At 65.3% G+C, this 57,671-nt stretch carries 44 protein-coding genes (1 of these 44 only partly in view); 27 read left to right on the forward strand and 17 right to left on the reverse strand.

All coding sequences use genetic code 11. The annotated features are described in order from the left end of the window. Positions 1–418: the 5' portion of a helix-turn-helix domain-containing protein gene (locus B4I46_RS08315; protein WP_052504313.1), read on the reverse strand. It extends 458 nt beyond the left edge of the window; 418 of the gene's 876 nt are visible here — the first part of the coding sequence; it begins with the start codon at positions 416–418; its stop codon lies off the left edge, out of view. Positions 419–635: 217 nt separating this feature from the next. On the opposite strand from B4I46_RS08315, the gene B4I46_RS08320 reads away from it, so the two are divergent. From B4I46_RS08320 to B4I46_RS08350, 7 genes are all read left to right on the forward strand, one after another. Then, positions 636–1,490, forward strand: a complete 855-nt coding sequence (locus tag B4I46_RS08320; protein ID WP_286899583.1) for a hypothetical protein — start codon at positions 636–638, stop codon at positions 1,488–1,490. 227 nt (positions 1,491–1,717) lie between these two features. After that, positions 1,718–2,890, forward strand: coding sequence for an MFS transporter (locus B4I46_RS08325; RefSeq protein ID WP_286899584.1), 1,173 nt, complete (start codon positions 1,718–1,720; stop codon positions 2,888–2,890). Between the two features lie 186 nt (positions 2,891–3,076). After that, positions 3,077–3,907, forward strand: a complete 831-nt coding sequence (locus B4I46_RS08330; RefSeq protein ID WP_286899586.1) for a dihydroorotate dehydrogenase electron transfer subunit — start codon at positions 3,077–3,079, stop codon at positions 3,905–3,907. Continuing rightward, positions 3,907–4,842, forward strand: a complete 936-nt coding sequence (locus B4I46_RS08335; RefSeq protein WP_043864015.1) for a dihydroorotate dehydrogenase — start codon at positions 3,907–3,909, stop codon at positions 4,840–4,842. The genes B4I46_RS08330 and B4I46_RS08335 overlap by 1 nt, the downstream gene beginning before the upstream one ends. Beyond that, positions 4,839–6,095 (forward strand): Zn-dependent hydrolase, encoded by a 1,257-nt coding sequence (locus B4I46_RS08340; protein ID WP_286899589.1) that lies wholly within the window; start codon positions 4,839–4,841, stop codon positions 6,093–6,095. Before B4I46_RS08335 ends, B4I46_RS08340 begins: the two co-directional genes overlap by 4 nt. Continuing rightward, positions 6,092–7,450 carry a dihydroorotase gene (locus B4I46_RS08345; protein WP_286899590.1) on the forward strand — a complete coding sequence of 453 codons (1,359 nt, stop codon included), beginning with the start codon at positions 6,092–6,094 and terminating at the stop codon, positions 7,448–7,450. The genes B4I46_RS08340 and B4I46_RS08345 overlap by 4 nt, the downstream gene beginning before the upstream one ends. A gap of 26 nt (positions 7,451–7,476) precedes the next feature. Beyond that, positions 7,477–7,806 carry a hypothetical protein gene (locus tag B4I46_RS08350; RefSeq protein ID WP_054914373.1) on the forward strand — a complete coding sequence of 110 codons (330 nt, stop codon included), beginning with the start codon at positions 7,477–7,479 and terminating at the stop codon, positions 7,804–7,806. Between the two features lie 39 nt (positions 7,807–7,845). Here B4I46_RS08350 and B4I46_RS08355 read toward each other — a convergent pair whose 3' ends face one another. Then, positions 7,846–8,748 (reverse strand): LysR substrate-binding domain-containing protein, encoded by a 903-nt coding sequence (locus B4I46_RS08355; protein ID WP_058540305.1) that lies wholly within the window; start codon positions 8,746–8,748, stop codon positions 7,846–7,848. A 148-nt stretch (positions 8,749–8,896) separates the two neighbouring features. Here B4I46_RS08355 and B4I46_RS08360 point away from each other — a divergent pair, with 148 nt between their 5' ends. The 10 genes from B4I46_RS08360 (at position 8,897) to B4I46_RS08405 (ending at position 20,982) form a co-directional block, all read left to right on the forward strand. Next, a complete protein-coding gene (locus tag B4I46_RS08360) occupies positions 8,897–10,480 on the forward strand; it encodes an amidohydrolase (protein ID WP_196933051.1) in 1,584 nt (527 codons plus the stop codon). A gap of 93 nt (positions 10,481–10,573) precedes the next feature. Continuing rightward, complete coding sequence (locus B4I46_RS08365; RefSeq protein WP_254999878.1) at positions 10,574–12,310, forward strand: amidohydrolase; 1,737 nt, start codon at positions 10,574–10,576, stop codon at positions 12,308–12,310. Between the two features lie 14 nt (positions 12,311–12,324). Continuing rightward, positions 12,325–13,326, forward strand: a complete 1,002-nt coding sequence (locus tag B4I46_RS08370) for a CobW family GTP-binding protein (RefSeq protein ID WP_286899594.1) — start codon at positions 12,325–12,327, stop codon at positions 13,324–13,326. 186 nt (positions 13,327–13,512) lie between these two features. Next, positions 13,513–15,114, forward strand: a complete 1,602-nt coding sequence (locus B4I46_RS08375) for a 5-guanidino-2-oxopentanoate decarboxylase (RefSeq protein ID WP_286899596.1) — start codon at positions 13,513–13,515, stop codon at positions 15,112–15,114. Between the two features lie 73 nt (positions 15,115–15,187). After that, positions 15,188–15,967, forward strand: a complete 780-nt coding sequence (locus B4I46_RS08380; protein ID WP_043864096.1) for an ABC transporter ATP-binding protein — start codon at positions 15,188–15,190, stop codon at positions 15,965–15,967. 80 nt (positions 15,968–16,047) lie between these two features. After that, a complete protein-coding gene (locus tag B4I46_RS08385; RefSeq protein WP_054914377.1) occupies positions 16,048–16,824 on the forward strand; it encodes a transporter substrate-binding domain-containing protein in 777 nt (258 codons plus the stop codon). A 36-nt stretch (positions 16,825–16,860) separates the two neighbouring features. Continuing rightward, entirely contained in the window at positions 16,861–17,574 is a 714-nt protein-coding gene (locus B4I46_RS08390; protein WP_043864005.1) for an ABC transporter permease, read from the forward strand. A gap of 10 nt (positions 17,575–17,584) precedes the next feature. Next, positions 17,585–18,274, forward strand: coding sequence for an ABC transporter permease (locus tag B4I46_RS08395; RefSeq protein ID WP_043864004.1), 690 nt, complete (start codon positions 17,585–17,587; stop codon positions 18,272–18,274). A 44-nt stretch (positions 18,275–18,318) separates the two neighbouring features. Continuing rightward, the gene (locus B4I46_RS08400; protein ID WP_043864003.1) at positions 18,319–19,500 is read left to right on the forward strand and encodes a pyridoxal phosphate-dependent aminotransferase; all 1,182 of its coding nucleotides are present in this window, start codon (positions 18,319–18,321) and stop codon (positions 19,498–19,500) included. Positions 19,501–19,521: 21 nt separating this feature from the next. Next, positions 19,522–20,982: an aldehyde dehydrogenase family protein gene (locus tag B4I46_RS08405; RefSeq protein ID WP_286899602.1), complete on the forward strand. Its 1,461-nt coding sequence runs from the start codon at positions 19,522–19,524 to the stop codon at positions 20,980–20,982. A gap of 45 nt (positions 20,983–21,027) precedes the next feature. Here B4I46_RS08405 and B4I46_RS08410 read toward each other — a convergent pair whose 3' ends face one another. The 9 genes from B4I46_RS08410 to B4I46_RS08450 all read right to left on the reverse strand — a co-directional run bounded on the left by B4I46_RS08410 (position 21,028) and on the right by B4I46_RS08450 (position 32,406). Further along, a complete protein-coding gene (locus tag B4I46_RS08410) occupies positions 21,028–22,050 on the reverse strand; it encodes a radical SAM/SPASM domain-containing protein (protein WP_313717985.1) in 1,023 nt (340 codons plus the stop codon). After that, complete coding sequence (locus tag B4I46_RS08415; RefSeq protein WP_043864000.1) at positions 22,047–22,937, reverse strand: JmjC domain-containing protein; 891 nt, start codon at positions 22,935–22,937, stop codon at positions 22,047–22,049. Before B4I46_RS08415 ends, B4I46_RS08410 begins: the two co-directional genes overlap by 4 nt. Before the next feature lie 11 nt (positions 22,938–22,948). Then, complete coding sequence (locus tag B4I46_RS08420; protein ID WP_157811394.1) at positions 22,949–24,169, reverse strand: hypothetical protein; 1,221 nt, start codon at positions 24,167–24,169, stop codon at positions 22,949–22,951. A gap of 20 nt (positions 24,170–24,189) precedes the next feature. Then, a complete protein-coding gene (locus tag B4I46_RS08425) occupies positions 24,190–24,360 on the reverse strand; it encodes a hypothetical protein (protein WP_157811395.1) in 171 nt (56 codons plus the stop codon). 169 nt (positions 24,361–24,529) lie between these two features. Then, positions 24,530–25,666, reverse strand: coding sequence for a hypothetical protein (locus B4I46_RS08430; protein ID WP_286899607.1), 1,137 nt, complete (start codon positions 25,664–25,666; stop codon positions 24,530–24,532). Positions 25,667–25,680: 14 nt separating this feature from the next. Next, a complete protein-coding gene (locus tag B4I46_RS08435; protein ID WP_286899609.1) occupies positions 25,681–28,848 on the reverse strand; it encodes an AAA family ATPase in 3,168 nt (1,055 codons plus the stop codon). Between the two features lie 5 nt (positions 28,849–28,853). Continuing rightward, positions 28,854–30,434: a hypothetical protein gene (locus B4I46_RS08440; protein ID WP_100632663.1), complete on the reverse strand. Its 1,581-nt coding sequence runs from the start codon at positions 30,432–30,434 to the stop codon at positions 28,854–28,856. Between the two features lie 17 nt (positions 30,435–30,451). Beyond that, positions 30,452–31,324, reverse strand: coding sequence for a helix-turn-helix transcriptional regulator (locus B4I46_RS08445; RefSeq protein WP_043863996.1), 873 nt, complete (start codon positions 31,322–31,324; stop codon positions 30,452–30,454). Between the two features lie 167 nt (positions 31,325–31,491). Beyond that, positions 31,492–32,406 carry a LysR family transcriptional regulator gene (locus B4I46_RS08450; RefSeq protein WP_286899613.1) on the reverse strand — a complete coding sequence of 305 codons (915 nt, stop codon included), beginning with the start codon at positions 32,404–32,406 and terminating at the stop codon, positions 31,492–31,494. Between the two features lie 198 nt (positions 32,407–32,604). Between B4I46_RS08450 and B4I46_RS08455 the strand changes: the two genes are divergently transcribed. From B4I46_RS08455 to pgm, 5 genes are all read left to right on the forward strand, one after another. Continuing rightward, positions 32,605–33,627, forward strand: a complete 1,023-nt coding sequence (locus tag B4I46_RS08455; protein ID WP_043863985.1) for a zinc-dependent alcohol dehydrogenase family protein — start codon at positions 32,605–32,607, stop codon at positions 33,625–33,627. A gap of 547 nt (positions 33,628–34,174) precedes the next feature. Continuing rightward, on the forward strand, positions 34,175–35,584 hold the full coding sequence (locus tag B4I46_RS08460) for a hypothetical protein (protein WP_143516651.1): 1,410 nt from the start codon (positions 34,175–34,177) through the stop codon (positions 35,582–35,584). 71 nt (positions 35,585–35,655) lie between these two features. Continuing rightward, on the forward strand, positions 35,656–37,308 hold the full coding sequence (locus tag B4I46_RS08465) for a VRR-NUC domain-containing protein (RefSeq protein WP_058540292.1): 1,653 nt from the start codon (positions 35,656–35,658) through the stop codon (positions 37,306–37,308). Further along, positions 37,305–39,566 carry an ATP-dependent DNA helicase gene (locus tag B4I46_RS08470; RefSeq protein WP_253086942.1) on the forward strand — a complete coding sequence of 754 codons (2,262 nt, stop codon included), beginning with the start codon at positions 37,305–37,307 and terminating at the stop codon, positions 39,564–39,566. Before B4I46_RS08465 ends, B4I46_RS08470 begins: the two co-directional genes overlap by 4 nt. 95 nt (positions 39,567–39,661) lie before the next feature. Further along, positions 39,662–41,302 (forward strand): phosphoglucomutase (alpha-D-glucose-1,6-bisphosphate-dependent), encoded by a 1,641-nt coding sequence (gene pgm / locus B4I46_RS08475; protein WP_286899621.1) that lies wholly within the window; start codon positions 39,662–39,664, stop codon positions 41,300–41,302. An 89-nt stretch (positions 41,303–41,391) separates the two neighbouring features. Here pgm and B4I46_RS08480 read toward each other — a convergent pair whose 3' ends face one another. Further along, positions 41,392–42,090 (reverse strand): pirin family protein, encoded by a 699-nt coding sequence (locus B4I46_RS08480; protein ID WP_043864092.1) that lies wholly within the window; start codon positions 42,088–42,090, stop codon positions 41,392–41,394. 222 nt (positions 42,091–42,312) lie between these two features. Here B4I46_RS08480 and B4I46_RS08485 point away from each other — a divergent pair, with 222 nt between their 5' ends. Continuing rightward, positions 42,313–44,802: a UvrD-helicase domain-containing protein gene (locus tag B4I46_RS08485; RefSeq protein WP_286899625.1), complete on the forward strand. Its 2,490-nt coding sequence runs from the start codon at positions 42,313–42,315 to the stop codon at positions 44,800–44,802. Here the strand turns inward: B4I46_RS08485 and preA are convergent. The 3 genes from preA to hydA form a co-directional block, all read right to left on the reverse strand. Beyond that, complete coding sequence (gene preA / locus B4I46_RS08490; protein ID WP_043863980.1) at positions 44,784–46,058, reverse strand: NAD-dependent dihydropyrimidine dehydrogenase subunit PreA; 1,275 nt, start codon at positions 46,056–46,058, stop codon at positions 44,784–44,786. The genes B4I46_RS08485 and preA overlap by 19 nt on opposite strands. Further along, positions 46,059–47,426 (reverse strand): NAD(P)-dependent oxidoreductase, encoded by a 1,368-nt coding sequence (locus B4I46_RS08495; protein WP_286899628.1) that lies wholly within the window; start codon positions 47,424–47,426, stop codon positions 46,059–46,061. A gap of 126 nt (positions 47,427–47,552) precedes the next feature. Beyond that, complete coding sequence (gene hydA, locus B4I46_RS08500) at positions 47,553–48,992, reverse strand: dihydropyrimidinase (protein ID WP_054914390.1); 1,440 nt, start codon at positions 48,990–48,992, stop codon at positions 47,553–47,555. Positions 48,993–49,339: 347 nt separating this feature from the next. On the opposite strand from hydA, the gene B4I46_RS08505 reads away from it, so the two are divergent. From B4I46_RS08505 to B4I46_RS08515, 3 genes are all read left to right on the forward strand, one after another. Next, positions 49,340–50,827, forward strand: a complete 1,488-nt coding sequence (locus B4I46_RS08505; RefSeq protein ID WP_043863977.1) for an NCS1 family nucleobase:cation symporter-1 — start codon at positions 49,340–49,342, stop codon at positions 50,825–50,827. Positions 50,828–50,866: 39 nt separating this feature from the next. After that, positions 50,867–52,147 carry a Zn-dependent hydrolase gene (locus B4I46_RS08510; RefSeq protein ID WP_286899631.1) on the forward strand — a complete coding sequence of 427 codons (1,281 nt, stop codon included), beginning with the start codon at positions 50,867–50,869 and terminating at the stop codon, positions 52,145–52,147. A 265-nt stretch (positions 52,148–52,412) separates the two neighbouring features. Continuing rightward, positions 52,413–53,120, forward strand: coding sequence for a YebC/PmpR family DNA-binding transcriptional regulator (locus B4I46_RS08515; RefSeq protein WP_043863975.1), 708 nt, complete (start codon positions 52,413–52,415; stop codon positions 53,118–53,120). A 34-nt stretch (positions 53,121–53,154) separates the two neighbouring features. Here B4I46_RS08515 and B4I46_RS08520 read toward each other — a convergent pair whose 3' ends face one another. After that, a complete protein-coding gene (locus B4I46_RS08520; RefSeq protein ID WP_286899633.1) occupies positions 53,155–54,456 on the reverse strand; it encodes a leucine-rich repeat-containing protein kinase family protein in 1,302 nt (433 codons plus the stop codon). 129 nt (positions 54,457–54,585) lie between these two features. On the opposite strand from B4I46_RS08520, the gene B4I46_RS08525 reads away from it, so the two are divergent. After that, positions 54,586–56,475 carry a propionyl-CoA synthetase gene (locus B4I46_RS08525; RefSeq protein ID WP_078481714.1) on the forward strand — a complete coding sequence of 630 codons (1,890 nt, stop codon included), beginning with the start codon at positions 54,586–54,588 and terminating at the stop codon, positions 56,473–56,475. A gap of 3 nt (positions 56,476–56,478) precedes the next feature. Here the strand turns inward: B4I46_RS08525 and zapE are convergent, their stop codons facing one another. Continuing rightward, positions 56,479–57,597 carry a cell division protein ZapE gene (zapE, locus tag B4I46_RS08530; RefSeq protein WP_080922931.1) on the reverse strand — a complete coding sequence of 373 codons (1,119 nt, stop codon included), beginning with the start codon at positions 57,595–57,597 and terminating at the stop codon, positions 56,479–56,481. Between the last annotated feature and the right edge of the window lie 74 nt (positions 57,598–57,671).

The raw sequence follows: 57,671 nt of genomic DNA on the forward strand, positions 1-57,671 counted from the left end.
TGCTCAGAATCTGGCTCTCCATCGCTTCCTGTGCCGGGCTGAAGCCCTGCGGTCGAGCCTCGTGGAGCATGGTCTGAAACAGCGCCGAGTATTCGGGCGTGGTCAGCAGGTAGGAAAACGGGTCGAAGTAGGAGATGACGCTGCTGGAACGGGCCTCCAGCTGGCGCATGCGCTCGAAGTAGCCGAGGGCGTTGTCGAAGTACTCCGTATCGGAACCCAGCAGGCTGGTCAGCGACACCTTCAGCAGGTCGGCCAGGCGCTCCAGGGTGTCGAGTTTGACGATCTTGCCCAGTTCCAGGCGGTACACCGCAGCCCGCGAGATGCCGAGCTTGTCGGCCACCTGGTCGGCGTTGAGCTGGCGGCCGATGCGAAAGGCCCGGAGGCGCTCGCCGATTGCCTGGTAATCAATCTGGTTCACTGGGGGATCCTTGTCGTTTTTCGTGGTGGCATGTTCTACCAGATCGGCTTGACGAGGCCATGGCGCGAGTGTATCAATATTTAGACATGAACTGTTGCTTGTCCAAAAAATATAAAAAAGGCCGACACATGTCCACACCACCCTGCACCTGCTGCGGCATCGCCTGCGCTGCCACCTGATACCACAACCCCACCCCCACCTGATAGGAGCTTCCCTGATGAAGACTCGCATCGGCGCGCCCGCGTTCGCGCTTTTCATGACCCCGATGGTGATGGCTGGCCCGCCGCCAGCCTTCAGCGATACCTTTATCGGCTATCGCTACAGCAGCCATTTCTCGGACCCGGGCAAGCGCCAGGACATAGCCAAGCACATTGTCCAGCTTGCCCATGTGAGCAGCTACGCCCTGGGCCAGCAGTTCGCCAACGTGGATGTGTTCAAGTCCGACCGCGATGACCCGCGCAAGGACAGCAGCAGCGGCGCCACCGAGGTCTACCTGACCTACCGCAATCAGTTGCAGCATGCACGGGTGTTCGATCGGCCGCTGGCCTTCGGGCCGGTGAAGGACGTCGCGCTGACCCTGGGCCTGGACTGGAACATCAAGAACAACGCGTTCCAGTCGCGAAAGCGCATGATTTTGATAGGCCCGACCCTCAAGTTCGCGCTGCCGGCAGGGTTTCTCGACCTCAGCCTGTTCTACGCCAGGGAATGGAACCACTGCGGGCTCGACAGCTGCCGGCAGCCGGGCAACCATTCGCGCATGGCGTTCGACCCGTTCTACCAGCTGAACCTGACCTGGGGCATACCGTTCGCGCTGGGCAGCCTGCCGATGAAATTCCAGGGCTTCTACAGCTACAGCGGCGAGAAGGGCGATGACTACCGGCGCAACCCGACGGCGGATGAACAGCTGATGCGCACCTCGCTGATGCTGGATGCAGGGGCTGTGCTGGGCGGCGCAAGAAACACGGTATGGATCGGGCCCGGATACGAGTACTGGCGCAACAAGTTCGGCAACCGCCGTGGCGACGGGATCGACGTGGACGCCTTGTCGATCAACCTGGAGTGGCATTTCTGAGCGCGGCGTTTTTTTTTGCGAGCCCACAATCTAAATATTTAGACAATCGCGCAGGCTGGCAGTACGCTTTGTGAAGCCTTGCACGGGCGGACCGGCGGCGATCCTGGGCAGGTTCAGGCGTCAGCTGTCTAAAAAACCATACAAAAACAAGAGGTAAACCAAGATGGCTTCTTCCGAAAAGCGTCCGAAGAAGGACGCGTCACCCCAAGAAGGCCCTGATAGCCAGCGTGACCGGCTATGCGATGGACGGCTTCGACCTGCTGATTCTCGGGTTCATGCTGCCGGCGATCACCATCGGTCTCGGTCTGAGTTCCTCGGAGGCTGGCTCGCTGGTGACATGGACGTTGCTGGGCGCCGTGGCCGGGGGGCTGATCTTCGGCCAACTGAGCGACCGCTATGGCCGGGTACGCATGCTGACCCTGTGCATCCTCACCTTCTCGATATTCACCGGGCTGTGCGCATTCGCCCAGGGCTACTGGGACCTGCTGATCTATCGAACCCTGGCCGGGTTCGGCCTGGGCGGGGAGTTCGGCATCGGCATGGCACTGATCGCCGAAACCTGGCCGGCCAACCGGCGCAATCGTGCTTCTTCCTATGTGGGCATGGGGTGGCAGGCCGGGGTGCTCGCCGCTGCATTGCTCACGCCATTGCTGCTGCCCTACATCGGCTGGCGCGGCATGTTCCTGGTCGGGTTGCTGCCGGCGTTCGTCTCGCTCGTGGTTCGCCATACCATGAGCGAGCCGGCAGAATTCGTGAAGGCCGCAGCCGACCCGGTGCCTTTCGCGCGGCGCTTCACCGACCTGTTCAAGGACCGGCCGACCAGCAAGGCGAGCCTGGGGGTGATGGTGCTCACCTCGGTGCAGAACTTCGGCTACTACGGGCTGATGATCTGGATGCCCAGCTACCTGTCGAACAAGTTCGGCTTCTCGCTGATGGCCTCCGGAACCTGGACCGCAGTGACGGTGCTGGGCATGGCGTTCGGTATCTGGCTGTTCGGGCACCTGGCCGACCGTTTCGGACGCAAGCGCATGTTCCTGGTGTATCAGGCCGGCGCAGCGTTCATGGTCATCGCCTATGCCAACCTCGACAACCCCACGGTCATGCTGTTTGCCGGCGCGATCATGGGCATCTTCGTCAACGGCATGATCGGTGGCTACGGCGCATTGATCTCCGATCTGTACCCCGCGCAGATCCGTGCCACGGCGCAGAACGTGCTGTTCAACGTGGGCAGGGCCGCCGGTGGCTTCGGGCCGCTGGTGGTGGGCGCCGTAGCGCTGCACTATTCGTTCTCGGCGGCCATCATGCTGCTTGCCTCGCTGTATGGGGTGGCGATGCTCGCGACGGTGTTGCTGCTTCCCGCCTGCCAGGCCCACGACGTGCCGAAGCCGCAGCCGGCCTAGCCCGGCGGGATGGTTATGAATTCGCCCTGGCTTATTCGTATCAAAAATTAGACAGAAACACCGAGCTGCAGTACAGTCAGCTTAAGCAATCGCTGAAACACCGCTTCATCTGCCGCTTCGTCACTGAGGCGGCATTTACTTTTGACCGTGCTGTATAAAAATTTAGACAAATGCGAGGCCACCTCAATGAACGTGATTTCCGGCTGCTGCCAGGCGAGTGCCCTGACTCCCCCAGACGACACCTTGGCGGTCGTGATTTCCAACCAATGGGTCAACGATGAATACAAGCGCCTGGTGCTACAGGCCGACGGCGCCGCCAGCCAGTCGCTTCCGGGGCAGTTCTTCAACCTGCTGTGCCCGAGTGAAGGCGAGCACAAGCCGTACTTCCGTCGCCCCATGAGCACTTACAAGGCCGACCCGGCCACGGGCCAGGTGGAGTTTCTGTACAAGGTGACCGGCAAGGGCACCTATGGCCTGGAGACGCTTGGCCAGGCGCAGACCGTGGAGATTCTTGGCCCGCTGGGCAAGGGCTTCGACCTGCAGCCGGGGTGGCAGCACATGATCATCGTGGCCCGGGGCGTGGGGCTGGCCACCCTGGCGCCGCTGGCCGAAGCGGCGCATCGGCTGGGCATCCGCCTGACCGCAGTGCTGAGTGCCCGCAGCGAGAAGAGCCTGCTTTCGCGCGAGCGCTTCGCCTCGCTGGGGGCCGACGTGCGGGTGGTGCTGGATGAGGATGGCAGCAGCTCGCCCGAACGGCTCGAACCGCTGCTGCGCCAGATCATCGCCCGTGAAGGCACCGATGCGCTGTTCACGTGTGGCTCCAGGCGGCTGACCCAGTTGCTGAAGAAGCTGAGCGCCGAGCTCGGCCTGGTGGGCCAGGTAGCGCTGGAGCAACAGATGGTGTGCGGCCTGGGCATGTGCCAATGCTGCGTTGAGGTGTTCGAGGTGAACGGGCTCAGGGTGGGCAAGCGGGTATGCCTCGAAGGCCCTGTATTCGACCTGGCGGAGGTGGTGTGATGATCAATCTGAGCGTACAGGTCGGCGGGTTGCGCCTGAAGAACCCGGTGATGCCGGCATCGGGCACCTTTGCCGAAGAGCTTGCCCACCTGCTGGACTTCAACCAGCTGGGTGCACTGGTGACCAAGACCATCACCACCGAAAAGCGCAGCGGCAACCCGATGCCGCGGGTCTGCGAGCTGAACGACGGGATGATGAATGCCATCGGCATTCCCAGCAAAGGCGCGCAGCTGTTCATCGACAAGGTGGTGCCGTTCTACCGCGACTACGACGCGCCGTTGATCGTGAGCATTTCGGCGCCCACGGCCCAGGGCTTTGCCGACCTGGCGGCGCGGCTGAGCGATGTGCCTGGTGTGGCCGGCATCGAGGCCAATATCTCGTGCCCCAACCTGGAAGCGCATGGCCAGTCGTTCGGCATGCAGGCTGAAAGTACCCGCGACGTGGTGGAGTTGATGCGCCAGGTCACCTCGTTGCCGCTGTGGGTCAAGCTGACCCCCAATGCCGGCGAGGTGGTGCCGGTTGCCCTGGCTGCGCAGGAGGCCGGTGCCGATGCCGTCGTGGTGGGCAACACGCTGCTCGGGTTGTCGGTGGACATCGAGCGAGGCCGCGCGCGGCTGGGCAACTTCATGGGCGGCATATCCGGCGCCGCCATCCGCCCGCTGATGGTGCGCCTGACCTATCAATGCGCCCAGGCGCTGGAAATTCCGGTGATTGGCTGCGGTGGCATTGCCACGGCCGACGATGCGCTGGAGTTCATCTATGCCGGCGCCTCGGCGGTGCAAGTGGGTACGGCCACCTTCCTGCACCCGAAAACCATGAACACCATGGTGTCTGAACTGGAGGCCTACTGCCGGCGCAAGGGCGTTGCCTCGATCAGCACCCTGATCGGCGCCCTCGACGATTTGCCCGCCGAGCCGTTTGGAGCCTTGCCATGATCGCGCAATGGCCTGAACAGGCCGCCAGACTGTTCGACACCATCGCCGCCTTGTCACGCGATGCCCAGGAGGGGATCACCCGCGAAAGCTACGGCCCCGGCGAGAGTGACGCCATCGCCTGCCTGAGCGACTTCGCCTTGACCCAGGGGCTGGAGGTGGCAACCGACCGTGCGGGCAACGTGATCTTCACGCGCAAGAGCGACAATGGCCAGCCCGCACTGTGGTACGGCTCGCACCTGGACTCGGTGCCCCAGGGCGGCAACTACGACGGCCTGGCCGGCGTTGTGGCGGGCCTGCTGTGCCTGTGCCGGCTCGACCGCGAGGGCGTGGCCACGGCGCAGCCGGTGCGGGTCATCGGGTTGCGTGGCGAGGAGAGCGCCTGGTACGGCAAGTCGTACATAGGTTCGCGTGCGCTGGTCGGCGGGTTGAGCGAGCACGACCTGCAGCTGACCAACCGCTTCAGCCAGCGCACCCTGGGCCAGGCCATGCAGGCCGTGGGCGCCGACCTGGCAGCGATTGGCCGTCGGCAGTGGCTGGTCGATCGCACCCAGTTTGCCGGCTATCTGGAAGTGCATATCGAGCAGGCGCAGTCGCTGGAGCGCATGGGGCAGGCCGTGGGGATCGTGCCCGGCATCCGCGGCAACCTGCGCCATAACCAGGTTCGCTGCCTGGGCGAAGATGGCCATTCGGGCGCCGTGGCTCGGGAGGACCGCCACGACGCCGTGTTTGCCGTGAGCGAGCTGGTGGCCCGCATCGACCAATGCTGGCGCGAGTACCTCGCGGTCGGGCGAGACCTGGTGGTTACCGTCGGCACACTGGGGACCAACGCGGCGCACCATGCCGTCTCGCGTATTCCCGGTGAGGTCAGCTTCAGCCTCGAGATGCGCAGCCTCGACATGGCCACGCTCGAGGCCTTTCACGCGGTTGCGCTGCACGAGGCAAAGGCCATCGAGCAGGCCCGCCAGGTTCGCTTCGAGTTCGACCTGCGTATCGACACGGCCCCGGCGGCCATGCACGCCCCCTGGGTCGAGGCGCTGGTGCGCCAGGCCCGCCAACAAGGCTGGCAGGGCGTGCTCACCCCCAGCGGGGCCGGCCATGACGCTGCGGTTTTCGCCAACGTCGGCATCCCCAGCGCCATGCTGTTCATCCGCAACCAGCACGGCTCGCACAACCCTCACGAGGCCATGGCCCTGGACGACTTTCTGGTGGCCACCGAGGTGCTCTACCACACGACACTGGAGCTGACACCATGAGCGTACCCCGCAATGCCTGGCTGATCCGCAACGCGACCCTGGTCAACGAAGGCCGCACCTGGGCGGCCGATGTGCGGCTGCGCGAGGGCCGCATCGACTGTATCGGGCAGGCCCTGCAGCCGCTTGCCGGGGAGGGCGTGATCGAGGCGCACGGCCTGTGGCTGCTGCCGGGGATGATCGACGATCAGGTGCACTTCAGGGAGCCCGGCCTGACCCACAAGGCGGACATCGCCAGCGAGTCGCGGGCCTGTGCAGCGGGCGGCATCACCAGTTTCATGGAGATGCCCAACACCAACCCGCCCGCGCTCGATCGGGCCAGCCTGGAAGCCAAGTACGCCATCGCCGCCGCATCGAGCGTGGTCAACTACGCCTTCTACATGGGGGCAAGCAACGACAACCTGGCCGCCATTCGCGCCATCGACCCGGCCAGCACGCCAGGGCTGAAGGTGTTCATGGGGGCCTCGACCGGCAACATGCTGGTGGATGACCCCGAGGTATTGAACGAGATCTTTCGGGTTTCGCCAGTGCCGATCATCACCCATTGCGAAGACACGCCCATGATCAATGCCGAGCTAGAAAAGGCCAGGGCGCGCTTTGGCGAGGATATTCCGGCCCGCGAGCACCCGCTGATCCGTTCGCGCCAGGCGTGCATCAGGTCCACTCGGCTGGCCATCGAGCTGGCGTGCAAGCACGGCACGCGCCTGCATGTGCTGCACATCTCCACGGCAGAAGAGCTGCAGCTGTTCGAGCCCGGCCCCCTCAGCGGCAAGCGCATCACCGCCGAAACCTGCGTGCACTTTCTGCACTTCACCGATCACGACTACGAGCGGCTGGGCTTTCTGATCAAGTGCAACCCGGCGATCAAGTCGGCCAGTGACCGCGACGCCATCGTCAAGGCGCTGGCCGAAGGTCGGCTCGACGTGCTGGCGACCGACCATGCCCCGCACCTGCTCGAAGAAAAGCGCAGCACTTACGCCAAGGCGCCGTCAGGCATTCCGCTGGTGCAGTACGCGCTGCAGGCCGCCCTGGAGCGCGTCTTCTGCGGGGAGCTGAGCCTGGAGCGTCTGGTCGAGGTGGTCAGCCACGCACCGGCGCAGCTGTTCCAGGTCAGTGGCCGGGGCTACCTGCGCGAGGGCTACGCCGCCGACCTGGTGCTCGTCGACCCGCAGCGCCCGCACCGGGTGAGCAATGACCAGGTGCTGTCCAAGTGCGGCTGGACGCCGTTTGCCGGTACCGAGTTCTCATCGAGCATCGTCGCCACGTTCGTCAATGGCGAACGGGTGTGGGACGGCGTCACGGTGAACAGTGCAGTCCGTGGGCAACGACTTTCCTTCAACCGCGCCACGCCTGCCTAGTGGCGCAACAAGAGGTACGAACAACGATGAATTTTCATGAAATGGTGCAACGCTTCGCCGCCGCGCTGCCGGGCACCGACTCGTTCAAGCAGGCCAACGCCGACTGTGAGGCCATCATCCGTGACCAGCCGTTCCAGGCCGGCGCGGCCTTTCTGGTCGCGGGCTTTTGCCGCAGCTACGTGCTCATCTACGAGGATCAGGGGCTGGAGCACGACTTCGCCCTGCGCAACCAGCGCCAGCTGCTCGAGTACATGAACAGCCTGCAGGCGGCCCTGGCGACGTGCGATCACGCGATTGCGCACCAGGCGCTGATCGAAGTGGTGACCCATTACGCCAGGAGCGAGCGGATTTTCTAGGGCGGCGGCTGGCGGCGCCAGCAGGCCGGAGCCAACGGCCTAGAGCGCCGTCCAGGACTGCCTCGAAGCCTGCAGCTGGTTCTTGATCCAGTTGGTAAAGGCCCGCACGGCGGGCCGTTCGCACTTCTGCAGGTCGGTGACCAGGTAGTAGCCGCGGTGCGAGTGGATGACGATATCGAAGGGGCGCACCAGCAGCCCCTTGGCCATGGAGTCGCCACACAACAGGTTGTCGCCCATGGCAACGCCCTGGGCCGCGATGCACGCCGCCTGTGCGCAATGTGCATCGGAAAACAGGATGCCGGTGGCCACGTTCAGCTCCGGGGTGTTCGCCGCCGCCTGCCACACCCGCCAGTCGCTGTAGTCGCTCATGTGCAGCAATGGGAACGCGGCCAAGTCCTGCGGGGTCTTGAGCCCGCCCAGGGCGTTGATCAGCCGCGGGCTGCAGACCGGAAAGTAGTTCAGCGCCGCTATCTGCTCCACCTGCATGCCAGGCCAGTCGCCGATACCGTAGGAGATGAACAGGTCGGCGTTGTGGTTGCTCACGTCATCCGCCGTGGTCGGTGTGACCATGTGCAACTGGACCTGGGGGTATTCCTTCACGAAGCCGCCGATGTGATGGCACAGCCAGTAGGTGGAAAACCCCGAGCTGCAACTGATGGTCAACTTGCCATACACCTCCTGGTCATCGACCCGCCGGCCTGCATCCTCCAGGTTGGCCAGCAGGCGCTGGATCTCCCGGGCGTAGCGTTCGCCGCGAAACGTCAGCGAGATACCCCGGCCCTGGCGCTCGGTCAGGGCAAAGCCGAGGGTGTCCTCCATGCCCGTGATCTGATGGCTGATGGCGCTGCGGGTGAGGTTGAGCTCAAGCGCCGCGGCAGTCACGCTGCCCAACCGGGCAACCGCTTCCAGGGCACGTAACGCGGGCATCGAGGGTAGACGCATGGGGCGCTCCACTGACTTATTGTTGAGCAAATATAAACATTAATGGCGAAATAAATCGATTGTCGTATTTTCTGGTTCAACAATACTAGGCAGGCCCTGCGGGTCCGAGCCGCTCAGCGGGGTCACATACCAATAAGGAATGCCCTGCATGATCGAGCCCAAGGCCTTTGCCCAGAACTGGGTGGACCAACAGCAAACGACCCTGTCCGACTGGCACCAGGTGATCTGGCACTATGCCGAGCCAGCCTTTCGTGAGTACAAGTCCTGCGCCTGGTACGTCGAGCTGCTGCGCAGGCAAGGGTTCGAGGTGGAGGAGGGCAGCGGCGGCATGCCTACCGCTTTCTGCGCCACGTTTCGCAACGGCGACGGCCCTGTGCTGGCGACCTACGCGGAGTACGACGCGGTGCCGGGCAACAACCAGGCGGCGACCACCCGGCGCCAGCCGCGCGAAGGGCTGTCGCGTTTCGCCCCGGGGCATACCGACCCTCATTCGGCGCTGGGCATCAGTGCCCTGGGGGGCCTGCTGGCCGCCAAGGCCGCCATGCTCGAACATGGCATCGCGGGCACGCTGAAATTCTTCGGCGAGCCGGCGGAAAAGCTGCGCGCCTCCAAGCCGGTGCACGCGGCCAAGGGCTATTACGATGACCTGGACGCGGCCATCAGCTTCCACCCCACGTACATGCTGCCGCTGAACAACACCACTACCTGGGATACGCACTGCGGCATCGCCTACGCCTACATCTATACCTTCACCTGCGATTCGCCCCAGGACTGGATCGCAGCGGACAAGTACAGCCCGATCCCGCAGAACCACCTGGCCGCCAGGGCGCCTGGGGCCAACGACGCGCTGGTGCACTTCTATACCCTGAACGAGAGCATGCGCCGCTCCACGTTGCCGTTCACCGGGCTGTGGAGCTACAACGAGGCGATCCTCACCGCCGGCCAGGCCACAGCCGACAACCTGCCGCCGCACATCGCGCAGATCCAGTACCTGTCGCGCTGCGACTCGCTCGAGCAGGCCGAGGCTATCTCCCAGGTGATGGACAACAACGCTGCCGCCGCCGCCCTGGCCACCGGCTGCCAGTGGAACAAGACTTGGGTGTGCAAGTCCCGTGGCGGGCTGCCCAACCATGTGCTGGCGCAGGCCACCTACGACAACCTGCAGGCCATCGGTGCCCCCACCTGGGACGACGAGGCCATCGCCATCGCGCAGCAGATCCAGGGCAACCTGGGGCTCGAACCCATGGCCCGGCCGTTTCTGCCCGAAACCGAAACCCTGATCGACCCACAGGAGTGCGAGCGCCTGCTGCGCCAGCAGATGCCCGCCTGGCAAAAGCACCTGACCTCGGACGACTACCCCGAATACACCTGGCATTGCCCGACCGTGCGCCTGCTGGTGGCCCGCCCGATGCTCTCGGCACCGCCTGGCTACACCTACCCGGACTGGGTGCCCAATGCCCTGGGCGGCATCCGCCAGACCATCGACCCGATGATCCAGGTGGCGGCCAAGACCATCGGTGCCACCCTGGTCGACCTGCTCACGCGGCCCGAGCTGCTGGCCGCCGCCCGCCAGGAATTCACCGAGCGTACCGGCGGCGGCATTGGCGGCACACGCTGGCAGGCGCCGCTGCTGCCCCGGGACTTCAAGGTCCCGCATGACTTCCGCTGGCCCGAATACATCCGCACCGCCCGTGGCGAGGAGTGGTGGATTCCGGCCCGGGACGACGAATAGCCGACCGGCGACGGCGCCTGCGGCGCCTTTTACCCAACCTGGTTTTCTTGGACTGGTGCCGCGCGGCGGTGCCATGCAAAGGTGTTCCCTGCGATGAGTGCGATGACCGATTACCGCTCCAGCCATGTGCCCGGCCCCCAAGGCGCCGCCGACCTGGTGTTTCTGAATGGCCGCATCTATACGGTCGATGAGTCTGCCCCCTGGGCCGAAGCCGTGGCCATTCGCAATGGCAGCTTCGTCGCGGTGGGCAGCAACGACGAGGCGAAGGCGTTCGTCGGCCCGCGCACCCAGGTGGTGGACCTGGACGGCCGTTTCGTGATGCCGGGTATCTACGACATGCACACCCACCCGGACCTCAAGCTTGCGCCCGGGTACTCCGGCTACCTCGAAGTCGGCGTCAGCGATCCGACCCCGGAGCAGGTGCGCCAGGCCATTCTCGACTATGCGGCCGAGCACCCGGGCGACGGCTGGGTGTATGGGCAGTACTTCGTGCGCTACACCTTCAAGCAGGCCGGGCTGGTGCCGTCGCGCCAATGGCTGGACAGCGTGCTGCCGGACCGCCCGGTGGCGATCCTGGATCGCTCCTGGGGCTGCATGATGGTCAACTCCAGGGCGCTCGAGATCGCCGGGATCGACGCCGACACCATCGACCCGCGCCACGGCTACATCGAGCGCGACAGCGTCACCGGCGAGCCGACCGGCATCCTGGTGGACGGCGCCTATGCACTGATGCACGCCGCCATGCCGCCCACGCCGCAACACGCCCTGAAGCGTGCCTACCGCGAAGGGGTGTGGTTCCAGAGCGGTCATGGGGTGGTGGGCACCAAGTATGTGCACGTGTGCGAGCACCGTCTCAATGCGCTCAAGGCCATCGACCAGGCGGGCGAGCTGTCGGTGCGCGTGGAGGCCGCGATCAGCTGGCAGGACGACATCTTCCCGGTCAAGCGGCGCTGGGAGCTGCTGGCGGGTGAGCGTCACTTCTATCGCAGCGCACGGCTCAACGCCAATGCGGTCAAGTTCCACTTCGACGGCACCCACGAATCGCGCTCGTCGTACCTGTCCAGCGCATGGCCGGGGGAGGAGCGCTGGCGCGGCCACCTCAACCTGACCCCCGAGCACATCACCGACATGGTGGTGGACATGGACCGCCGGGGTATCCGGGTCATCGCCCATTGCACCGGTGACGGCGCCTCCGACCTGTTCCTCGATGCCGTGGCCATGGCGCGGGCCAAGAACGGGCCCGACGGCGTGCGCCACCAGTGCGCGCACAGCACCACCTTGCTGGATGCCAACCTGCCGCGTTTTGCCGCGCTCAACGTCACCGCCGAGTTCTCCCCGGTGGGCTGGTTCCCTTCATCGTTCGCCAACGCCCGCGCCGTGTTCGGCGAGGACCGCATGCAGCGCGCCTACAACTTCAAGGGCGTGTTCGAGCATGGCGGCGTTGCGGTGATGGGCACCGACTGGCCGGTGTCCAGCATCAACCCCTGGGTCGGCTTCGAGGCCATGGTCACCCGGCAGAACCCGTTCGGCGAGGAGCAGGGCAGTTTCTACGGCTCGCCCATCAGCCTGGAGCAGGCCATGCGCGTGATGACCATCAACGGGGCGTGGTGCATGGGTATCGAGGACAAGGCCGGCTCCATCGAGACGGGCAAGTCCGCCGACCTGATCGTGCTCGATCGCAACCTGTTCGAGGTGGAGCCCAAGGGCAACATTCACAACACCCAGGTGCAGATCACCGTGCTCGAAGGTGAAATCACCTGGGACCGCAACGGCGAGTTCGATGCCGGCACCCACGCGGCCACCTGGCGCCGTGAACTCCCCAACTTCTGAGGCGGGCCGTTTTGATGAACAAGCAGTCTCCCATTCCGGTGACGCTGGTGTCGGGGTTTCTCGGCTCCGGCAAGACCACCCTGCTCAACAAGATCCTGGGCAGCGATCACGGCTTGCGCATGGCGGTGATGGTCAATGACTTTGGCGCGATCAACATCGACAGCGAGCTGATCGTCAGCCAGACCCAGACCACCCTCAGCCTGGCCAACGGGTGCATCTGCTGCACGGTTGAAAGCGACCTGATCGAGCAACTGGGGCGCCTGCTCGGCGACCGGCAGAACCGCCCGGAGTACATTCTGATCGAGGCGAGCGGGGTGTCGAGCCCGGGCAAGATCGCCCGCACGCTGAAGTACCCGCAGTTTCGCGATGCGCTGTCGATCGACAGCATCATCACGGTGGTGGACACCGAGCAGTTCGGGCAGCTCGAGGGCGAGATGGCGCAGTTGGCCATGGACCAGCTGGACGTGGCGGACATCATCGTGCTGAACAAGGTGGACCGGGTCGAACGCAGCCAGATCGAGGCGCTCAAGAGCCGCTGGCTGTACCCCCGGGCGCGAATGCTCGAATGCCAGTATGGCGATGTACCGCTGGAGCTGGTGCTGGGCGTGGGGCGCGGCAACCCGCTGGCGTCCTTCACGCCGGCCAAGGCGGCCTCAGCGCCGAGCATGGGCGGGCACGCGGCAGATCACGCCAGCGTGTTCGAGTCCTGGAGTTTCGCCAGCGACAGACCGATGGCGCTCGACACGCTGCGCGCGACGCTGGCGCAACTGCCGGCGTCGATCTATCGGGCCAAGGGCACGCTGCACATCGCCGAAGTGCCGGGCAAGCGGTTCATCATGCACCTGGTCGGCAGCCGCTGCGAGATCCTGCCCGACCGCGCCTGGGGCGATGAAACGCCCCACACCCGGCTCGTGTGCATCGGCAAGCGCGGCACCCTGGCCCCCGAGGGGCTCGAGGCCGGCTTCCAGGCGTGCGTTGTCCACACAAATGACAAGCTTTATTCACATCATGGGTGAAGCGGAATTGGCGACGGCCTCCGGCAGGTTCAGCAATGTGGGTGGTAGTGGCCTTCTGGCCTGTGCGGAGGTGGCAGGAGTGGTGAGCAGATATCAACAATCAGCCAAATTTAATTCGATTGTGGTTGCCCAGCATCTACTGAAAAATGCCTCGGCGGTCTGGTAAAAATAACAGGAGAAGACCCAATGACTAGTTGTGCTCAGGCGCTCGTCAAACTGCTTGAAGGTTATGGTGTGGACACCGTGTTCGGTATTCCGGGCGTGCACACTGTTGAGTTGTATCGCGGATTGCACGGTAGCCGGCTTCGCCATGTCAGCCCTCGCCACGAGCAGGGCGCAGGGTTCATGGCGGACGGCTATGCCCGAGCCAGTGGCAAGCCGGGGGTGTGCTTCATCATCACAGGCCCCGGCATGACCAACATTCTGACCGCCATGGGCCAGGCCTACGCCGACTCGGTGCCGATGCTGGTGATTTCCACCACCAGCCGTCGCGAGCACCAGCGGCTGGGGCACGGTTACCTGCACGAACTGCCTGACCAGCGCGCCATGGTGGCCGGCGTGTGTGCCTTCAGCCATACCCTGCAGCGCCCGCAGGAACTGCCGGAGGTGATTGCCCGTGCCTTCGCGCTGTTCGGTTGCGCCCGGCCGCGCCCGGTTCATATCGAGATCCCGCTGGATGTGCTGGAAATGCCGGCCGATGGCCTGGACCTGAGCCCTCGCGCATTGCCGCTGGCCAGCGCGCCTGCCGAGGCGGCCGTACAGCAGGCCGCCGCCTTGCTGGGCGCGGCACGGCGGCCGCTGATTCTCGCCGGCGGCGGCGCGCGCGGTGCCAGTGATGCACTGCGGGCACTGGCCGAGCGTCTCCAGGCCCCCGTTGCGCTGACCACCAATGCACGCGGCATCCTGCCGCCTGCGCACCCGCTGCTGCTCGATGGCGTGCAATCGTCCGCCCATGGCCGTGCACTCTTTGCCCAGGCGGATGTGGTGCTGGCGGTGGGCACCGAGCTGGGCGAAACCGACTACGACTTCTTCGGCCTCGGGCCACTGGCCCTGCAGGTGCCGGTGATTCGCCTGGACATCGACCCGATGCAGATCCTGGGCGTGCAACGCGCAGCCGTCGGGCTGCTTGGCGACGCACGGTTGGGGCTGCAGGCCCTGATCGCAGCGCTGCCCGGGGCGGCCGCAGACAGTGACTGGGCCGCGTTGAACGTGCCGCGGGTCAATGCCGCCGAGCGTGGCAGCTGGACCGGCAGGCAGCAGGCCATGCAGGCGCTGCTGGATACGCTGCGCGACAGCCTGCCGGCGCCGATCCTGGTTGGCGATTCGACGCAGCCGGTGTACCAGGGCGCGCTGGGCTACCGCGCACCGGCCCCGTGCACCTGGTTCAACGCCGGTACCGGGTACGGAACGCTGGGCTACGGCCTGCCGGCGGCCATCGGTGCCAAGGTTGCCCTGCCTGAACGTGCCGTGGTGGCGCTGGTGGGCGATGGTGGTTTGCAGTTTTCGAGCGCCGAACTGATCGCGGCGCGCGAGCACGGCATCGGGGTCATCCTGGTGGTGTGGAACAACCAGTGCTACGGCGAAATTCGCGACTACATGACGGCGCGCGACATTGCGCCCCTGGGCGTGGACATCCTCACGCCGGACTTCGCGGCCTTCGCACGCTCCTGTCATGTGCAGTACCACACCGCCGGCAGCCTGGACGGGTTGCGCGATCTGCTGCAAGGCCTGGAGAGCGGCGAGCCGCATGTCATCGAACTGAACGCCTCGGACTTTCTGCCTGCCTGACGGGGCTGTCCGGTCGGGTTGATCAACAACAATGGGACATCGAAGCATGATCCACGAAAAAGGGCTGCCAAGCATGCAGTCGACCCCCGTCGTCGCCATCGATGACCTGCACAAGAGCTACGGCGACCATCACGTCCTCAAAGGGATCTCCCTGCGTGCCCATGAGGGGGACGTGGTGTCCCTGATCGGTTCCAGCGGCTCGGGCAAGAGCACCTTGCTGCGCTGCATCAACCTGCTGGAGATTCCCAACGCCGGCAGCCTGCGCGTGAACGACGAGGAAGTCAGGTTCAGGCAGGGGCGTGGCGGGGTGCGCGAGATCGCCGACCTGCGCCAGGTCGAGCGGCTGCGTGCGACCCTGAGCATGGTGTTCCAGAACTTCAACCTGTGGCCGCATCGCACCGTGCTGGAGAACGTGATCGAGGCCCCGGTGCATGTACTGGGTGAGAAGCGCCAGGACGCGATCGCGCATGCCGAGCAGTTGCTGGAGAAGGTCGGGCTGGCCCACAAGCGCCATGACTATCCCTCGTTTCTGTCCGGTGGCCAGCAGCAACGGGTCGCCATCGCGCGGGCACTGGCGGTACGGCCCAAGGTGATGCTGTTCGACGAACCTACCTCGGCGCTGGACCCGGAGCTGGTGGGCGACGTGTTGAAGGTGATCCGCGACATCGCGCAGGAGGGCCGCACGATGATCCTGGTGACCCACGAGATGGCGTTCGCGCGGGATGTCTCCACCCAGGTCGTGTACCTGCACCAGGGCCAGATCGAAGAGCAGGGCCCACCGCAACAGGTGATGCTCGACCCGCACAGCGAGCGGTGCCGCCAGTTCGTGATGGCGCAGAACAATCGCTCATAACAACACTATTCATCCGCGGGGGCGTGCCCCTGCATTGTCCGCTGCCAAAAACCAAACAATAGCTGCATAAGGACTGTTAAATGAAAAAGACACTCGTTGCTGTCGTGCACTCGCTCCTGCTGGCCGGGGCGATCAATGTCGCTCACGCCCAGGACAAGGTGGTGTTCGCGATTTCCCAGGAACCCTACCCGCCGTTTTCCTTCAGAAACAGCAATGGTGCGTGGAGCGGTTTCGAGCCTGACCTGATCAGCGAAGTGTGCAAGCGCATGCAGGCCGAGTGCTCGCTCAAGGGAATGGCCTGGGACGGCCTGATTCCGGCGCTGCGCTCCAAGCAGGTGGACGTCATCATGAACTCGATGTCCATCACCCCCGAACGTGAGCAGGTGGTGGACTTCAGCGACCCGTACATCGAGACGCCCGCACTGTGGGTCGGGGATGCCGCCCTGGAACTGACGCCCACCCCGGAAGGGCTCAAGGGCAAGATCATCGGCGTGCAGGGCTCGACCAGCCATTCGGCCTACGTCAAGGAGTACTTCGGCAAAGGCTCGACCATCCGCTACTACAACGACCAGGACGACCTGCTGGCCGACCTGCGCAGCGGCCGCATCGACATCATGCTGGCCGACAAGATCTCGGTGGAGCCGATGCTGGCACTGCCCGACAACGCGATGCTGGCCGGCAAGGGCATCGCGCCGGCCGACCCGCTGTTCGGCAAGGGCATCGGCGCGGCGGTGCGCAAGGGCGACGATGCCCTGCGCGAGAAGCTGAACCAGGCGCTCAAGGCCGTGCGCGAAGACGGCACCTACGACGCCATCGGTGCGCGCTACTTCAAATCCAGTGTCACAGCCGCCCAATGAGGCGGTTGAAACCTGCGCGGGTGATCGGGTGCCTGTATGACCATTTCTGAAATGTCCAATCTGCTGTTCGCCGAGGGCTGGATTCAAACCCTGGCCCAGGGCGCGGTGAAAACCCTGGGTATCTCCCTGGGGGCCTTCGCGCTGGGCCTGTGCATCGGCCTGCTCGTCGCGTTGATCAAGCTCAGGGGGCCACGCTGGATGGTCGCCTGTGCCAACTGCTACACCACGCTGTACCGCGCCGTGCCGGAACTGCTGCTGATCCTGCTGCTGTACTACGCAGGCACCGACCTGCTGAACCTGGCGATGGCCGCGATGGGCCGGCCCAGTGTCGAGATCAACGGGTTTCTGGCTGCGGTCGTGGTGCTGGGGATTGTCCAGGGCGCCTACTCGGGTGAGGTGATTCGCGGCGCCGTCGAGGCCATTCCTGCGGGGCTGGTGGAGGCCGGCAGGGCCTACGGCATGTCGCGGGCAAAGCTGTTGAGCCGGATCATCCTGCCGTGCATGTTGCCGTTCGCCATCGCGGGCCTGTCGAACCTGTGGCTGGTGCTGGTCAAGGAAAGTGCGCTGATCAGCGTGGTGGGCTACAGCGAACTGCTGACCGCCGGGCGTCAGGCGGCGGCCAGCACCAAGCACTACCTGCTGTTCTACCTGGTGGTCGCGGCGTTCTATTACGTCATCACCCTGGTTTCCAGCATGGTGTTCCGCAAGTTCGAGGCCGGCTTCGAACGCTGGATGCCCAGGAACGTATAAGGGGACGATCATGGATTTGACTTGGCTGAATGATTTTTCCAGTGAACTGCTGCGCGGTGCCGGCCTGACCGTGCAGTTGCTGCTCATCTCGGCAGGCTTCGGGTTTGTACTGGCCATCGCGATGGCCCTGGGGCGCCTGTCCAACAGCGTCGTGCTGGCCAACGCCTGCCGGTTTGTCAGCAGCGTGATTCGCGGCACGCCGCTGCTGGTGCAGATCTACATCCTGTATTACGGCGTCGGCAGCGTGCTGGCCAGCTACCCGCTGATCAGGGGCGGGGTGTTGTGGCCCTACCTGCGCGAAGGGTTCTGGTATGTGGCCCTTGCACTGACCTTGAGCGTGGGGGCGTATGTGGGCGAAGTGCTGCGCAGTGGCCTGCGCGCCGTACCCAGGGGCGAGCTTGAAGCGGCACGCGCCTATGGCATGCGCCGCGGGCAGATCCTGCGCAGGGTGTGGTTGCCGCGGGCATTGCAGATGGTCAGGCCGACCCTGGCGGGGGAGAGCGTGATGCTGCTCAAATCCACGGCGCTGGCCTCCACCGTCGCGGTTACCGACCTGCTCGGCGCCGCCAACATCGTGCGTTCGCAGACCCTGCGGGTCTATGAGCCGCTGCTGTTGGTGGCGATCACCTACATCGTCCTGGCCCTGATCATCGAAAAGAGCTTCAAGTTGATGGGCACCACCTCGCAGCGTCGAGTCTAGTGGCTAACGTATTGGCGTCGGTCTGCACGCCACAAGGAATTCAAATGAAGTATTCATCTCTGGTTCAACGCATCAGCGGCGAGAGCGTAGCCGCATGGGACATTCACTATGCTGCCTGCCAGGCGCAGGAGCGGGGCGAGAACGCGATCATCCTCAGCATCGGCGACCCCGATTTCGCGACGGACGATGCGATCTGCGAGGCCGCGATCCAGGCCCTGAAGGCCGGCGATACCCACTACACCCCGGTAGTGGGCCGGGAAAAGCTGCGCGAAGCCATCGCGGCCAAGCAGCGCAAGCTGCTGGGCATACCGGTGGCCGCCGAGAACGTCGCGCTGGTGGCCGGTGCGCAGAACGGCCTGTACGCCGCAGCCATGTGCCTGTTCGAAAGCGGTGATGACGTGCTGGTGCCCGAGCCGATGTACCTGACCTACGCTGCCAGCGTGCAGGCATCCGGTGCGCGGCTGGTGTGCATCGAGCAGCCTGCCGAGAAGGACTTTCGCCTCACGGCCCAGGCGCTTGAAGCCGCACTGACCCCCAACACCCGTGGCATCGCCCTGGCCACGCCGAACAACCCCACCGGCAACGTCTACACCCGCGAGGAGCTGGAGGCGGTGGCGCAGGTGGCCCGGCGTCACGACCTGTGGGTGATCTCGGACGAGGTCTACTGCCAGCTGACCTACGACGCGCCGCACATCAGCATCGCCAGCCTGGAGGGCATGGCCGAGCGCACGGTGGTGCTCAACAGCCTGTCCAAATCCCACGCCATGACCGGCTGGCGGGTCGGCTGGGTGGTGGCGCCCACGAGCCTTGTCCAGCACCTGGACAACCTGCTGCTGTGCATGCTCTACGGTCTGCCGGGCTTTGTTCAGGAAGCCGCGCTCAAGGCCATCGAGCTGGACGATGAGATCGTCGCCTCGGCCCGCGAACTCTACACCCGCCGCCGTGACCTGATCGCCCGGGAGCTGGACGGGGTGCCGCTGATCAAGGGCAAGGTGCCCGAGGCGGGCATGTTCATGCTGCTGGACATTCGTGCCACGGGCCTGTCGGGCGTCGATTTTGCCTGGGCGCTGTTCCGCGAGACCGGCGTCTCGGTGCTCGATGCCCAGGCCTTTGGCGCCAGTTGCGCGGGCTTCGTGCGGGTGTCGTTCACCGTTGCCGACAAGGACCTGCTGGACGCCTGCCAGCGGATCCGCCAGTTCATCGAGAAGCTGCAGGCCGGCCTCTGAGCCGCTTGCGAAGGAATGACGATGCTCCCTCCTGAATGTTCATCCGAAGTGCTCGCCGGCGTGCTGATCGGCGAGCAATGGCTCGCCGACGGCCCGCCGCTCGAGGTCATCAACCCCTCCACCGAGGCGCTGATCGCCACGGTGGGCGGGGGCAACGCTGAAACCGTCGAGCTTGCCGTGCAAAGCGCCGCTGCAGCGTTTGCGCAGTGGTCAACCAGCACTGGCGCGTTGCGTGCCCAGGTGTTGCGCCGCATTGCCCGGGGCATACAGCAGAACCGCCAAACCCTGATGGCGCTGCAATCGCGCAACAACGGCAAGCCATTGGCCGAAGCGGGGCTGGACGTGGACGACGTGATAGCCACCTTTGACTATTACGCCGACCTGGCCCAGGGCCTTGACGCTGCACAGGACCGTGGCGTGGAGGTGCCTGCCAGCGACTATGCCGCGCGCTTGCGGCGCGAGCCGTGTGGCGTGGTTGCGCTGATTGTGCCGTGGAACTTCCCCATGGTCACCACGGCCTGGAAACTGGCGCCGGCCCTGGCGGCGGGGTGCACGGTGGTGCTCAAGCCATCGGAGGTCACGCCGTTGCCGGAGCTTGCACTGGCGCGGATCATTCTCGAGGCGGGCCTGCCGGCGGGCGTGTTGAACATCGTGTGTGGTACCGGCCTGGCCGTGGGCGCACCCTTGTCGGCGCACCCGCAGGTGGCCAAGATCTCTTTCACCGGCAGCAACGCGGTGGGGGTTCAGGTAATGCAGCGCGCGGCAGAGACAGTGAAGGGTGTCAGCCTGGAGCTGGGCGGCAAGTCTGCGTTGATCGTGCTGGAGGACGCCGACCTGGAGCTGGCGGTCGAGCTGACCTGTGGCGGCGGCTTCTACAACGCTGGCCAGATGTGCTCGGCCACCAGCCGGGTGCTGGTCGCCGAGCACCTGGCGGACGCCTTCGTGGCAAAGGTCAGGGCCCGCGCCCAGGCGATCATCGTTGGCGACCCCTTTGTCGACGGGGTGCAGATGGGTGCGCTGGTCAACCGTGCCCAGTACGAGCGTGTGCTGGCGCACATCGCGCGCGGGCTGGCTTCCGGCGCCCGGCTCGAGTGCGGCGGTGGGCGCCCGCAGGGCTTGGCGCAGGGGTTCTACGTTGCGCCGACGGTGTTCACCGACGTGGCGCTGGACAGCAGCTTGTGGAACGAGGAGATCTTCGGCCCGGTGATCTGCATCCGCCGTTTCGGCACCGAAGCCGAGGCCATCGCGCTGGCCAACCAGGGTGATTTTGGCCTGGTGGCCACGGTGGTCGGCCGCGACCGCGTTGCGGCCAACCGGGTAGCGGATGCCTTGCAGGCCGGCATGGTCTGGATCAATGCGCCTCAGGTGATCTTCCCGCAGACCGCCTGGGGTGGGTACAAGCAGAGCAGCATCGGGCGCGAGCTCGGCCCCTGGGGGCTGGCAGCGTTTCAGGAGTTGAAGCATGTGGTGAGTGCTGGTTGATTGGCGCTGGCCGCAACACACCCAGCGCAAGCATCACCTCTGGCATCAGATGTTGAATGCCGGTATTGCACCACGTGCTGCCTGGATCTGCGGACACCGGGGGTCGGGCTCTCCCAGTTCGCCGGTATGCTGGTAGCCGCTACCCAGGCAGCCACCGTTGCATACGGCAAAGTAGCGGCAGCCCTGACAGGTGGGATGCTCCACCTTGATCTGCAGTGGCTGGGCAAGAATGGCCGATAGCGGTTGTTGGTACAGGTTGCCCATGGGGTGGGCCTTGAAGCAGGTGCAGGAGCACACGTCGCCATTGGGGTAGATATAGACCTTCGCCGTCGCAGCACCGCAGTTTTTTGTGGTGATGGTTCGGCCAAGTTCGGCGATGGCGTCGTCACCCAGCGCTTGCAGCCGACTGAAGTCGTACATTGGAAACGCCAGGATGCGCGTTTTGTAGGGCTGCTTGCGCAGCGCATAGACATGCTGGTTCCAGGCCTGGCTGCAGACCTCCATGCCTGATGAGGCGCGCCCTGCGTAAGTTGCCCGCTTGATTGCGATATGGGTCAGTTCAAGGTCATCCAGCGGTTGAATGAACTGTTCGATGCGCGCGAAAAAATCGAGGTCGATGACGGTCGCCGACACACTGCACGAAATGCCTTGTGCCCGCAGCCTGGCGAGTGTGCGCAGCGCGCGCCTGTAGGTGCCGGCCCCACGCACCAGGTCATGTTCGGCTTCTGTGCCATCCAGGGATATCTGTACCGAGAGTGACGGCTGCCCGGTCCATTGCTCCAGGATGTTCTGCTTGTAGAACGACGTCACGCCGTTGCTGTTGATCTTGGTCTGCAGTCCGAGCGCAAGGCTGTGCCGCAGAATGCTGTCGAAATGGCGATGCAGCGTGGGCTCTCCGCCCGTGAGCAGCACCAGGCTATGCGCATGGTCCTGGCGGATCTGCGACAGCGCGTCGAGGATCATCGCCTTCTCGGCGGTTTCGTCGCGATAGGGCGAAGAGTCGCGGATACAGTGGCTGCAGGCCAGGTTGCAGCGTTCGGTCAGTACGAAATAGAACTGTTCCATCATTCAAGCTCGAGATAGGGCCGTGCGTGCAGGTCGAGGTCGAAGTCTGCCTGCGAGGTGGCGCTCAGGTGATCGACCAGGGCCTGCACCGGCACCTGTTGGATGGGTGAGGTCGAAGGTTGGAACGGTTGGCGCACGTAGGTTTCCAGCAGTGTGGCGAAGTTCTCATCCTGCTCCTGACGCACCAGCCACTCCCTCAAGGTCAGTGGGTACAGCCCCACAGCCAGGTGCGCCGAGTGCCGGGCTTCGGTACGAGTGAAGTGCCAGAGGCCGCGAGGGCAATAGAAGACATCGCCCTGTTCGAGCAGCACCGAAGACCAGCCGGTGGCAGCCGCATCGATTGCAGGAACGCGCTGATGACGGATGGCCTTTGACAACACATGCTGTTCGTCGCGGTAGTACCAGCGTTTGCTGCCGTGGATCTGCAGCACCAGTACATCGTGCCTGTCGAAGTGAGGATTGACGCCTCGCTGGTTGGCGGCGGTGTAGTAGCCGTTCATGCCGATGCGCGTATTGAGTTCCGAGGCGAGCGTATCGGTGAAATTCTCCAGTCGCGCACTGTGTTGCTGGATGTTGTCGAAAACCAGCGTGCCGCCGCGGGCAATCGCGTGCAGCATCTTTTTCTTGTTCAGCGTGTTGTTCTGGTTGTTTGCATAGCGATCCACATCATCGATCAGATCGTATTTGTGAATGGTGTTGTTGTGGTTGGTGATGCGCACCTTCGGGTACAGCAAGGTGTTGCTGTTGAGAATCTGGTTGAAGGCCTGCATATCCAACAGGCTGGAAAATTTCTGCGGGCTGCCCTTGATGTGCAACGCAGCGCGATCGAAGTATTCATCCAGAAACTGCTGCTGGCTGATGTGTTCGAAGATGAAGTTGAATAGGGTCATGGGGCAGGGCTCTACCTGGGCTTGTTTATGAGCGTGATACCTGAATCGATCAACTTGCCAAGTTGCGCGGGCGGCAATTGGTCTTCGATATGACTGATATCGATTTCCACCAGCGCGGGCAGCTCGAACAGCCAGTCCGGCAGGCGGCGTATGTGAGTCCGGGCGATGCCCAGACAGCGCAGATGACGGGCCTGGGCCAACTGCTCGGGCAGTGCCTCGACAGGGTTGGCTCCCAGGTTGAGCCGCTCGATGTCCAGCTGATCGACCGGCCAGTCGATATGTCGAAACCTGTTGCGATAGAGGCTCAGGTGCTTGAGGCGACACCCAGCAGTGGCGGGCCATCGCAGCTCCCGCAGACTGTTCTTGTACACCAGCAGGGTATCGAGCCCGGGGGGTGCAGCGGTGAGGTCCAGAGTCTGCAAGCTGTTCGCCCCCAGGCCGAGCCATTTGCAGCCGGGAAACACCGTGGACGCGCTCTGCAGGCTCATGCAGTTGCTGCCCAGCTCTGCCGCCAGCACGCTGGGGATGGCAGGCAGCCGGGTCATATCGCTGTCGCACAACCGTGCCCGATTGAGCTTGAGTGTGCGGGGGGTCAATGCCCGGATGGCGTGAAAGATATCGTTCAACCGCGCTCGGGGAGTCTCGAGTAGCAGGCTCGACCCATTCTCTTCGTCATCGAAGTCGAGCAGCTTGCGGTCGGGGGCCCACATGGGGGGCCTGCCGGTGAGCTGCGCCAGATGGTCCCACGCTTTGCAGGGGGCTGTGCTGCCTGCTTGCAGTTCTGCGGCGATGAGCGATGCAATGCGTGCCGGCGTGTCGCTGTCCAGCTTGATGGGCAGAATCTTCAACCCACCGAGAAAATAGAACAGCTTGCGCAACTTGATGTGGATGGGGTGGTGTGGGGATACGAATTCATCCGATACATGACGATCGCCCTTGAGGGTGACAAAAATGCGTCGGCCCGCCAGGCTCCGGGTATCGCGCCAGTGCCGCAGGCTCAGCAGGTGTTCGTCCGACAGGTCGTTATCGCCCAGGATGGGAAGCACCAGCACGATGGCTGCAGTAGAGGGTGTGTCCGGGTGCCTTGCACATCCAGCAGCGCCGGTATCGAGTGTATCGATACGCTGGTGCACAGGATGTCCAAGGGCTTCAAGATGCGCCCCGAGGACGCCGGGCAAAGCGGCGGCCGACGACAAGCCTGAAACGATCTGCAAATCAACTGACATTGTCATTGCCGCCACCGCCCTTGGCGTCAGTCGCGCAGTTCCTTGTCGCAGTGATCCGCTTCTTTCCACAGGCCGAACATGGCCTCGAAGTCACTGAGGGTACCAGGATCCAGCTCGCTCAATTTCAGTGCCGGGCGCTTGATTTCGGTCATCGAGTCCAGTGCCGGGGATTGAAGTTCAACTGTTTTCGATTGCATCACGAGTGTCCTTTATCGGATTGGGCGGGGTTTAACCGCACGATGCTAGGGGTAATACTTTCCGTTGGCAACAGAGGGGCCTGTCGAGCGGAAAGTTCGTTTGCGCAGGTTGCAACATAGCGGCAACCTGCGCGAATAGGTTGCTCGGAAGATGCCACTCGGGGAGGGCTCAATCTTCCTCGCAGCTGTCGAGCATCTCTTCCACGGTCTGGCGGGTGTCGTGGTCCAGCCCTTCGATCAACCGCGCCCTGACTGCATCGCTTACGCGGGTGCTGTTGTAGCGCAGGGAAACCAGGATCGCCAGCCTGACCTCTGTGTCCGGGTCGCTGGCCAGGGTCAACTGCACGTCTTCTTCACTGGGCATGGCCAGCAGGCCAAACAGCCTGTTTGCCAGTTCCTGGCGGACCTTGCTGTCCTTGTCCCTGGCCAGGATCCGCTGCGCCTCTGGGGTGAGCTGATTCATGTAGCTGGATGACTCCACCAGTTTGAGCCTCACGCTTGCCAGCGCGTTCTGGGCCAGCAGCGCCTGGGTTGCGGGAGACAGCCGGCGGTTTTCAGCCAGCGCCAGATGCACGCTGCTTTCCTCGTCGCGCAACAGCTGCAGTTGTGCTTCCTCGCACAGGTCACCTCCATTCCAGTCCTTGTTGCCCCTGGCCAGTGCGATGCGCACGCAGATCTCGTCGTCCTTGGCCAACACCAGTTGCGCCGATGGTTTGAGCTTGGGGTAGGTAGCCAGCGATTCGCGGATGTCCTGTTCGACGTCTTGTGCCAGGATCTCCTGGGCCCGCGAATGCAGGGTGAACATGAAGTGGCTGTCACGTTCTATCAGGCGCGCACGCACGGACTCGTCCGGGTCGTTGGCCAGCAGCAGTTGTGCGGCTGTGCCGACGTGTTGATTGGCGGCCACGGCGAAGCGCACGTTGACATTCTTGTCCTGTGCCAGCTCCAGTTCCATGTCGCGATCCATCCACCAGTCGCGCAGCAGTGCGATGCGCACGTCGGGTTCGGGGTCGCGCAGCAACTGACGCAGAAAGTCGCTGTCGACGGCCTTGTTGGCGGCCAGTCGAGCCCTGACCTTGGCGCTCTTGTGCGCCGCCAGGGCCTCTTGCACGGGCCTGGTCAGCGTCGAGTTGTCGGCCAGCGCTTCGAGCAGGGGTTGCGCCTGTGCGCCTTCGGCCAACAGGTCGGCCTGCAGATGAGCAGGCAGCTTGCCTTGCGCAGCCAGTACCAGCTTTTCCTTGCCTGGAGGCTGCTCCTGCCCGCTCACGGGCGATTGTTGCGCGCCCATGTAACCAGAGAGGATCATGCCGATGGCCCTTCCTACCGATCACTGGCCTCGGCTGGCGCTGCTGTTTTCGTCTGGCAGATCAGGGTCATCAGGGTTTCACCGATGGCCGTGTTTGCTGCCAGGGTTTGGCGGACGTGCTCGCTGCCGATCTTGTACAGACGCAGGCACTGTGCCTCGCTCAGGTGGCGGTTGCCGGCCAGGGCGCGTTGCACCGCTTCCACGTCGCCGATCAGCTTGTCGGCGACCGGCCCGGCCAGCGCCGGGTTGCTTGCCAGGCGGGTTCGTACATCGATGTTGCTGTCATCGGCCAGCCGGGCTTGCAGCGGTGCTGTCACGGCCCGATTGCCCGCCAGCGCACACAGGGTCTGCGCATCGCCTCGTTCCAGCAGGCGCTGCTGGATGTCAGCGCCGAGGGCGGCGTTTTCCGCCAGTTCCTGCTGGATCTCGGGCAGGTCACCGGCCAGTTGCTGCTGCACGTCATCCAGCAGGTCTGCTACGCGTGCCAGGCATCTGCGGACGTCGGTGCTTGGGTCTGCTGCCAGATGGCGCTGCACGCTTGGCTGTACCGTGTCGCGCCAGCGCACCAGACGCTCGCGTACATCGTCCTGCTCATCGCACATCAGTGCCTCGAGGATCTGCTCGTCCAGGTGGTCGTTGCCTGCCAGCGCCTCGCGCACGTTGGGCTCGGGGTCCTTCAGCAGCCGCGCCTGCACCTCGACATTGAGCGCGCTGTTGCCTGCCAGAGCGCGACGCACGTCCTCCGATTCATGCTGGCTCAGGCCCATCTGCAACAAGGCGGACCCCAGGTTGGTGTTGCCAGCCAGGCTGGCCTGTACCTCTTCTACGTCTGTGGTCAGGCATTGCAGAGCGGCGCTGGTGAGGTTCGGGTGTTCGGCAAGAATGCGCCGTACCTGCAGGCTCGGGTCCCGAGCCAGCAGCAACTGGGCAGGGGCACCCAGGTTGTCGTTGCGTGCCAGGGCCTCGCGCACATCAGGGTCGCATTTGACCAGCTCCAGTTGTACCGCGTCGGGGAGGGCGGTCGCGCCTGCGCGGCGGGCCAGCGCTTCGAGTACATCCTGGTCTTCATCACGGGTCAGCAGCAACTGCACGGTTTCGCTCAGTTCGTCACGCCGAGCCAGGCGCTCGCGTACCTCGAAGGAAGGATCGCGGGCCAGTTGTTCCTGTACCTCGGGATGCAGGTTGTCGTTGCCGATCAGGTGCTCGCGCACGGTAATGGCTGTGTCCTTGGCCAACTGTTGTTGCACGACCTTGCTCACGGCCTTGTTGGTCGCCAGTGCCCTGCGTACCAGCGGCTCCTGATCCGCCAGCAGACGTTGCTGCAACGATTCGTCGTCGGTTCTTTTCGCCAACTGACGGCGTTGCTCGGCGTCCAGCTCGAGGCGTTCGAACTGCGCCGCTATCAGGTCATGCGGCGCGTGGGCATGCAGGCAGGCGAGGTGCAGCAGGGCGCGATCGAAGCCGGGTTGGCCTTCTTCGATGTTGATCCGCAGCGTCAGCAGCTTTTCCGGGCAGTTGGGGTTGCCGTAGGCCGCGGTGCGAACCTTGGCGTCGGTATCGCCGACCAGCCTCTCCAGCAGGTCGTCAGGGCAGTCTTCATGCCGGGCGACTTCCTCGCGGCGCAGCGCATTGTGGTTTTCGGCCATCTGAATCATCTGCGCCACGCTCAGGCCGTCGCTGGCTGAAGCTGGCTTGAGCTTGAACTTCTCGAACAGCTCTTCGTACTTGGCCACCTGATCGCGCAGGGTTTCACGCAGCGGCACGGTCAGGTCGATGGCGGCTTCGAGGTCTTCGAATTTCAGCGGGCGACCGTCCAGAAAGGCGGTTTCGCGTGCTTCGTTGATGGCGTTCTGGATGTCCGCCCCGGCGTAGTCGCGGCACTGGGTCACCAGCTTGCTGCGCTGCGCGGGTTCGAGCTGCACCGTCTCACCCTTGAGGTGGATATCGAGAATCGCGCCGCGCTCGACCGCATTCGGGAAGCCCACATAGAACACTTCGTCGAAGCGCCCCTTGCGCAACAGTTCCGGCGGCAGGGTAGCGATGTTGTTGGCGGTGGCGATGACGAACACTGCGCCGGTCTTCTCCTGCATCCAGGTCAGGAAGTAGCCGAACAGCCGCGACGAGACTTCGGAGCCGCTGCCGCTGGTCAGGCCGACGAAGGCTTTCTCCAGCTCGTCGATCCACAGGATGCACGGGCTGACCGACTCGGCCATGCTCAGGGCTCGGCGCATGTTGTGCTCACTTTCCCCGACGTACTTGCCCAGCAGCGAGCCGATGTCCAGGCGCAGCAGCGGCAACTGGAACAGGCCGGCGGCGGCCTTGGCCGTAAGCGACTTGCCGCAGCCGGGCATGCCGGCGATAAGCACGCCCTTGGGCGCCTGCACCCGCGCGTCACGCGCTTCGCCGAGGCGACGGAAGATCTGTGCGCGGCGGCCCAGCCAGGTCTTGAGGTTTTCCAGGCCGCCGATGTCGGTGGCGTTCTCGTTGACCCGCAGCATTTCCAGCACGCCGCTTTTGGCGATGATCTGCTCTTTTTCATGCTGGATCAGTACCAGGGCGGCATCGTTGATCTGCTCGTGGTGCTGGCGGACCATCGCCAGTGCCGAGCGGATCTCTTCCTGGTTCAGGCCGCTGCACGCTGCGTGCAGGCGCTGACGCAGGCCCTCGGGTACCAGCAGGTCAAGCTGCTGGCACACCGCCTCGAGCTGGCTGGTGATTTCCTCGCCCCGGGGCAGCGGCAGGGGCAGCAGGGTGATCTGCGCTTCGATCTGTGACGGGATGTGCAGGGTCTCCGAGACCAGTACCACCGCCGACGTGCCGCGATGATGGCGCTGGATACGGTTGAGCAACTGCTTGAGCCGAGCCACCGCCAGCGGCTGGTTTTCCAGCGCGCTGCGGGCGTCCTTGATGATGAACAGCTTGTGGTCCAGATCGTCGTCCAGCAGTGATGGCAGGCTTTCGGCCAGGTCTGTCCTAGGCCCCTGGCTGCCCCGTGGCTGCTTGTTGACGAAGTCCACCCAGCCATAACCCAGGTTCCATTCCTTGGGGTGCATGCCCAACTGGCTCGCGACATCCTGCAGCATGGTATCGACCCTGGCTTCTTCGCCGGAGTGGATGTACAGCCCGGGATAGCCGGCGACCAGATGGGATTTGATCTTGTCCTTGAGTTCGAGCAGGTTCATGGCAGTCACCACAGGGACAAGAGGCTGGAGGCGAGGTTACGCAGACCGCTGCCCACCGATTCGAGTGCACGGCCTGTGCCTTCGAGCACCACGGCCGCGACCCGGGTAGCCGTCCTGGCGACCGACTTGCCGGCTTCGTACACCACTTCGCCGATCTGCCCGCCGGCGATACCACCGGCCACGCCACCGACAAAACCCCCAATGGCCGTACCTGCCGGGCCGAACACCGTACCCAGCGCTGCACCCAGCGCTGCGCCCTTGGTTGCACCAGCGATGGCCATGGTGGTGGTTACCGTGGTGTTGCCGATGGCGTCGATGGCCTCTTCGCCGGTCAGCTCGCCCTTGCCGAACTTGTAGAGGACCTTGGCATTCTGCAGACCGACGCACGCGATGTTGGTGATCAGCCCGGCCGGGGTGTTGCGCAGCGCCGCGCCGAGCCAGCCGTTTTTCACTGCCACCACCACGGCACCGGAAACCGCCACTTGCGCAGCGGTGTTGGTGCCGGCGCGCAGCGAGCTCTCGAAGAATTCCTTGAGGTCGTCCTGGCTGCTGGGGTTTTCCCGGCCGTTCAACCGGTTCCAGAAGCGCCGCGCCAGAATCCGCGTGCCCTGCATGCCCACTGCGATGCATGCGCCCATGACCGCCTGCTTGCCGATCTGGCGGGCGATGGTGGCGCGGTTGGTGTCGTTCCAGTCGTACTGGCGCGACTCGGCTTCCTGCTGGGCCTTTTCCTGCAGCTTGCGGGCTTCTTCCTTTGACAGCGGGCGGGATTTCACGCCATCGGCTTCGATCACCTCCGCGCTGTCGGGCACGTCCGCACCTTGGCCTTCGGGTACCAGCGGTTTCTGCCCTTCGTAGTCGCCGCGGTTGAGCAGCTCTTTGGTGGCGTCGGCATCGGCGCCGTACTTGGCCTGGTACTTGCCGACCACATTGCCGTTGCCGTCGACGATCTCGATGTCCACCGAGTTCGCTTCCTGGGAGCCCACCACGCGGGCGCGGTAAGGGCTGCCCTTGCTGACGGCGTCGATGTTGAACGTGTCGACGTGGTGCTGCTCGGCAATCAGACCGTTGAGGTGCGGGCTGCGGTTGATGTCACCCTTGAGCGTGGTGACCATGTCCCGTGCGTTGGTCGTGGCATCGGCCAGCGCCTTGTCGATGTGTCCGGCGTACTGACCCACGTGTACCGAGCCGGAGAGGCCCGCGTTCTTCTCGATTTCGCCGGCCAGCCACGAGGCCTTGCTGCGGCCCTTGTCCATGTGCGCGTGCAGCGATTCGCGGGACTGGTTGAAGGCCACGGTGGAGGCGATCACCTGCTGGCTGGTGCTCAGCAGTTCCTCTTCGTTGCTCCACAGATGCGGGTACTTGCGAAACTCGTCGCTCAGCCATTGGTCCAGCGGCTTTTCACCCCGCGCGTTGCACGAGTCGACGAAGGAGGCGACCACCGCCGTGGTCTTCTCGCCGTTGCTGCTGTCGCCGTCGAACAGCTCGGCCTCGAGGTAGCGGGCCTGATCCTGATTGACCTGCTCGAAGTCGATGCTGTCGTCCCGGTTGTAGTCGTCGCCCAGGGGCTTTTCCATTTCGGTCATGTCAGTCGTCCTGCTGTTCAGTGCAAGTAGTCGGTGAGCTCGTCGCGCAGTTGCTGCTGCAACCAGGCGGGCTCGAGAATGCGTACATGGGGGATCCAGTAGCGGATGATCGGCAGCAGCTGGTTCGGGTGATTGACCCGGCAGCGCAGCAGCAGGCGACCGTCGGCCTGCTGCTCGATCAGTTGCTGGTGCGGCAGCACGTTGCGCCGAAGAAAGTAGTAGGCGTTGCTGGCGGCGACCTGGACGGTGACCTCGAGGCGGTCTTCGCCGAACCAGATGTCATCGTCGCTCTCGATCTGCGCCTGGGTGGCCGGGTCGGCAACGAAGGATTCGTCCAGCACCTGCAAGGCATCGATACGGGCGAAGGCGAAGCTCTTGAGGCGACCGTCTTCGGTGGCGGCCAGGTACCAGATGCCCTTGTTGTGGATCAGCCTGTAGGGCTCGATTCGGCGTTGCTTGCCGGTGTAGTTCAGCTGGCAGCGGCGCTGTTGCTCGATCGCCCGTCCCAGCTCGCGGAAGTCGCAGCTGTCCGGGCGTTGGGCGGCGAAATGCCCGTCGCGTACCAGGAAGCTGGTGGGGCCTGGTTTTAGCAGGTCCAGCCAGGAGCGTCGGTCGTTGGCCGGGAACAGCTGCTCGACACCGCTGATGCGGGCGAAGGTCTGCAGGTCGGCGGGGGACAGGCTGCTGCGGTGATGGCGGGCCAGTTGGTAGACCCCGTTGGCGCCGGGCTCGATCACATCGCCCAGACGGTTGAGGTCACGGTAGATGGTGCGCTCGCTGACCCCGAAGCGCTCGGCCAGTTGCAGGCGGGTAGGGCGCTCGCCGCTTTGCAGCAACCGCAGGGTATCGGCCAGGCGCAGGGCCAGGGTGTCGTGATCGGTGGCCGCCATGGCGGGTCCTTGTCGATGGGCTTGGCGGCGACTCTAGCGAGGACGACTGACAGGCTGTGTCAGTGGCACTGACACGATTAGAGCGCCTCTGCCGGGAAAAATGTCGACAATAACCTGAATGGTGGCTTGGGGCCATGTTTTGCGGGGTGGGCTGGGAGGCTGGTCTGTCAGAGGCTGTCAGGGTCGCCAAAAAACATCTGAATCCGCGACCGCAACCACCGCTCCCCCGGATCATTGTCCTGCGACCCGCGCCACGCCATATGCAGCTCGAAGCTCTGCACCTCCAGCGGCGGGTCTTCGGCGCGCAGGCCGCCGGCGGCGGTCAGCTGCTCGGCGGTGTAGTCCGGCACCGTGGCGAGGATGTCGGTGCCGGTCAGCAGGCTGCCCAGGCCGTTGAACTGCGGCACGGCCAGCACCACATGGCGCTTGCGCCCCAGCTTCTCGAGGATCTCATCTATGAACCCGCTCAGGTCGCCGGCAAACGACACCAGGGCATGCGGGCGTGCGCAGAATTCATCCAGGCTGAGGCTGCCCGGCTTGCTGTCGGCACGCAGCACCTTGGGCCTGCTGCGACGCAGCACCTTGCGCTTGGCGTTGGCCGGCAGGTCGCTGGTCCAGCTCACGCCCACCGAGATTTCACCCGACGCCAGCAGCGAGGGCATCAGCAGGTAGTTGACCCGGCGCACCACCAGCACGATGCCCGGCGCCTCGGCGCGCACACGTTTGAGCAGTTGCGGCAGCAAGGCGAACTCGGCGTCGTCGGAGAGGCCGATGCGAAACACCGCCGTGCTGGTGGCCGGGTCGAAGTCGGCAGCGCGGCTTACCGCCGTGGAGATGGAGTCCAGCGCGGGGGAGAGCAGGGCGAAGATCTCCACCGCCCGCGCCGAGGGCTCCATGCTGCGCCCGGTACGCACGAACAGCGGGTCGTCGAACAGGCTGCGCAGGCGCGACAGCGCCGCACTGATGGCCGGCTGGCCGAGGAACAGTTTTTCCGCGGCGCGGGTGACGCTGCGCTCGTGCATCAAGGTCTCGAACACGATCAGCAGGTTCAGGTCGACGCGACGCAAGTCGTTACGGTTCATCGGCTTCGCTTCATAGGTCTGGTCGGGGCAGGGGTGAATCTTAAGGGCAAAGACGGTACCCTGCACCGCATAAATTGCGCAGCAGGCGCTATCACCAATCAATGACAGGCATGTTGACTATTAATGGCCACTGATGGTCTAACCGCTATAGCCCCGATAGAGTTGCGGGTATTAGAGGTTCACTAGGCGAGGTTTGCGATGTCCCGCATGATCCGTTTTCACAAATTCGGCCAGGCCGAGGTGCTCAAGTGCGAGGACGTGGCCACGCCGCAACCGGCTGCCGGTGAAGTACAGGTGCGGGTGCAGGCTATCGGCATCAGCTGGTACGACGTGCTGTGGCGGCAGAACCTGGCGCCGTCCCATGCGCGCCTGCCGGCCGGCATCGGCCACGAAATGGCCGGTGTGGTGACCGCCCTCGGCGCCGGCGTCGACGACCTGGCCATCGGCGACAAGGTCGCCAGCTTTCCGGCCACCAGCCCCAACGAGCACCCGGTGTATGGCGAGGTCATCGTGCTGCCGCGTAATGCACTGACCCGCTACCCCGATATCCTCAGCCCGATCGAGGCCAGCGTGCACTACACGCCGCTGCTGATCGCCTATTTCGCCTATGTCGACCTGGCGCGGGCCAAGGCCGGGCAGACCGCCCTGGTCACCGACGCCAGCCACTGTGCCGGGCCGGCCTTCGTGCAGCTGGGCAAGGCCCTGGGCCTGAAGGTGATCGCCGCCACCAAGGACAGCGCCGAGCGCGACAACCTGCTCAAGCTGGGGGCAGAGAAGGTCATCGTGACCGAAGAGCAGGACCTGCTCATGCAGATCAACAAGTACACCGACAACCGTGGCGTGGACATGGTGCTCGATGGCCTGGGCGGCCCGCAGATGTCGTTGCTGGGCGATGTGCTGGCGCCACGCGGCAGCCTGGTGCTGTACGGCCTGCAGGGCGGCAACCAGACGCCGTTCCCGGCCTGTGCGGCGTTCCAGAAGAACATCCAGTTCTTCGTGCACTGCGTGAGCAACTTCACCGGCAAGCCGGAGCTGGGCATCACCCAGGACCAGGTGGCGCTGCAGCGCGCACTGCGCGATATCAACCAGTTCACCGCCGACCGCCAGGTATTGCCACACATCATCAAGGCCTACCCGTTCGACGAGGTCGTCGCCGCACACCGCCACATGGACGAGTGCCCGTGTGGAGGCCGCGTGGTACTGGTGCTGCCTGACGCCTGACAGGCTGCGCGACACGCCGAGCCCGAGCCGAGTCTCGGGCTTTTTTGTGGAAATTTCTTATTAAAGTTTCAGATGTTTCCTATTTAACTTGTGCGGACTAAGTACGGCGCTTGCGTTATGTTGTGGGCGTGGGAATAAAGACTTTCCGGTGTCCGTAAAATTACATCTTCGCGTGGAAGGGCTGCTGTTTCCTATGGGCGTCGGGCACTGTCGTGCCTAAGGCGGCGCTGTTCATCCAACCATCAATCATCTCAAGGAGCGAGATATGGTGTGCCAGCTGTACTGTTCATGGAGGTGGGGCCCTCGCACGCAACGCGCCGGGGGGGCGCTGTCCGGGGCAAGGGTGGTCATCGGGCGATGCTGTTTCGACCTGAGTCGGAATAATCGTAGGAAGTTGTAAGAAACATCCTAAGACCATCATTCTTTTTTTAATTCACTTTGCCGTTGTTACGCAACGATGTCCTGTTACCCGCATCGGGTAACTTCCGGCTGCCGGCAGTCGTTATCGAATCAGGTATACACCATGAGTACCCTCCACGATCAAGCCATGACTCACATTTACCAGCAGGTCCTGCAGCGACTGCTCGAGTGCCTTACCCAGGGCCAGCGCGCGTCGCTGCAATTGCTTATCCAGCGCATGCTGGTGGCCGCCGGCGGGATCGAGCGCATAGGCGACTTCAAGGTGATGCTGGCCCATGGCGGCGGCAAGGACAGCTCCTTCGCCCTGGCGTTTCTGCGCGCCGCGCAGTTGAGCATTGCGGCGCGTGCGCCGGCCACCTTCGAGCTGCGCGTGGTCACCGCCCGCCATGTGGGCATGTCGACGGCGGTGATCGAGAACATCGAGCGTGGCTATTCGGCGCTGGTGCTGCATGACGACCTGCGGGTCGAGCTGCTGGTGCTGGACGACGGCGGCCTCCAGCACTTCGATGCACTCAAGCCGCTGTCGCCGCGTCAGCAGCAGGTCGAGCGGTTCGACACCCTGGTTGCCGGGCACCTGACCGCCGGCCAGGTGCGGCCGATGTTCTGCAATCGCTTCTACCTGGCGCTGGCCGAACTCTACCGCCAGGGCATGGGCTGGGAGGGCGGGGTGGACGCATTGATCAACGCCGACCCGATGCCCGAGCGCAAACGCTACCTGGCGTGGGGCCGCCGCATGATGCGCGAGGCCGGGTTGAGCAGTGCAAGGCCGGCCCACTCACACCCTGGCGCCCTGTTGCAGGGCCTTGGCCAACTGCGCCGCATCTACCTCAACGAGGTGCTGGGGCTGCCAGCCGAGCCCCTTCGGCAGGTCCCGGGCCCCCGCCGTATCCCGCGCTTCATCGACATCGCCGACCTGCTGCAGGACAGCCAGCAGGGGCAGAGCGTGCTGCTGCTCGAATTTCTCAGGTTTCGCTATGACGAGCTGGCCCTGGGTTTCAGCCAGTCGGCCTGTGCCAACCCGTTGCTGATGGCACACCTTGCCGGGCTGCGCGCGCAGTGGGTGCAGGGGCAGGACTATGCGCTGGGCATTGCCGAGCACCTGCAGCAGGTCAAGGCCCAGCTGCGGCGCAAACCGGTGCCGGCGGCGCTGCAGGCACTGGCCATGGAAACCTGGCAAGACCGCGAGCGCCACGGCCAGCGCCGCCGCCTGGCGGACAACTTCGCCCTGCAGGGCTACAACCTCAACGAAGAACAGCTGGCCTGCCTGCTGTTCGCGCCCTTCGTCGACCGCGGGCGCAACCTGGAGCGCTTCGTACAGGCACGGCACCCCGGCATGCAGGCGGCGCTGCCCTACCTGCACAAGGCACTTAAGGGCGTACCCTCGCCACAGCCCATGGTGCAATGGCTGGAGGAGATCAGCGGCTTGTCCCTGAGCACGCTGCAGATGCTCTACCAGCGCGAAAGTGAAGCGGCCGCCGGTGGACGTTCGCTGCTGGCGCGGGCCCGCGACAGCGATCCGGGCCGGTTGCGCCATTGATCCGCTGAGGTTGCCAAGCCCGCCTATCTGTATGTATAACCAGTGGATTCCTTCTGCTGGTTACCCGCTCCGTGATCGCCCATTCCGTCGCCGACCCGTTCTATTACCTGTGCAACTTTCAGCAGGTACTGGCCTGGGTGCAACTGCGCTACGCCGACCTGCTCGATGAACACGAACACGCCTTCATTCAACAGTTCGCGACGCTGGGCCAGGCCTCCCAGGCCCTGCTGGTACGCATGGTGATGCGCAAGGGTGTGATGTTTCGCGCCAGCAAGCTGACCTACCTGGAAATCGGCGCAATCGAGCCTGCCGCCGCGCCGCTGGTGGCGCTGGGCTGGCTCGACGACCAGCCGAGCCTGGGCCTGGACCACCTGTTCCAGTTGCTGCGCAAGGACGAAATCGCCCGCTGTTTCGCCGACGTGCTGGAGCGCCCGCGGGCTGCCAAGGGCGAACTGCTCGAACAGTTGTCGGCGCTGTATGCCGAGGCCAGGCCCCTGCGTCAGTGGTGGCCCGAATTCGACGAACCGGTGTACGTGCTGCACCTGCAGGCGCTGTGCGATCGTCTGCGTCTGCTGTTTTTCGGCAACCTGCACCAGGACTGGTCGGAGTTCGTGCTCGCCGACCTTGGCCTGCTGCGCTACGAGCAGGTCGCGTTCGGCGAGGATTCCCGGGCGCTGCGCGAGCGCGCCGATATCGACCTGTGCCTGGCCCTGCACACCTGTGCCGAGCAGCTCGAGGCCGGGCAGCCGGTCGAGCAGGTGCTGGCACTGCTGGACGGCCTGCAGCCGAGCAACCCGTGGCTGGAACGGCGCCGCGCCAGGTTGCTGTTCCAGCTTGGCCAGCATTGCGAGCGCAGCGGCGACTGGGCCCAGGCCCTGAACATCTACCCCCGCAGCAACCACCCCCAGGCACGCATCCGGCATATCCGCGTGCTGGAGCGCAGCGCCGATCATGCCGCCGCCCTGGAGCTTGCCAGCGTAGTGGGCGCCAAACCGGCCAACGCGCTGGAGGTCCAGGCGCTGGCGCGCATCGTGCCCCGCCTGCAGCGCAAGCTGGGCGGCCCGCCACAGCGTCGGCGCGCCCCGGCAGCGATCAGCCGGCTTGACCTGTGCCTGCCTGTCGATCTGTCGACGCTTGGCGTGGAGCAGGCGGTGCAGGTGCACCTGGCGGCCGATGACGGGCCGGTGCACTACGTCGAGAACACCCTGTTCAACAGCCTGTTCGGGCTGCTGTGCTGGGAAGCCATCTTCGCGCCCGTGCCCGGCGCGTTCTTCCACCCGTTCCAGAGCGGCCCGCTGGACCTGCACGATGCCGGCTTCCAGGCGCGCCGCGCCGAGCATTTTGCCGCCTGCCTGGGGCAGCTGGACGATGAGCGCTACCGCCACACCATCCTGGCCAACTACCAGGCCAAGCACGGCCTGCAATCACCCTTCGTGTACTGGGAACTGCTGGATGCCACGCTGTTGCAGCAGGCCCTGGACTGCCTGCCGGCGGCGCACCTCAAGCGCTGCTTCGAGCGCCTGCTGGAGGATATCCAGGCCAACCGCGCCGGCATGCCCGACCTGATCCAGTTCTGGCCCGGGCAACGGCGCTACCGCATGATCGAAGTGAAGGGCCCGGGCGATCGCCTGCAGGACAACCAGCTGCGCTGGATCGCCTTCTGCACCGAGCACGGCCTGCCCGTCGAGGTGTGCCACGTGCAGTGGGCACAGCCGGCAGCATGAGCTACAAGGTAGCGGTGCGTGCGCTGTGCGAGTTCACCGCCAAGGTCGGTGACCTGGACCTGCGCTTCACCCCGTCGCCCTCGGCCCAGGAGGGCATCACCGGCCACCGCACGGTGGTCACGCGCCGGGGCCGGGGCTATGAGTCGGAGGTGGCGCTGGAGGGGCAGTTCGAGCAGTTGCAGGTACGCGGGCGCGCCGACGGCTACAACCCGGCGCTCAACCGCCTGGAAGAGATCAAGACCTACCGCGGCGACCTGGCCAGCCAGCCCGACAACCACCGCCAACTGCACTGGGCACAGGCCAGGGTGTATGGCTGGCTGCTGTGCCAGCAGCGAGAACTGGCCGAGGTGAACCTGGCGCTGGTGTACCTGGACGTGGACAGCGACCGCGAAACCCTGGTGGAGGCCCGCCATACCGCCGCCGAACTCGAGCAGTTCTTCATCGCCCAGTGCACGCTGTTCCTGCGCTGGGCCCAGCAGCAGATGCAACGCCAGGCCTTGCGCAACAGCGGCCTGCAGGCGCTCGCGTTCCCCCACGCCAGCTTTCGTACCGGGCAGCGCGAGCTGGCCGAGACCGTGTACAAGGCGGTAAGCACCGGCCGCTGCCTGATGGCCCAGGCCACCACCGGCATCGGCAAGACGCTGGGCACGCTGTTCCCGTTGCTCAAGGCGATGGTGCCGCAGCAACTGGACAAGGTGCTGTTCCTGACCGCCAAGACGCCGGGGCGGGCGCTGGCGCTGGAGGCCGTGCAGCGGGTCATGCACGCCAGCCCCGAGCTGGCCCTGCGTAGCCTGGAACTGGTGGCACGGGAAAAGGCCTGCGAGTTTCCCGGCACCGCCTGCCACGGCGAAGCCTGCCCGTTGGCCAAGGGCTTCTACGACCGCTTGCCCGCCGCCCGCCAGGCCGCCGCGCAGCAGCCGGTGCTGGACCAGGCCCGCCTGCGCGAGGTAGCCCTGGCGCACCAGGTGTGCCCCTACTACCTGGGGCAGGAGATGGCGCGCTGGGTGGATGTGCTGGTGGGCGACTACAACTACTACTTCGACCAGAGCGCCTTGCTGTTCGGCCTGGCCCAGCTCGACCAGTGGCGGGTGGCGGTGCTGGTGGACGAGGCGCACAACCTGGTGGAGCGTGCACGCCAGATGTACAGCGTGAGCCTCGATCAATGGCAATTGAAGGCCCTGCGGCGTGATCCCCCGGCAGGCATGGCCAACGCCTTGCAGCGCCTTGACCGGGCCTGGAACGCCGTGCACAAGGACCAGGACGTTCCCTACCGCGCCACCGGCCAGTTGCCCGAGGCCTTTCTCAAGGCGTTGCAGCGTTTTGTCAGCCATGTGCAGGACAGCATGAACCAGCAGCCTGCCGGCGTCGAAGGGCCGCTGTTGCAGCTCTTCTTTCAGGCTTCGCAGTTCCTGCGCCTGTGCGAGGTGTTCGACGAGCATTTCGTGTTCGATATCAGCAAGCGCGACGGCCCGGGCCGGCGCAGCCTGTCCACCCTGTGCCTGCGCAACGTGGTGCCGGCGCCGCTGATCGGCCCGCGCATGGCCGCTGCGCGCAGCGTCACGCTGTTTTCCGCCACCCTCAGCCCACGCCATTACTACGCCGACCTGCTCGGTCTGCCGGCCGACACCGCGTGGCTGGATGTGGCCTCGCCGTTTGCCGCCGAGCAGTTGCAGGTGCGCGTGATCAGCAGCGTGTCGACGCGTTTCCAGCACCGGCAGGCGTCACTGGCGCCGATCGTGGAACTGATCGCCGAGCAGTACCGCCTCCAGCCGGGCAACTACCTGGCGTTCTTCAGCAGCTTCGACTACCAGCAGCAGGTGGCGCGGCTGCTGGCCGAGCGCTACCCGCACATCGTGCAATGGTCGCAGTCGCCCGGCATGGACGAGGCGCAGCGCAAGGGCTTTCTCGAACGCTTTGTCGAAGACGGGCAGGGCGTGGGCTTCGCCGTGCTGGGCGGGGCGTTCGGCGAAGGGGTCGACCTGCCGGGCACCCGGCTGATCGGCGCCTTCGTTGCCACCCTGGGGCTGCCCCAGGTCAACCCGGTGAACGAACAGCTCAAGCTGCGCATGGGCGCTCTGTTCGACGCGGGCTTCGACTACACCTACCTGTACCCCGGCGTGCAGAAGGTGATCCAGGCGGCCGGGCGAGTGATACGTGGCACTGAAGATCGCGGTGTGGTCATGCTGATCGACGACCGTTTTGCCGAGCCCCGGGTGCAGCGGATGTTTCCCGGCTGGTGGGCACCGCAGTACAAATAGTCGCGGCGGGCGGGATCGCCGCCGTCGCGTTGTGGTCGAAGTGCCAGTAAACTGCGTATTTTCATCACCCTGTACATCTTTACTTGAGGTTTTGCATGAAGCTCAGTCCCTTGGCGGGTAAACCGGCGCCAGCCTCCGTGCTGGTCGATATCCCCCAGCTGCTGACCGCGTACTACACCGGCCAGCCCGATGCAGGCGTCGCCACACAGCGCGTTGCCTTTGGCACGTCGGGGCACCGCGGCAGCTCCGTGGACCTGGGCTTCAACGAAGCGCATGTGCTTGCCATCAGCCAGGCCATCTGCCTGTACCGCAAGGCGCAGGGCATCGACGGGCCGCTGTTCATCGGCATCGACACCCATGCGCTGTCGACCCCGGCGGCGGCTACCGCACTGGAGGTGCTGGCAGCCAACGGCGTCGAGGTGATGCTGGCCAAGGATGACGAGTACACCCCGACCCCGGCCATCTCCCACGCCATCATCTGCTACAACCGTGGCCGCAGCCGTGGCCTGGCCGACGGCATCGTGATCACCCCGTCGCACAACCCGCCGCAAAGTGGCGGCTTCAAGTACAACCCGCCCAATGGCGGCCCGGCCGACAGCGACGTGACCAAGTGGATCGAGGCCAAGGCCAACGAGCTGCTGGCCGATGGCCTCAAAGGCGTGCAGCGCATGGGCCATGCACAGGCCCTCAAGGCCAGCACCACGCACCGTCACGACTACCTGGGCAGTTACGTCAGCGACCTGGTCAATGTGATTGATTTCGATGTGATTCGTGGTGCGGGCCTGCGCCTGGGTGTCGACCCGCTGGGCGGTGCCGGGGTGCGTTACTGGTCGGCGATTGCCGAGCACTACAAGCTCGACCTGGACGTGGTCAACACCGAGGTCGACCCCACGTTCCGCTTCATGTGCGTGGACTGGGACGGCCAGATCCGCATGGACCCGTCCTCGCCTTACGCCATGCAGGGCCTGATCGGCCTGCGCGATCGGTTCGACGTGGCGTTCGGCTGCGACCCCGACCATGACCGTCACGGCATCGTCACCCCGTCAGGCGGCCTGCTGGCGCCGAACAACTACCTGGCGGTGTCCATCGACTACCTGTTCCAGAACCGCCCGCAATGGCGCGCCGATGCGGCCGTGGGCAAGACCGTGGTCAGCAGCGGCATGATCGACCGCGTGGCGGCACGCCTGGGGCGTCGCCTGTACGAAGTGCCGGTGGGCTTCAAGTATTTCGCCGATGGCCTGTTCGACGGTTCGCTGGGCTTTGGTGGGGAGGAGAGCGCCGGCGCCTCGTTCCTGCGCAAGGACGGCACGGTGTGGAGCACCGACAAGGACGGCCTGATCCCGTCGCTGCTGGCGGCAGAGATGACCGCCCGTACCGGGCGCGACCCAAGCCAGGCATACGAGGCGCTGGCCGAGGCGCTGGGCAGGCCGTTCTCCACCCGGGTGGATGCCAAGGCCACGCCGCAGCAGAAGGCCCAGTTGGGCAAGCTGTCGCCGCAGCAGGTCAAGTCGACCACGCTGGCAGGCGAGCCGATCGAGCAGATCCTCAGCCATGCGCCGGGCAACGACCAGGCGATTGGCGGGTTGAAGGTGATGACGGCCAACGGCTGGTTCGCGGCGCGGCCGTCGGGCACCGAAGACATCTACAAGATCTATGCGGAGAGCTTCGTCGACGACGCGCACCTGCAGCGCCTGGTGGGTGAGGCGCAGGAGCTGGTGGACGCTGCCATCGCCTAAAAGCTTCGCGGGTCAAGCCCGCTCCCACAAGGTTTTGCGGCGTTCGCAAACCCTGTGGGAGCGGGCTTGACCCGCGATGACGTCGGTACCTACGCCACATCCACCAGCACAATCTCGCTGTCTTGCAGCGCCACCACCCTGAGCACCTGCTCATCCTCCACCGCCACCCCGTCGCGGGCCTCGGCGCGCAGGCCGTTGACCTCGATCACGCCCTTGGCCGGCACCAGGTAGGCCCGGCGACCCGCATCGATGCGGTACTCGGCGCTTTCCCCGGCCTTCAGCGTCGCCGCCACCAGCCGCGCATCGGCGCGGATCCCCAGGCTGCCTTCATCCCCCTCGCGCCCGCTGGCCAGGGTCACGAACCCTTCGCCGCGCTCGCCCTTGGGAAACGGCCGCACGCCCCACGACGGTGCCTGGCCCACACGCTGGGGCACAATCCAGATCTGGAAGATCCGCGTGTCCACGGCCTCCACGTTGTACTCGCTGTGAGTGATGCCAGTACCGGCGCTCATCACCTGCACGTCACCGGCTTCGGTACGGCCCTTGTTGCCCAGGCTGTCCTGGTGGGTGATCGCGCCTTCACGCACATAGGTGATGATCTCCATGTCGCGGTGCGGGTGCGGCGGGAATCCGCTGCCGGCGGCGATCAGGTCGTCGTTCCATACCCGCAGCGTGCCCCAGTTCATGCGGCGCGGATCGTGGTATTCGGCAAAGGAGAAGTGATGGTGGGCATCCAGCCAGCCATGGTTGGCGTGGCCAAGGGTGTCGAAGGGGCGCAGTTGCAGCATGCTCGTGTCCTCGGTAATCAGGTGGATGGCGCTGATGATCCTCTCGATAAACATCGAAAAAAAGCGTAAATATCGGCTAAATATGATCGTTATATTCGATATATAACCTGCGGTAGTTTCGCCGCTTCGTCGCCTAATCCACTGATCTGAAAGCATTCGGCTGGTGATTTGGTCGTGATAAGGCGAACATGGCCGCTGATTGAATTGATTGCCGGAGTCGGTGTGTCACACGAGCGTCCCAAGCTACCCACGGATCTAACCCCACCCGCGCAACTGCCCTGGGTCAGACGTCTGGCCGCACGCCTGCTGGGCCGTGGCCTGAGCCGGTTGCAGGCACAGCACCGCGATTCGTGGTTCCAGGGCCATGCCAACGGCCAGCGCACCGGGCATGCCGACGGGCTGCGTGAAGGCTATGAAGAAGGGCGAGTGGACGGCTTCGAGGCCGGGCGCCAGGTGCTGGTGATCCGCGATACGCGCCCGGATGCCCACGGCGTGCCGGGGCTGGACGATGCCCTGTTCGACGACTGGCGCCTGCCGCTGACCCCCGAGCTGAAGAAGCGCTTCAAGGCCGATGTCGCTGCGCGCCTGCCGGCCCACGCCCAACCCAGCGCAGCGCAGTGGAAGATGATCTTCAGCGACACGCCGTCCACCTGCGTGATCGCCGGCGCCGGCGCTGGCAAGTCCACCTCGCTGGTGCTGCGTATCCTGTTGCTGCGCCATTACCTAGGCTTCGAGCTGGAGGCCATGACCGTGGTCACCTTCACCCGCGAGTCGCGCAAGGACTTCATTGCCCGCCTGGTGCAGGTGTTCGGCCTGTGGCAACTGGCCCTGAGCCCGGTGCAGGCGCGTGAGCTGGTGCGCACCTTCCATTCGCGCATCCTGCCGCTGGTGCGCAGCCTGCCGGGCTTCAGCCAGGTGCGGGCGTTCGAGACCCTGGGCAGCGAGCAGCCCGGGGGCAGCGAGGCGGGCGTGGACAGCAACCCGTTCGACCTGCGCATCAACGATGCCCAGCGCCAGCAACTCAACCTGTGCTACCGCGACCTGCTGCACACCAGCCCGCGGTTCGCCGAGCTGATTGCCGGGCTGCGCCGCGAAGCGTTGCAGCTCAAGGCCCTGGACCGCGACCACCCCGACGTGCAGAAGCGCGTGGCGGTGACCCAGCTGTCGTCCGGGCGCGACGAAGAGCTGTGCGACGTGATCGAAGACCTGTGGTTCCAGGCAGGTGCCTGGCCGATCAAGGGCATCGAGCCCAGCCGCGAAACCGTCGAAATCAACGGCAGCCGCTTTCATTTCCACGGCCATATCGCCGAGCTTGACGCCTGGGTGGTGCTGGGTTTCGACCCCAGGGAGAATCAGCAGTACAAGCGCCCCGGCGCCAAGCTGCCGGTGTGGGCCGAATGGGTGATCAAGCGCACGCTGTTCCAGGCGTTCTGCGACAAGCCGGTGATCTGGCTGGAAAACTACGCGGCGGCCAAACGCCTCACCGCCTCGCTGGCCGGCGATGCGGTGGCCGGGCCGGGCTTTGACTACAAGGTAAAAGGCGAGCTGGGCGCGGCGCCCTTGCTGGATGCCTTCGTCGGCGCTGCCGGGTTCATCGAGAACCTGGGGTTGGATGTGAGCGTGGCGGTGGGCGGCATGAGCTTCCCGCAGGGCGACACCGACGCGCTGTTCTTCGAGGCCCTGAGCCTGTACTGGAAGGCGCTGGAGGCGCACCTGCTGGCACAGTCGCCGCCGATCATGAGCTACAACCGCATGTTCGCCCTGTTCGGCGAGAACAACCCGGAAAACCTGCGCCTGCTGCCCGACCCGATGCTGCGCCCGTTGTCGCACCTGATGATCGACGAGTTCCAGGACGTGTCGCCGCAGATCGTCTCGTGGCTGCGCGCCTGCCTGCGCGAGATCCGCCGGCGCGGCCCGGCCATGCACGTGGGGCAGGTGGCGCAGCATTCCTCGCTGCTGTGCGTGGGGGACGACTGGCAGTCGATCTATGGCTGGCGCGGCAGCTCGCCCAAGTACTTCATGGAGTTCGCCAAGCAGTTCGTCGCCCCCAGCACCACCCGCGTGATGCTGGCCGACAACTACCGCAGCCACCAGCACATCATCGATGCAGCCGAGCATATCGTTAAGTCGGCCCCGGCAATTGCCGGCAAGAAGGCCCGTGCCTGCGGCCCGGCGGCCGAGCAGCCGGTGCCGGTGATGGTGATGGAGCGCGACGAAGCCACACTGGCCCGGCAGTTGATGGACCACTACCGCGATGGCGAGTCGGTGATGCTGCTGTACCGCAAGAGCGTCGACAAGTCGGTGATTGCCGAGCACCTGCAGCCCTTGCTCAACCACGAGGCCAGCCTGCCGGCGGCGCAGCGGCGGTTCCGCCAGCTCACCTACCACAGCGCCAAGGGCCTGCAGGCCGATGCGGTGTTCATGCTCGGTGACTGCCAGCACCTGACGCGCTCGCCGTACAAGAACCAGGTGTACCGCCAGGCCGGGCTGGGCCGCGCGGGCGACCCCGAAGGCTACGACAACGCCCAGAAGGACGAGATCCTGCGCCTGGCCTACGTGGCCATCACCCGCGCGATCAAGCACTGCTACTGGCATGTGGAGACGCCGACCGGGGAGGCGGCGAACCTGCCCCGGGCGTCTGTTCAGGTGGACGGGAACAAGGCCTGCTTCGAAGACCTGCGCGGGGCGCAGCCTCAGGACGCCTCGCGGTAGGGGTTGCGTGGGTCGTGCAGCCAGTCCAGGAACGGCTTGCCGGTGTCCTGGGGCACCATCTCGATGCAGCCCTCCACCGGGCAGGTGATCTGGCACAGGTTGCACCCCACGCACTCGGCGTCGATCACCTCGTAGCGGTGCCCGCCCTCGGCCTTGACCAGGCTGGCGATGGCCTGGTGCGAGGTGTCTTCGCAGGCAATGTGGCAGCGCCCGCAGCCGATGCAGGCCTGCTGGTCGATCCTGGCGATCACCTGGTAGTTGATGTCCAGGTACTTCCAGTCGGTGGTGTGGCCCACCGCGCGCCCGCGAAAGTCCTGCAGGCTGTGGTAGCCCTGACTGTCCATCCAGCGCGAGAGGCCGTCCTTCATTTCATCGACGATGCGAAAGCCATGCAGCATCGCCGCGGTGCACACCTGCACCGAGCCGCAACCCAATGCGATGAACTCGGCGGCATCCCGCCAGCTGCCGATGCCGCCGATGCCACTGATGGGCAGCCCGTGGGTGGCCGGGTCGCGGGCAATCTCGGCCACCATGTTCAGCGCGATCGGCTTCACTGCCGAACCGCAGTAGCCACCGTGGGTACTGGCCTCGCCGACGATCGGCAGGGCGATCATGCGCTCAAGGTCGACGCTGGTGATCGAGTTGATGGTGTTGATCAGCGACACCGCGTCGGCGCCGCCCCGGTGCGCGGCGCGGGCCGACTGGCGGATGTCGGTGATGTTGGGGGTGAGCTTGACGATCACCGGCAGCGAGCAGTAGGTCTTGCACCAGCGTGTCACCTGCTCGACGTACTCCGGCACCTGGCCCACCGCCGCGCCCATGCCGCGCTCGGGCATGCCGTGGGGGCAGCCGAAGTTCAGCTCGATGCCGTCCGCCCCGGTGGCCTCCACCAGCGGCAGGATGGTTTTCCACGCGTCCTCCACGCACGGCACCATCAGCGACACGATCAGCGCGCGGTCGGGCCAGGCCTTTTTCACCTGGGTGATCTCGCGAAGGTTGATCTCCAGCGAGCGGTCGGTAATCAGCTCGATGTTGTTGATGCCCAGCACCTCGCGGTTGGGCCCGAAGTGCGCCGAGTAGCGTGACGACACGTTGACGGCGGCGGGGTCTTCGCCCAGGGTTTTCCAGACCACGCCACCCCAGCCGGCCTCGAACGCACGTATCACGTTGTAGGCCTTGTCGGTGGGCGGTGCGGAGGCCAGCCAGAACGGGTTGGGCGCCTTGATGCCAGCGAATTCGATCGACAGGTCTGCCATTTATGCGGCCTCCACGTTGAGGGTCAGTTGGGCATGGATGGCCTCGGCGGCCCGCTTGCCGTGCTGCACGGCCTGTACGGTGAGGTCCTGGCCCAGGTGCGTGCAGTCGCCGCCGGCGTACACGCCCGGCAGGCTGGTGCGCAGGTCGTCGTCCACGCGGATACGCTCGCCATCACGCTCCAGTTGCAGGGCCTGCGGGTCGCTCAGGGCCTGGCCGTCGAAGGCCTGGCCGATGGCCTTGAAGATCGCATCCGCCGCCAGTTCGAAGGTTTGCCCAGTGGTTTGCAGACGCCCGTCCACCAGGTGCGTGCGGGCAAAGCGCATGCCGCGCACCCGGCCCTGGTCGTCGAGCAGCACCTGCTCGGGCTGGGCCCAGGTCAGCAGCCGTACCTGGTTGGCCTTGGCGATGTCCTGTTCATGCTGGGTGGCGCCCATGTCCTGCAGGCCACGGCGGTACACCAGGTTGACGTCATGGGCGCCCAGGCGGGCCATCTGTACTGCCATGTCGATCGCGGTGTTGCCGGCGCCGAGCACGATGCAGCGTTCGGCCAGGGGCAGGGTGCTCAGGTCGTCGGCCTGGCGCAGTTCGCGGATGTACTCGGTGGCGCTGAGCAGGCCCGGGGCGCCTTCGTCGGGCAGGCCCAACTGGCGGCTGGCGGCCAGGCCCAGGCCGAGGAACACCGCGTCGAACTGCTGTTGCAGCTCGCCCAGGCTGAGGTTGTCGCCCAGCACCTGGCCGTGGCGGATCTCGATACCGCCCACCTGCAGCACGAAGTCCAGCTCGCGCTGGGCGAAGTCGTCCACCAGCTTGTACTTGGCGATGCCGTATTCGTTGAGGCCGCCGGCCTTTTCCCGTGCTTCGAAAATCACCACCTCATGCCCGTGCCAGGCCAGCCGGTGGGCGCAGGCCAGGCCTGCGGGGCCGGCGCCGACCACGGCGATGCGCTTGCCGGTGCTGGGCGCACGCTGGAACGGGTGCTCGGCGAACTCGGCATGATCGACCGCGTAGCGTTGCAGCAGGCCGATCAGCACCGGGGCGCATTCCTGGGCGTTGTTGCGCACGCAGGCCTGCTGGCAGAGGATCTCGGTGGGGCACACCCGGGCGCAGCTGCCACCGAGGATGTTGGCCGAGAGAATCTTGATGGCCGCGCCCTGCACGTTGTCCTGCTGGATGTTGCGGATGAAGGAGGGGATGTCGATGTCGCTGGGGCAGGCGTCGACGCAGGGGGCGTCGTAGCAGTACAGGCAGCGCGCGCTTTCCACGGCGGCCTGGCGCGGGGTGAGGGGCGGAGCCAGGTCGCTGAAATGCGTGGCGAGGGTGGCGTTGTCGTCTTGCGGGTGCGGGAGATGGTTCAAGGCGTTGATCACGGTAGTGGCCTCTTTGTTTTTTTATAGAAACCGGGGCGCTGGCGCGCCCATCGCGGATCAAGCCCGCTCCCACCGGGATCGCACGACACCTGTGGGAGCGGGCTTGACCCGCGATGCTTTAAAGGCTCAGCGCTTGACCGCGCCGGGCCTGCACTGCTGCGCACGCTTGCTCAGCAGGTCGAACACCGCCGGGTATGCCGGCCGTTCGACATAGCGCCCGGCGCCGCGCTCGGCGCGCAGGTCGCCGTCGGCCCACACCAGCTTGCCCTGGCTGATGGTATGGCTGGGCACCCCGCGCACCGTCTTGCCTTCGAAGATGTTGAAGTCGACATTCTGGTGGTGGGTCTTGGCCGAGATGGTGCGCGTGCCGTGCGGGTCCCACAGCACCAGGTCGGCATCGGCGCCGACCCGCAGCGCACCCTTGCGTGGGTACAGGTTGAAGATCTTGGCGGTGTTGGTGGAGGTGAGGGCGACGAAGTCCTGCATCGACAGCCGGCCGGTGTTCACGCCTTCGTCCCACAGCACCGCCATGCGATCCTCGATGCCCGCCGTGCCGTTGGGGATACGGCTGAAATCGTCACGCCCCGCGGCCTTCTGCTCGGCGCAGAAGCAGCAATGGTCGGTGGCGGTGGTATGCAGGTTGCCCGATTGCAGCCCGTGCCACAGGGCCTCCTGATGCCCGCGCGGGCGAAACGGCGGGCTCATCACATAGCCGGCCGCCGTCTGCCAGTCGGGGTGCTGGTACACGCTGTCGTCCAGCAACAGGTGCCCGGCCAGCACTTCGCCGTACACCGGCTGGCCCTTGGCGCGGGCATAGGTGATCTCGTCCAGCGCCTCGCGGGTGGACACGTGCACCAGGTACAGCGGGGTGCCGAGGGTTTCGGCAATGCGGATGGCACGGCTGGCCGCTTCGCCTTCCACCTGCGAAGGGCGCGACAGCGGGTGCGCTTCGGGGCCGGTGATGCCCTGGGCCAGCAGCTTGCGCTGCAGGTGGTACACCAGCTCGCCGTTCTCGGCATGCACCGTGGGCACCGCGCCCAGCTCCAGGCAGCGCTCGAAACTGCCGACCAGGGTGTCGTCGGCGGCCATGATCGCGTTCTTGTAGGCCATGAAGTGCTTGAAGCTGTTCACCCCGTGGTGGTTGACCAGCTCGGCCATTTCCTCGCGCACCTGCTCGCTCCACCAGGTGATGGCCACGTGAAAGCCGTAGTCGGCCGCCGATTTCTCGGCCCAGCCGCGCCACTGGTGAAAGGCTTCGAGCAGCGATTGCTGCGGGTTGGGGATCACGAAGTCGATGATCGAGGTGGTGCCGCCGGCCAGGCCGGCGGCGGTGCCGGTGTAGAAGTCCTCGCTGGCCACCGTGCCCATGAAGGGCAGCTGCATGTGGGTGTGGGGGTCGATGCCGCCGGGCATCAGGTACTGCCCGCTGCCATCGAGCACGGTACAGCCGGCGGGGACGTCGAGGTTGTGGCCGATGGCCTGGATCAGGCCGTCTGCGCAGTACACGTCGGCCGGGTAACTCTCGTCATGGGTAATCAGGGTGGCGCCACGAATCAAAAGCGTCATCACGAAGCTCCTCGCAGGCTTGACCGGTTGCTACCGGCTCTAGATTTTTGTCGTGATCGGCGCCGGAGTAATCCTGTCATCGCCGTCAAGAATTGAATCTAGTTGGCGATCCGGGATTGGGCAAGATTATTTTTTATATGCTTATTCTGTTTTCAACTTATTGAAAAATAAGAATAAAACTTCTTTTTACGGGTTAGGAAAGGTTTCTGGCGAGTCCTGTCTTGCTTGACAGGATGCGTAAATGGTCAAGATTTCTCAGATCACCTGACCGTGATTGCCTTACCTGCACGCGCAAGACTCCGGCGCCTCATCGCGAGGTGCACATAACCAGAAAAGTGGAGCGGCCAATGCACCAGACCCGATCGCAAGTGAGCGAGCGTGACGGCTTGTTCGAGCTCGACGCCGGCACCGACGTCCTCGACAGCCCTCGCTACAACCATGACATCGCCCCGACCAAGGTGGGGCAGCGCACCTGGAACAAATGGCACATCACCGCACTGTGGGTCGGCATGTCGATCTGCGTGCCCACCTACACCCTGGGCGGGGTGCTCACGGCGTATTTCGGCCTGACGGTGGGCGAGGCGCTGTTGGCGATCCTGCTGGCCAACACCATCGTGCTCATCCCGCTGACGCTCAATGCCTTCCCCGGCACCAAGTACGGCATCCCGTTCCCGGTGCTGCTGCGCTCCTCGTTCGGCATCATCGGCTCCAACGTGCCGTGCCTGATCCGCGCGCTGGTGGCGTGCGGCTGGTTCGGTATCCAGACGATGTTCGGCGGGCTGGCCATCCACCTCTTCCTGGGCTCGTTCTGGCCGGAATGGAAGGCGCTGGGCGGCACCGGCGAGGTCATCGGCTTCATGCTGTTCTGGTGCCTTAACCTGTGGGTGGTGCTGCGCGGCGCCGAGTCGATCAAGTGGCTCGAAACCCTGTCGGCACCGCTGCTGGTGCTGGTGGGTGCCGGGCTGCTGGTGTGGGCGCTGCCCAACGTGTCGTTCAGCGAACTGCTGGCGCAGCCGCCCAAACGCCCCGAAGGCGCCAGCGTGACCGGCTATTTCTTCGCCGGGCTGACCGCCATGGTGGGTTTCTGGGCCACGCTGTCGCTGAACATCCCGGACTTCAGCCGCTATGCCCGAAGCCAGAAGGACCAGATCCTGGGGCAGATCTTCGGCCTGCCGCTGACCATGTTCCTGTTTGCCGCGCTGGGGGTGGTGCTGACTGCTGCCTCGGCCTCGCTGGTGGGCGAGACGGTGTCCGACCCGGTGAGCCTGATCGGGCATATCCAGAGCCCGCTGTGGGTGGCGCTGGCCATGGCGCTGATCATCATCGCCACACTGTCGACCAACACCGCGGCCAACATCGTTTCGCCCACCAACGACTTCCAGAACCTGGCGCCCAAGTGGATCGGGCGTACCACCGCCGTGCTGCTGACCGGGCTGGTGGGCCTGCTGCTGATGGCCCATGAGCTGCTCAAGAAACTCGGCCTGATCGTCTCGGACGTGAGCCTGGAGTCGGTGTATTCCAACTGGCTGCTGGGCTATTCCAGCCTGCTGGGGCCGATTGCCGGGATCATGGTGGTGGACTACTTCCTGCTGCGCAAGCAGACCCTCGACCTTGCCGGGCTGTACCGCGACGACGTGTACCCGGCCTGGAACGCGACCGGCTTCATCGCCTTCGGCGTGCCGGTGGTGCTGACCCTGTTGTCGTTGCACAGCCCGGCGTTCAGCTGGTTCTACGACTTCGGCTGGTTCACCGGCTCGGCGCTGGGCGGGGTGATCTACTACGCCCTGGGCAGCCTGAAGGGCGCGCGTGCCACCAGCCTCAAACCCACCGTGTAACCCCACGGCCCGCAGAGGCCGGCCAAGCAGGAGATGCTCATGCAAACCGCTAAGGACGTTCTGCAAAGTACCCAGGCCCACATCGATGGCGAGCGCCTGTGGCAGTCGCTGATGGAGCTGGCGCAACTGGGTGCCACCGCCAAAGGCGGCGTATGCCGCCTGGCCCTGACCGACCTGGACCGCCAGGCCCGCGACCTGTTCGTGCAATGGACCGAGGCTGCCGGCTGCACCGTCAGCGTGGACGGGGTGGGCAACATCTTTGCCCGCCGGCCCGGGCGCAACCCGCAACTGCCGCCGGTAATGACCGGCAGCCATATCGACACCCAGCCCACCGGCGGCAAGTTCGATGGCTGCTTCGGGGTGCTGGCCGGGCTGGAAGTTCTTCGTACACTCAATGACTTGCAAATAGTAACTGAGGCGCCACTTGAGGTTGTGGTGTGGACCAACGAGGAGGGCTCGCGGTTCGCGCCGTGCATGATGGGCTCGGGCGTGTTCGCCGAGAAGTTCACCCTTCAGGAGACGCTGGCCAAGCGCGATGCCCAGGGCGTGAGCGTGGGCGAGGCGCTGAATGCGATCGGCTACGCCGGCACCCGCGCGGTCAGTGGGCACCCGGTGGGCGCCTATTTCGAGGCGCATATCGAGCAGGGGCCGATCCTGGAGGACCAGCGCAAGACCATCGGCGTGGTGCTCGGCGCGCTGGGGCAGAAATGGTTCGACCTCACCCTGCGCGGTGTCGAGGCCCACGCCGGGCCGACCCCGATGCACCTGCGCAAGGACGCCCTGGTAGGCGCCAGTGCGGTGGTGGCGGCGGTCAACCGCGTGGCTCTGGAGCATCAGCCCCATGCGTGCGGCACGGTGGGCTGCCTGCAGGCGTACCCGGGCTCGCGCAACGTGATCCCCGGCGAGGTGCGCATGACCCTGGATTTTCGCCACCTGGAGCCGGCGCGGCTGGACTCGATGATCGCCCAGGTGCAGGAGGTGATCGCCGCGACCGCGCAGCAGCACGGGCTGACCTACACGCTGACGCCCACCGCGGACTTCCCGCCGCTGTACTTCGACAAGGGCTGCGTGGAGGCGGTGCGCAGCGCGGCGCAGGGGCTGGGCATGTCGCACATGGACATCGTCAGCGGGGCCGGGCACGACGCGATCTTCCTGGCCGAACTGGGCCCGGCCGGGATGATCTTCGTGCCGTGCGAGGGCGGCATCAGCCATAACGAAATCGAGAATGCCGACCCCAAGGACCTGGCGGCCGGGTGCGCAGTGCTGCTCAGGGCGATGCTGGCGGCGGCGCAGGCGGTGGCGCAGCGTGAAGCTGCTTAACTACATGAGGTTGTTGGCTTATCTGATTGATATATATGAAATAAAAATCACAACCTAAAGTGATTTCTAGGTTATGGATGCTGGCCTCTTCGCCGGCATGGCCGGCTCCTGCAACGCCAGTAGGAGCCGGCCCTGCCGGCGAAGGGTTCACCAGGCCCGGCAACAGCCCAGCGTTTTTTTGTCGATTGCCCGGCGCAGCCTGTATAAACTGCACGCCACCTTGCTGGTCGCTACCTGAACCGGCAGCTGAAACAAGAGAGTCGAGATGGGCGCACAGTGGAAAGCCAAGCATAGAGAAGTAGCAGCCAACGCCAAGGGCAAGATCATGGGCAAGCTGTCCAAGGAGATCCAGATCGCGGCCAAGGCCGGTGCCGACCCGGACATGAACCCGCGCCTGCGCCTGGCCGTGGAACAGGCCAAGAAGGCCTCGATGACCAAAGAGACCCTGGAACGTGCCATCCGCAAGGGCGCGGGCCTGGATGGCGACGCGGTGCAGTACCACCACGTTACCTACGAAGGCTTCGCCCCGCATCAGGTGCCGCTGATCGTCGAATGCCTGACCGACAACGTCAACCGCACCGTGGCGCAGATTCGCGTGCTGTTCCGCAAGGGCCAGCTGGGCGCTTCGGGTTCGGTGGCCTGGGACTTCAACCACGTCGGCCTGATCGAAGCCAGCCCTGAAACCCCTGATGCCGACCCGGAAATGGCCGCCATCGAAGCCGGTGCACAAGACTTCGCGGAAGGTGAAGAAGAGGGCTCGACCCTGTTCATCACCGACACCACCGACCTGGACGCGGTACAGAAGGCCTTGCCGCAACAGGGCTTCAAGGTGATCTCGGCCAAGATCGGCTACACCCCCAAGAACCCGGTCAGCGGGCTCAGCGACGAGCACATGGCTGAAGTCGAGGCATTCCTGGAAGCCATCGACGACAACGACGACGTGCAGAACGTGTACGTCGGCCTGGCGGGCTGATAACCCACTTCGCCGGCAAGGCCGGCTCCTACGCCTATTGTAGGAGCCGGCCTTGCCGGCGAAGCACCCGTTCAACCTGCGCAAAATCCGGCCTTGCCAGCACCTGCGGCTGAACACAGCTCGCCTGCAAGTCCGCCAGTTCCTCTGACGCCTCCCCGCAACACGCCAGCAGTTCCCCCAGCAACACCCCGAACGCCCGCACCTCGATACGCTGCAATGCGTCTGCTGCAACACTGCCATCCTGCGCAAAGAACGATGCCGCGCCAAAGTCCCCGAGCACCGCGTTGCCCTGTGCATCGCACAGGATGTTGTGCGCGTACAGGTCGCCGTGGGTGATGCCGCGCTGGTGCAGGTGCGCCGCGACCGACGCGATGGCCGTCGCCAGCCGGGTTGCGGCTTGCAGGCCAAGGCACAGGTCAGGCGGGTAGACGTCTCGGGTGCAGGTTTGCAGGCTGGGCGGCCCGGCCAGGGCAGACAGGTGGGTGCCCACCAGCGCCATCAGCAACCCCGGCACCTGGTGCGGGTGGTTGGCTACCTGCCCCAGCAGCGGGATCAGGTTCGGGTGGGCGCCAGCTGCCACGCACGCCTGCATTTCGTTGAGCGGCGAGCCATCGCTGGTCATCTGGCCCTTGTACAGCTTGAGCGCCGCCTTTCGGCCCGCCACCTGCACGCGGTGAATCACCCCGGAGGCGCCCTGGCCCAGCACCTCGCCCAGCTCTAGGGCGTGCCAGTCGATGGCGTCGCACCGGCCCGGCGCCTGCGGCGCCGCAAGGCCCTGGGGCAAGGGGTTGCCGGCATACGCCAGCCACGCCAGGCGGGGCATCGTCAGCAGCCACTGGGGCAGTTCGCTCAACCGGTTGGCCGACACCCGCAGCAGTTCGAGCCGCTGGCACCGCGCAAGGCTGGCCGGCAGGGCGCGCAGGCGGTTGCCCGCCAGCATCAGCTTTTGCAGCTGCTGGCAGTCGCCCAGTGCGTCGGGCAACTGTTCAAGGCAATTCTCGGTCAGCACCAGTGCCCGCAGGTTGGGGCCCAATGCGGCGGCCGGCAGGTGCGTGATGCGGTTGTTGCGCAACCCGACCATTTCCAGGCGCAGGCACTGGCCTACGCTGGCCGGCACCTCGGTGAACCGGTTGCGGGAGCAGAACAGCACCTTGAGCCGGTGCAGCCGGCCCAGGTCATGGGGCAGGCTGCTCAACGCATTGCCGCTCAGGTTGAGCACTTCGAGGCTGTCGGCCAGTTCGAAGATCTCATCCGGGAACTGCGTGAGCCCGCAGCTCAGGTCGAGGCGGGTGGCACCTGCCAGGCGGCCGCGCCTGAGGTCGTCGAGGGTGTGCATGAAGGGGCTGCAAGGGCAATGAAGACGGCGGCGATGATACCCGACTTAAGTACCATGGCAGGCGCGCAATTGGCGTCCATACTCGATATTCGCCCTTTTAATAACAACAAAGTTCAGGGTTACCGATCGATGACTTACCAGCACAGCTACGACCGCTCCATTGCCGACCCCGCCGCGTTCTGGGCCGAACAGGCTGACCACCTGGCCTGGTACCGCAAGCCTGCGCAGACCCTTGTGGCCAACCCCGACGGCACCCACCAGTGGTTTGCCGACGGGCAACTCAACAGCTGCTACCTGGCCCTCGACCACCAGATCGAGCAGGGCCGTGGCGAACAGACCGCACTGATCTACGACTCGCCCGTCACCGATACCCGACAGACCTTCACCTTCGTGCAACTGCGCGACGAGGTGGCGCGCCTGGCCGGCCTGTTGCGCGAGCTGGGGGTGAAGCAGGGCGATGGGGTGATCATCTACATGCCGATGGTGCCGCAGGCGGCCATGGCAATGCTGGCCTGCGCCCGCATCGGCGCGGTGCATTCGGTGGTGTTCGGTGGCTTTGCCGCCAACGAGCTGGCCCTGCGCATCGACGATGCGCGGCCTGCGTTGCTGCTCACCGCCTCCTGCGGGCTGGAGTTCGACCGCGTCATCGAATACAAGCCGCTGGTGGACAAGGCCTTGCAACTGGCCACCCACCAGCCGCGCCAGGTGCTGGTGCTGCAGCGCCCGCAGGCCCGCGCCGAGCTGCGCGAAGGCCGCGATCTGGACTGGCAGGCGGCAGTGGCTGCGGCCAGCCCGGTGCCACCGGTGGCCTTGGCCGCAGGCGACCCGCTGTACATCATGTACACCTCCGGCACCACCGGCAAACCCAAGGGCATCGTGCGTGAGAACGGCGGCAACGCCGTGGCGCTGCGCTTTGCCCTGCGCCATATCTACGGCATGCAGCCGGGGGATGTGTGGTGGGGCATCTCCGACGTGGGCTGGGTGGTGGGGCACTCGCTGATCGTCTACGGGCCGCTGATGAACGGCTGCACCACGGTATTCTACGAGGGCAAGCCGATCCGCACCCCGGACGCTGCCGCCTACTGGCGCGTGGTGGAGCAGTACCGGGTCAACGGACTGTTCTGCGCACCCACGGCCATGCGCGCAATCCGCAAGGAAGACCCGCAGGGCGAGCTGTTCAAGCGCCATGACCTGAGCTCGCTGCGCCAGATCTTCCTGGCCGGGGAAAAACTCGACTCCAGCACCCATCAATGGCTGGAGGCGGCCAGCGGCAAGGCCGTGCACGACCACTGGTGGCAGACCGAAACCGGCTGGCCGGTGACCGCGCCCTGCGTCGGGCTGGAGGGTTGCGGGGTGCGTCCGGGTTCGAGCAACCGCGCCGTGCCGGGTTACCACGTGCGCGTGCTGGACGACGACGGGCACCTTCTGGGCCCCAACGAGCAGGGTGCCATCGTGATCGCACTGCCGCTGCCGCCCGGCTGCAGCCAGACGCTGTGGGGCGACCATGCGCGCTACCTGCAGGCCTACCTGCACAGCCACCCCGGCTATTACCACACCGGCGATGGCGGCTACCTCGACGAGGACGGTTTCGTCTACATCATGGGGCGCACCGATGACGTGATCAACGTGTCCGGGCACCGGCTGTCCACCGGCGAGATGGAAGACCTGGTGGCGCGCCACCCGGCGATTGCCGAGTGCGCGGTGGTGGGGGTGCGCGACGAAATCAAGGGCCAGGTGCCGTTGGGCCTGGTGGTGCTCAAGGACGGGGTCAGCCTGAGCGAGCAGCAGTTGCAGGCCGAACTGGTGGCCAGCGTGCGCGAGCAGATCGGCGCGCTGGCCTGCTTCAACCAGGTGCGGGTGGTCAAGCGCCTGCCCAAGACCCGCTCGGGCAAGATTTTGCGGGCGGTGCTGCGCAAGATCGCCGACCACCAGCCCTACACCCCGCCCTCGACCCTGGACGACCCGGCCGTGCTGGCCGAGATCGAAGGGGTGCTGGCCAGCCTGGCGCGGGCCAGCTGAGGGTCAACCCGGGCAGGCCACCGGGCCCAGCACATTGAGCTGGCCCAGCCGGCTGCGGGTGCGGGCCAGGTCGATGGCGCTGCCGCCCAGGCTTTCGCACAGCGGGGCCTGGCCGACCAGCACCAGGTGCTTGTCCTGGTCATACAGCACGTCCACCAGGTTGATGAAGCGCTGCTGCGCCGCCATCGAGCACTGCGCCAGGTCCGGCAGGTGCTCGATCACCCAGTGGTCGTAGCGGCGCGCCAGCTCCAGGTAGTCCATCACCGCCGTGGGTTGCTCGCAGATCGCCTCGAAGCTGAAGCCTACCGCGCGCTCCTGGCTGAACAGGGCGTGCAGCGAGCGCTTGCCCACCTGCAGCCTTACCGGCGCGCCGGCCTGATCCAGGCCGGCGGCATGGCGCTGCGCCGGGCTGCCGGGCCAGAGGTAGTGACCCTGGGTGAAGCGCTGCTGGCTGCCGGAGGCCGGGTGGCTGCGGTAGTCCTGCTCGCCGCCCACTTCAAGCACCTGCATGTGCGCCTCGATCAGGCGGATCACCGGTTCGAAGCGCTGGTGGTAGAGCGGGTTGGGCAGCAGCCCGGCAGGCGGGTAGTTGGAGGTCAGCAGCACGAACACGCGGCGCTCGAACAGCGCCTTGAACAGGCCGGTGATGAGCATCGCGTCGCCGATGTCGTGCACGTGGAACTCGTCGAAGCACAGCACCTGGCAGCCTTGCAGCAGCTCGTCCAGGGTCGCGCCCAGCGCATCGTCCTGCTGGCGATGGCGGAACATGCCCTCGTGCAACTGGGCGAAGAAATCGTGAAAGTGCAGGCGGCGCTTGTGCGGATGCTCCAGTGACTGGAAGAAGCCGTCCAGCAGCCAGCTCTTGCCCCGTCCCACCGCCCCGTACAGGTACAGGCTGCGCGCCGTGCCGTCAGCCAGGTGCGCGGCCTGCTCGGCCATGCAGGCGATCACCCGCTGCTGGCCGTGGCTCAAGGTATAGCCCTGCTCATCGGCCTTTCGTCGGAAGAATTCATCGACTTCAACAGCCGCCAGGCGCTTGGCCGGCGGGTGTGCACGGGCAGCCAGGCGCTGGCGCAGGGCGCGCAGCGGCGAACGGATCCAGGACGGCGGTAAGGCGGTCAATCTCAGGCTCCTTGGGGGTGCCGGGCACAGGGGCCGGCTGAGTGGGCGGCGCTAATGTACCGAATAGGGGGTTG

The sequence above is a fragment of the Pseudomonas sp. UBA7500 genome, assembly GCF_002478435.1.
Classification (GTDB): Bacteria; Pseudomonadota; Gammaproteobacteria; order Pseudomonadales; family Pseudomonadaceae; genus Aquipseudomonas; species Aquipseudomonas palmensis.

Bases quoted from the DNA above. Each gene is read 5' to 3' on its own strand.
- B4I46_RS08340 (WP_286899589.1), top strand. From the start codon at position 4,839: ATGATCGCGCAATGGCCTGAACAGGCCGCCAGACTGTTCGACACCATC.
- pgm (WP_286899621.1), top strand. From the start codon at position 39,662: ATGAAGCTCAGTCCCTTGGCGGGTAAACCGGCGCCAGCCTCCGTGCTG.
- B4I46_RS08440 (WP_100632663.1), bottom strand. From the start codon at position 30,434: ATGACCGAAATGGAAAAGCCCCTGGGCGACGACTACAACCGGGACGAC.
- preA (WP_043863980.1), bottom strand. From the start codon at position 46,058: ATGGCAGACCTGTCGATCGAATTCGCTGGCATCAAGGCGCCCAACCCG.
- B4I46_RS08400 (WP_043864003.1), top strand. From the start codon at position 18,319: ATGAAGTATTCATCTCTGGTTCAACGCATCAGCGGCGAGAGCGTAGCC.
- B4I46_RS08355 (WP_058540305.1), bottom strand. From the start codon at position 8,748: ATGCGTCTACCCTCGATGCCCGCGTTACGTGCCCTGGAAGCGGTTGCC.
- B4I46_RS08525 (WP_078481714.1), top strand. From the start codon at position 54,586: ATGACTTACCAGCACAGCTACGACCGCTCCATTGCCGACCCCGCCGCG.
- B4I46_RS08430 (WP_286899607.1), bottom strand. From the start codon at position 25,666: ATGATCCTCTCTGGTTACATGGGCGCGCAACAATCGCCCGTGAGCGGG.
- B4I46_RS08320 (WP_286899583.1), top strand. From the start codon at position 636: ATGAAGACTCGCATCGGCGCGCCCGCGTTCGCGCTTTTCATGACCCCG.
- B4I46_RS08375 (WP_286899596.1), top strand. From the start codon at position 13,513: ATGACTAGTTGTGCTCAGGCGCTCGTCAAACTGCTTGAAGGTTATGGT.
- B4I46_RS08405 (WP_286899602.1), top strand. From the start codon at position 19,522: ATGCTCCCTCCTGAATGTTCATCCGAAGTGCTCGCCGGCGTGCTGATC.
- B4I46_RS08455 (WP_043863985.1), top strand. From the start codon at position 32,605: ATGTCCCGCATGATCCGTTTTCACAAATTCGGCCAGGCCGAGGTGCTC.
- B4I46_RS08370 (WP_286899594.1), top strand. From the start codon at position 12,325: ATGAACAAGCAGTCTCCCATTCCGGTGACGCTGGTGTCGGGGTTTCTC.
- hydA (WP_054914390.1), bottom strand. From the start codon at position 48,992: ATGACGCTTTTGATTCGTGGCGCCACCCTGATTACCCATGACGAGAGT.
- B4I46_RS08520 (WP_286899633.1), bottom strand. From the start codon at position 54,456: ATGCACACCCTCGACGACCTCAGGCGCGGCCGCCTGGCAGGTGCCACC.
- B4I46_RS08335 (WP_043864015.1), top strand. From the start codon at position 3,907: ATGATCAATCTGAGCGTACAGGTCGGCGGGTTGCGCCTGAAGAACCCG.
- B4I46_RS08395 (WP_043864004.1), top strand. From the start codon at position 17,585: ATGGATTTGACTTGGCTGAATGATTTTTCCAGTGAACTGCTGCGCGGT.
- B4I46_RS08510 (WP_286899631.1), top strand. From the start codon at position 50,867: ATGCAAACCGCTAAGGACGTTCTGCAAAGTACCCAGGCCCACATCGAT.
- B4I46_RS08515 (WP_043863975.1), top strand. From the start codon at position 52,413: ATGGGCGCACAGTGGAAAGCCAAGCATAGAGAAGTAGCAGCCAACGCC.
- B4I46_RS08390 (WP_043864005.1), top strand. From the start codon at position 16,861: ATGACCATTTCTGAAATGTCCAATCTGCTGTTCGCCGAGGGCTGGATT.
- B4I46_RS08470 (WP_253086942.1), top strand. From the start codon at position 37,305: ATGAGCTACAAGGTAGCGGTGCGTGCGCTGTGCGAGTTCACCGCCAAG.
- B4I46_RS08460 (WP_143516651.1), top strand. From the start codon at position 34,175: ATGACTCACATTTACCAGCAGGTCCTGCAGCGACTGCTCGAGTGCCTT.
- B4I46_RS08360 (WP_196933051.1), top strand. From the start codon at position 8,897: ATGATCGAGCCCAAGGCCTTTGCCCAGAACTGGGTGGACCAACAGCAA.
- B4I46_RS08380 (WP_043864096.1), top strand. From the start codon at position 15,188: ATGCAGTCGACCCCCGTCGTCGCCATCGATGACCTGCACAAGAGCTAC.
- B4I46_RS08330 (WP_286899586.1), top strand. From the start codon at position 3,077: ATGAACGTGATTTCCGGCTGCTGCCAGGCGAGTGCCCTGACTCCCCCA.
- B4I46_RS08435 (WP_286899609.1), bottom strand. From the start codon at position 28,848: ATGAACCTGCTCGAACTCAAGGACAAGATCAAATCCCATCTGGTCGCC.
- B4I46_RS08345 (WP_286899590.1), top strand. From the start codon at position 6,092: ATGAGCGTACCCCGCAATGCCTGGCTGATCCGCAACGCGACCCTGGTC.
- B4I46_RS08480 (WP_043864092.1), bottom strand. From the start codon at position 42,090: ATGCTGCAACTGCGCCCCTTCGACACCCTTGGCCACGCCAACCATGGC.
- B4I46_RS08350 (WP_054914373.1), top strand. From the start codon at position 7,477: ATGAATTTTCATGAAATGGTGCAACGCTTCGCCGCCGCGCTGCCGGGC.
- B4I46_RS08505 (WP_043863977.1), top strand. From the start codon at position 49,340: ATGCACCAGACCCGATCGCAAGTGAGCGAGCGTGACGGCTTGTTCGAG.
- B4I46_RS08365 (WP_254999878.1), top strand. From the start codon at position 10,574: ATGAGTGCGATGACCGATTACCGCTCCAGCCATGTGCCCGGCCCCCAA.
- B4I46_RS08425 (WP_157811395.1), bottom strand. From the start codon at position 24,360: ATGCAATCGAAAACAGTTGAACTTCAATCCCCGGCACTGGACTCGATG.
- B4I46_RS08415 (WP_043864000.1), bottom strand. From the start codon at position 22,937: ATGACCCTATTCAACTTCATCTTCGAACACATCAGCCAGCAGCAGTTT.
- B4I46_RS08385 (WP_054914377.1), top strand. From the start codon at position 16,048: ATGAAAAAGACACTCGTTGCTGTCGTGCACTCGCTCCTGCTGGCCGGG.
- B4I46_RS08450 (WP_286899613.1), bottom strand. From the start codon at position 32,406: ATGAACCGTAACGACTTGCGTCGCGTCGACCTGAACCTGCTGATCGTG.
- B4I46_RS08445 (WP_043863996.1), bottom strand. From the start codon at position 31,324: ATGGCGGCCACCGATCACGACACCCTGGCCCTGCGCCTGGCCGATACC.
- B4I46_RS08420 (WP_157811394.1), bottom strand. From the start codon at position 24,169: ATGACAATGTCAGTTGATTTGCAGATCGTTTCAGGCTTGTCGTCGGCC.
- B4I46_RS08410 (WP_313717985.1), bottom strand. From the start codon at position 22,050: ATGATGGAACAGTTCTATTTCGTACTGACCGAACGCTGCAACCTGGCC.